The following is a 56,585-nucleotide window of genomic DNA, read 5'->3' on the forward strand; positions in this document are numbered from 1 at the left end:
CAACACCGACCCGTGGACCTATCTGGGCACCAGGGCGATCCACCTCAACCCCGGCTGCTCGTTCGAGACCGGCCTGGGGCTGTTCGCGCTGCGGACCATGCGGATGCCCACCGTGGTGCGGCACATCAGCCAGGCGTTCAGCGCGAACGGTGAGACCAGGGGCAAGAACCTGGTCCGCCGCGACGACGTCGCCAAGATCATCGTGAGCGCCGCGGAGCCGGTGCGGCTGCAGTGTGACGGAGACCTCATCGGAGCCCGCACCAGGGTCGAATTCGCCTCCGTCCCAGGGGCCCTCGCGGTCGCGATCTGATCTATCGGTCCAGACCAGCCGGGCGTGAGACCAAATCGTTGCTCTCCGGAGCGATAGGGCGCTGACGTCGATCTTTCGGGTGAGTTCACTCACCGGCCCGCGATGAACCCTTGACATCCGGCTGGTTCGTGAAACCATTCACAAGCACCCCGACGACCGGATGACGACTAGTGGCGCGCTATCTGCGCGCCCGATGCGAGGAGCAAGTAGAAATGGACTGGCGCCACCGCGCGGCCTGCCGTGACGAGGACCCCGAGCTGTTCTTCCCCGTGGGAACAAGCGGCCCGGCGATCCTGCAGGTCTCCGAGGCGAAGGCCGTTTGCCACCGCTGCCCCGTCGCCTCCAACTGCCTGTCCTGGGCACTCGAGAGCGGCCAGGATGCTGGCGTTTGGGGCGGAATGAGCGAGGACGAGCGTCGTGCGCTGAAGCGCCGCAACGCCCGGACCCGGGCACGTAGCAACGCCTGAGCTTCCCGCTACACCGAAAGGCCCCCAACCCCCATTGCGCAGGGTTGGGGGCCTTTCGTATGCAATAGCGCACATCCCAATGCCATTCATCGCAATAACCGCACCGCTCACCGCTTATGAATAGGTATGCGTTGCGACGAGTGGTCGGCGTGATCTATCGACCGATCATCCGAGTGGCTCGGCTGGACCGATCTCACGCTGTTCTTGATGTGCGAGATGAAGATCCCCGGACCTGGAGCTATCGGCGCTGGGAGAGCGGGACGCGCAGGACCGCTTCGGTGCCCTTGGGGTCGCGGCGGCGCAGCGACAACGTGCCGCGGAGTTCGGACTCGACCAGGGTGCGGACGATCTGCAGGCCCAGGCCGTTCTGCCGTTCCAGCGAGAACCCGCTCGGCAGTCCCCGGCCATCGTCGGCGACGACCACGTCGAGCCACCGCGAAGAGCGGTCGGCCGCGACGACGACCTCACCGGAGTGCCCGGCCGGGTAGGCGTGCTCGACGGCGTTCTGGACCAGTTCGGTCAGCACCATCACCAACGGGGTGGCGACCTCAGCGGCGACCACGCCGAACTGGCCCGTCTTGCGGACCTTCACATGGCTCTCGGCCACCGCGACGTCGCCGACGACCGGAATCACCTTGTCCACCAACGCATCCAGGTCGACGCGCTCGTCGACCGAAGTCGACAGGGTCTCGTGGACCATGGCGATCGCGGCGACCCGGCGGACCGACTCGGCGAGGGCTTCCTTCGCCTCCGGGCTGTTGGTCCGGCGGGATTGCAGGCGCAGCAACGCGGCCACCGTCTGAAGGTTGTTCTTCACCCGGTGGTGGATCTCGCGGATCGTCGCGTCCTTCGACAGGAGCGCGCGGTCGCGGCGGCGGACCTCGGTGACGTCGCGGCACAGGACCAGCGCCCCCGCCGAGGTGCCGCGCGGGCGCAGGGGAAGCGCGCGGAACAGCACCGCGGCGCCGCGGCGGGACTCCGCCTCGGCGCGCATGCTGGTCTGGCCGTCGAGGGCGAGCAGGATGCGCTGGGCTATCTCGGTGGCGTCGAACGGGTCGGCGATGAGCGACCTGGTCAGCGGCGCGAGGCGGACGCCGACGAGGTCGGCGGCGTGGCCCATGCGGTGGTACGCCGAGAGCGCGTTGGGGCTGGCGAAGACCACCGCGCCCGCCGGGTCGAGCCGGATGAGGCCGTCGCCGACGCGGGGGCTGGTGTGCACGTCCGGGGACGGCTCGGCGGTGGGGAACGAGCCGTCGGTGACCATCTGGCACAGGTCGCCCGCGATGCCCAGGTAGGCGATCTCCAGGGCGCTGGGGACGCGCGGCACAGCCAGGTTGGTCTCGCGGGACAGCACGGCCACGATCTCGCCGCCGAACGACACCGGGATGACCTCGCGGCGAACCGGGACACCGAGGTGCCAGCGTGGGTCCTCCTCGCGGCAGATCCGGCGCTCGGCGATCGCCCGGCGCAACTGCGGGTGTTCGAACGCGGTGGTGTGGCTGCCGACTACGTCGTCGGGGTGCGCGGTGGGAGCCGTGGTCGGCCGCGCCTGCGCGACACAGAGGAACCGCTCCTCCGCGTCGGGTGGCAGCGGCTTGCCGTCGTCGCCCTCGGTTTGGGCGACCCACAGCAGGAAGTCGGCGAACGACAGGTCTGAGAGCAGCTGCCACTCCGCGACGACGGTCTGCAGGTGGTCGATCGCGCCGACGGACAAGCCTGTGTGGTCGGCGAGAAGGTCAGCCAGAGTGGACACTTCTGCTCCGGACTACTCGCGAAAGCACTGGTCAGAGCCAGTGCCGGGGGACTATTCGACGACCGCGATCAGGTCGTGCTCCTGGACGACGTCGCCTTCCTTGACGGCGAGCTTGGTCAGCGTGCCGTCCTCCTCGGTCAGCACCGGGATTTCCATCTTCATGGATTCCAGGATCACCACCGTGTCACCCGCGACCAAGGTCTGTCCCTCGTGGGCGACCACCTTCAGCACGTTGGCGACGATCTCGGCCTCGATCTGCTGGCCCATCGACCGTTCCTCCTCAAGCGAGTTCTGCTCGCCACAATCCAACCACGTATCGGCCCTGGCGAACGCGACAACGAGCACGTGGCAAAATTGTCGGCGAAGGTGTGCCGTCCGAGTGCCATCGGTGTGCTAGACGGCCCATGCTCATGCTCAGCCCTACGTAGGAGGAACTCCGATGTCGAAGCGCGCCCGCAAGCGTCGTGACCGTAAGAAGGGTGGCGCGAACCACGGTAAGCGCCCCAACGCCTGAGCATCCGCTCACGTACGACAGAGGCCCCGGCAGTTGATGCCGGGGCCTCTGTCGTACACAGGACTATTCCTTGATGTTCACTCCACCGTGTTTGATCACGGTCTGCCGGATGGACGCGCGCAGGCGCTCCTTGAACTCATCCGGGGCGTGGTCTCCGCCGCACTTGCGGGCCAGCAGGATCTTCAAGTGCTCCTCGATGCCGTACTGCTCAAGGCATGGGCTGCACTCGTTGAGGTGGCGCTCCAGGACGGCGCGGCGGGTGACGTCGCACTCCTGGTCGAGGAACAGCCACACCTCGTTGAGGACGTCGGAGCAGTCGGTCTCGTGGTGGTTCCCGCAGCTCACTTCCCCGTCACCTCCCGCGACGCCGAGCGCATGAACCCACGTTCCTTCGCCACGTCGGCCAACAGGTCGCGCAGCAGCCGCCTGCCGCGGTGCAGCCGCGACATGACGGTGCCGATGGGGGTACCCATGATCTCGGCGATCTCCTTGTACGCGAAGCCTTCCACGTCCGCCAGGTATACCGCGAGGCGGAACTCCTCGGGAAGTTCCTGCAGGGCCTTCTTGACGTCGTCGTCGGGCAGCAGGTCCATCGCCTCGACCTCCGCGGAGCGCAGCCCGCTGGAGGTGTGGTTCTCGGCCTTGGCGAGCTGCCAGTCGGTGATCTCGTCGGTCGGCGACTGCAAAGGCTGCCGCTGACGCTTGCGGTAGCCGTTGATGTAGGTGTTGGTCAGGATCCGGTACAGCCAGGCCTTGAGGTTGGTGCCCGCGGAGAAGGACTCGAACGCGGAGAAGGCCTTGAGGTACGTCTCCTGAACCAGGTCCTCGGCGTCGGCCGGGTTGCGCGTCATGCGCAGGGCGGCCGAGTAGAGCTGGTCGATCATGGGCATGGCGTCGCGCTCGAACCGCTCGGCCCGCTGGGCGGAGGTCTCGACCGCAGTGGTCGCTTCGGTGCGGGGCACCGTGCTCCCTTCGATCGTCGGATGCGCATACGGCTTCACAGAGCTTACGCGGCCGACGCCGGGGCGGCTGTGGCCCGAGACACGCGCGGGGCGTGAGTTCGGACGCTTCGATTCATGGATCAGCTCGGTCAGCACCTCCCGCACAACACACGTGCGGGGTCGCGCATTCCCCGGATCTAGGGTGTTCTCGTGGCTGGACGAGGGACACCTGCGACTTCACTGTTGGTGAAGCGATCGATCACACATCGTTTGCACTCCTACGAGCACGATCCCCGGGAGTCCTACGGTCTGGAAGCCGCCTCGGCGCTGGGGGTGTCGCCTGATCGGGTGTTCAAGACCTTGCTGGCTGAGGTCGACGGGGTGTTGACCGTGGGGGTGGTGCCCGTGGTGCACCAACTCGACCTGAAGGCGCTGGCGGCGGCCGTGGGTGGGAAGCGGGCGAAGATGGCGGATGTGGCGCTTGCCGAGCGGACCACCGGGTATGTGGCGGGCGGGATCTCGCCGCTTGGGCAGCGGAAGCGGCTGGCGACGGTGGTGGATGCGAGTGCTTTGGGGTTCGAGACGATGTTTTGTTCGGGTGGGCGGCGGGGGTTGGAGATCGAGATCGCGCCTGCTGATCTGGTTGCCCTGCTGTCGGCGCGGGTGGCGCCGATCGCGGCCACCGGCTGATCAAGGCTGATCGGCTGCAGGTCGCGGTGGAAGCAGGACCGGTGTGAGTGCGGTCAACGCTCTCCTGAGAAGCCGTGCGCCCCGTCGCACCTGATCGTCCTCGTCATCCAGCAGCGCTTCACACTCCCCTACGGCGGCATCACGCTCATCGCCGTAAACGACGAACACATCGATGATCGCCGTGTAGATCCAATCGGCGTGGTTGTCGTCCGCGACGGTGAGCGCCCGCGCCACAACGGTGTATCCAGCCAGGTCCTGCCGACGAAGCAACGCCTCCGCGGTCACGCGGGTCACGAAGGTGTCAGCGGTGTCGAGCACGAGGGCGAGCAACGGTTCACGCGCCTGCCAGACATCGGCGAAGACCGCCAAGGCGCGGCCCGCGGCCGCTCGGTCGCGGTAGTCGGCGCTGCTCGCCAACGCGATCAGCTGGGCAACAGCCGCATGCCTCGTACTTTCCATGCGGCGCATTCTCGGCGTTGGTGGGCCAACGACCGCACCGATTGCCTGGGCTGTCGGGGCGGGTAGGGCTCAGTCCAGGGGGCGGAGGATGCGATCGAGCCATTCCTCGACCGTCCGGGAGATCCTCGGCAGTTCCTTCTTCAGGCTGTGGTCGCCCGGCATCAGCACGACATCCCGGTGGTGGGCTTCGGCTGGTCTGCCGAAGGGGTCGGATTCGCCTTGGACCACCAGGGTGGGGACGGGGACGGCGTCCAGTTCGGGTTGGCGGGTCTTTTCCGGCTTGCCCGGTGGGTGCACGGGGAAGGCCAGGCAGACGACGGCCACGGCTTGGCCCTCCTGGGCGGTTCGGCACGCCACCCTGGCCCCTGAGGAACGGCCGCCGAAGACCAGCGGTAGGTCGTCGAACCAGAGGGCTGAGAGGTGGTCGGCGACCGCCAGCCAAGCCGTGTCGAGTTGGCCCGCTGGGGCGGGGGCACGACGGCCTGCCACTCGGTAGGGCTGTTCGACCAGGGCGACGTGCACTCCCGCTGCGGTGGCGCCCCGGGTGGCAGCGACCAGGTCTGGGGCGCCGATTCCGCCGCCTGCGCCGTGGCCTAAGAGCAAACCGGCCCGGCCGCCTTCGGGGGCGCAGTGCAGTTCGGCCCTGGCCAGGCCGTGCGGCGTTTCGATCTCGGCGCGGGTCATCGGGGGTTCTCGGTGGTGCTGAAGAGGTCCAGTTCGTCGAGTTCCTGGGCTTCCTCATAGGGTGCCAGGAGCTCCGGGCCGTTGTTGCGGACGCTGTTGACCGCCGTCGACACCGGGCGCATCTCCATCGTCGCGATGAAGTCCTCCGACGGGGGTGCGAGCAGTGCGGAGACGTCCGCTGAGTCCGGGTCGAGCCACTGGTCCCAGGCCGCTCGCTCAAGCACCAGGGGCATGCGGTCGTGGACCTCGGCGGGCCTGCCGACCGCTTCCGTGGTCAGGACCGAGCAGGTGATGAGCAGCGGTGAGTCGGGCTTGGACTCGTCGCGCCACGTCGTCCACAGGCCTGCCATCGCCAGGCTCGAGCCGTCGGCGGGGGCGGTGTAGAAGGGCTGTTTGATCTTGCCCTCGCGGCGCCACTCGTACCAGCCGCCTGCGGGGACGATGCAGCGACGCTCGGCCAGCGACTTCTTGAACGCCGGCTTCGTGGCCACGCTCTCCGAGCGGGCGTTGATCATGCGCGCGGCCCCGGACGCGTCCTTGGACCACGGCGGGACCAAGCCCCACCGCATGACCCGCAGGGTGCGTTCGGTCCGGCTCTGGTCGGCCGTGCCCTTGTCGTCGCGCGGGTGGCGCTGGACCACCGTGATGACCGGGTCGGTCGGGGCGACGTTGTAGTCGACGGCGGGCGCGTCAGCCCCCAGGATGTCCAACGCGTCGAACTCGGCCGCCAGGGTCGCCGGGTCCTTCGTCGCCGCGTACCTGCCACACAAAGCGCCCACCTCCAGCATGGAATGTCCGAATCGTGGCACGCCCGGCCGACAGTGGCGAGCCGGTATCCACAGCCCGGCCCAGGTGCGGGAGGATTGCCGCATGCCGCAGCCCTGGTCAGCCCCGGTCGCGCCCGCCCCCGTCCGCTCCACCCTGGCGGTCCCCGGCTCCAAGTCGATCACCAACCGCGCCCTCGTCCTGGCCGCCCTCAGCGGCGGTTCGAGCACCCTCACCGGCGCCCTGCAGGGCCGGGACGCCGATCTGATGATCGACGCCCTGCGCGCCCTCGGCGTGCCGATCGAGGTCGAGGGCACGACGATCTCCGTGGGCGCCCATGGCGGCTTCCGCGGTCCCGCGACCATCGACTGCGGACTCGCGGGCACGGTCATGCGCTTCGTCCCGCCCGCCGCCGTGCTGGCCGACGGGGAGATCCGGTTCGACGGCGACCCCCGGGCCCGCGAGCGGCCGATGGGCACGGTCCTCGACGCCCTGCGGGCCGTAGGGGCCACCGTGGACGGCGACGCCCTCCCCTTCACCCTGGCCGGGACCGGCGCCATCGCGGGCGGCACGGTCACCATCGACGCGTCGGCGTCCTCGCAGTTCGTGTCCGGTCTGCTGCTGTCGGGCGCGCGATACGACAAGGGCCTCACCGTCCACCATGACGGCAAGCCAGTCCCGTCGATGCCGCACATCGAGATGACGGTCGGCATGCTGCGTGAGGCGGGGGTGACCGTGGACGACTCCGAGCCGAACACCTGGCGGGTGGAGCCCGGCCCGATCGCCGCGCGCGACTGGGTGATCGAGCCCGACCTGTCCAACGCGACCCCGTTCCTCGCGGCCGCCGCGGTCACCGGCGGTGAGGTCACCATCACCGGTTGGCCCGCGCGCACGACCCAGCCCGGCGACGAGATCCGGAGCATCCTCGAAGCCATGGGCGCCGAGGTCACCTTGGCCGACGGCGCGCTGACCGTGCGCGGTCCGGCCAGGCTCACGGGTGTGGACATAGACCTGCGTGACGTCGGCGAGCTGACGCCGACCGTCGCCGCGCTCGCCGCGCTGGCGCAGGGAACGTCGCGGCTGCGCGGCATCGCGCACCTGCGCGGCCACGAGACCGACCGGCTCGCCGCGCTGACCGCCGAGATCACCGGTTTGGGCGGCGACGCGGAGGAGACCGACGACGGCCTGGTCATCCGCCCTGTCCCGCTGCACGGCGGCCCCTGGCGGGCCTACGCCGACCACCGGATGGCGACGGCGGGCGCGATCATCGGCCTGGTCGTCGACGGCGTGTCGGTCGACGACATCAGCACCACCGCCAAGACGATGCCCGACTTCCCCGAGCTCTGGACCCGGATGCTCACGGGAGTCAACTGACGTGGGCGGCAGGCGCGGCGACTGGAGCAAGCTCGACGAGACCGACGTGCGCGTGCGCCCGGGCAAGAGCACCCGGCCACGCAGCAAGAAGCGTCCGGAGCACGCCGACGCCGTGACGGCGATGGTCGTCGGCAAGGACCGGGGCCGCTGGACCTGCGCGGTCGACCGCGATCCGAACCACCTCGTGATCGCGATGCGCGCGCGCGAACTGGGCCGCACGTCGGTAGTGGTCGGCGACGCGGTCGACCTGGTCGGCGACACCTCGGGCAAGCCGGACACGCTGGCCCGGATCGTCCGTGTGTCGGAGCGCGCCAGCGTGCTGCGCCGCACCGCCGACGACACCGACCCGTTCGAGCGGGTGGTCGTCGCCAACGCGGAGCAACTGCTGATCGTGTGCGCGCTCGCCGACCCGCCCCCGCGTACCGGGTTCATCGACCGCTGCCTGGTCGCGGCGTTCTCCGGCGGTCTCAAGCCGGTCCTGTGCCTGACCAAGGCCGACCTGGCCGACCCGGCGGAGCTGCTGGCCGCCTACGCCGAACTCGACCTGCCGGTCGTCATCAGCAGGCACGACCAAGACCCGCTCGACATCCACGACCGCCTGCACAACCGGGTCTCCGCGCTGGTCGGACACTCCGGCGTGGGCAAGTCCACGCTGGTCAACCGGCTGGTCCCGAACGCGTTCCGGGCGATCGGCGTGGTGAGCGCGGTCGGCAAGGGCAGGCACACGTCGACGACGGCCGTGGCTCTGCCGCTGCCCGACGGCGGCTGGGTGGTCGACACTCCGGGCATCCGCTCGTTCGGGCTGGCGCACGTCGAGCCAAACGACATCGTGGCGGCCTTCGAGGAGTTCGTCGCACCCGCCGAGGAGTGCCCGTCGGGCTGCGGGCACCTGGGCGGCGCGGAGGACCCGGACTGCGTGCTGGACTCGGTCGTGGAGGCGGGCGAGGCCAGTGTCGGCAGGCTCACCAGCCTGCGCAGGCTGCTCGCGTCGAAAGCGGGCGCGGACGAACACCCGGCCTGACAAAATCCCCGGTCATGCAGATCCAGCGGTACACCGCGTTCAGCGCCGACCCACAAGGCGGCAACCCGGCGGGCGTCGTGCTCGACGCGACAGGCGTCGACGACGCGGCGATGCTGGCCGCCGCGGCCGAGGTCGGCTACTCGGAGACCGCGTTCCTGATCCCGCGCGGACCTGGCGAGCTGGACGTGCGCTACTTCAGCCCCCTGGCCGAAGTGCCCTTCTGCGGGCACGCCACGATCGCCGCCGCGGTGGCCCACGCGGACGCCAACGGCCCCGGCACGTTCCGGCTCGCCACCTTGGCCGGGCCGGTGGAGGTGTCGACCGAGATCCGCGACGGGCGGGTGACCGCGACGCTGGTCAGCGTCGAGCCCCGGTCGGTCGAGATCGGCGACGACGACCTCACGGCGCTGCTCGCGGCGCTGCGCTGGGACGCCGCGGACCTCGACCCGGCGATGCCGGTCCGGGTCGCCTTCGGCGGCAACTGGCATCCGGTCGTCGCGGTGTCCACCCGTGCGCGGCTGGCCGACCTGGACTACGACTTCGATCTTCTGTCCGGGCTGATGACGGCCCGCGACTGGACGACGATCGAGCTGGTCTGGCGGGAGTCCGACACCGTCTTCCACGCGCGTGACCCGTTCCCGCCCGGGGGCGTCGTGGAGGACCCGGTCACCGGCGCCGCGGCGGCCGCGTTCGGCGGATACCTGCGTGAACTCGGTCTCATCGAACCGCCCGCGACCCTCACCGTGCACCAGGGCGAGGACATGGGCAGGCCCGGGGTGATCACCCTGGGTATCCCGCTAAACGGCGGTATCTCGGTGTCCGGCACAGCCGTGCCGGTACCCGACCCCGCCTGACCGGCGAGCCGGGGGCCGGCTACCGTTTAAACCACTGGGGTCGCAACCGACGGGACGAATCGAACGTCCTAGGTGACGACCGAGTCGATCTCTGAGGGGAACACCCACGTAATGCGCAAGACGACCCTTTTGGTGTGCGGCGCGGCCCTGGCCGCTCTCACCCTGACCGCGTGCAACTCCGCCACCCCGTCGACGGGCACGTCGGGTGCGGGCACCTCGACCGAGGCCAAGCCGACCAAGTCGGGCTTCGACAGCCTCAAGGCGCTCAGCGACGCCGTGACCGAGAAGAGCGACGGCGAGAAGAGCGCCCACTTCAAGTTCACCGGCGAGGCCGGGGGCCAGAAGCTCGAGGGCGAAGGTGACTTCAACTTCGCCGGCGAGAAGACCGCGATGCAGATGACCATGAGCACACCCGAGGGCGACATCACGATGCGCTTCCTCGACAACGTGATCTACATGAAGATGCCGCAGCCGCTGGAGCCCGGAAAGCCGTGGCTGAAGATCGACCTGGCCGACAAGGACAACCCGATGGTCAAGGCCATGGGCGGCTCGGTCGACTCGATGAAGAACGCCGACCCGCGCCAAACGCTCAAGCAGCTCGCCGACGCCGGTGAGATCAAGTCGTCGGAGGAAGTGGAGCTCGACGGCAAGTCGACCACCCACTACAAGATCCTCGTCGACACCAGCAAGCTCAAGGGCAGCGGGCTGGGCATGGACGAGCAGTCCATCGCGGCGATGGAGAAGGCGGGCATCAAGGAGATGCCGGTCGAGGTCTGGGTCGACGAGGAGAACCTGCCGGTTCGCTTCGTCGTCGACGTCCCGGGCAAGGGTGGCGCGAGCAGCAAGGTCCAGGCCGATTACAGCGACTGGGGCAAGGCCGTCAAGGTCGAGGCTCCCCCGGCCGCCGAGGTCGCGGAAATGCCCGGCAGCTGACCGGACAACGCATGACGAGCGCCCCCACGGAAATTCCGTGGGGGCGCTCGTTTGGTCTGACCCAGGTGTCGGCCGTGGGACAAAGATCAGCCCATGTCCCGTGTTACAGCGGTGGTCGGTCGGGGGACGGACTTAACCCATGTCCCGTGTTACAGCGGTGGTCGGTCGGGGGGACGGACTTAACCCATGTGCGGGTAACGGTGGTCAGTCGGCGGCACGNACGGACTTAACCCATGTCCCGTGTTACAGCGGTGGTCGGTCGGGGGACGGACTTAACCCATGTCCCGTGTTACAGCGGTGGTCGGTCGGGGGGACGGACTTAACCCATGTGCGGGTAACGGTGGTCAGTCGGCGGCACGAAGGTCTCCTTGATCGACCGCGGGCTCACCCAGCGCTGCAGGTTGTAGATCGAGCCCGCCTTGTCGTTGGTTCCGGACGCGCGGCTGCCGCCGAAGGGCTGCTGGCCGACGACGGCGCCGGTGGGCTTGTCGTTGACGTAGAAGTTGCCCGCCGCGAACCGCAGGGCCCGGTGGGCCTGCTCGACGGCGGAACGGTCGGTGGCGAAGATGGCGCCGGTGAGCGCGTACGGCGAGGAGCTGTCGACCAGTTCCAGGACCTTCTCGAACTCGGCGTCGTCGTAGACGTGCACGGCGAGGATCGGGCCGAAGTACTCGGTGGTGAACACGTCTTGCAGCGGGTCGCTGCCGACGAGCACGGTGGGCTGCACGAAGTAGCCGACCGAGTCGTCGCAGGTGCCGCCTGCGAGGACCTCGATGGACGAGTTCGCCGCCGCGCCCTCGAGCGCGTCCTTGTGCTTCGCGAACGCGCGCGCGTCGATCACGGCGCCGCCGAAGTGGCTGAAGTCGGTGACGTCGCCGTAGCTCAGGGACTTGACCTTGTCGGCGAGTTGCTCGCGCACACCGCCGTCCCAGAGGGAGCGGGCGATGTAGGCGCGCGAGGCGGCCGAGCACTTCTGGCCCTGGTACTCGAACGCGCCGCGGACCATGCCGTTGACCACGGCGGCCGGGTCGGCCGAGGGGTGCGCGACGATGAAGTCCTTGCCACCGGTCTCGCCGACGATGCGCGGGTAGGAGCGGTAGGTGTCGAGGTTGTCCCCGATGAGCCGCCACAGTGCCTTGAAGGTCTTGGTGGACCCGGTGAAATGCAGACCGGCGAACTCGGGGTCGGTCATGGCGACCTCGGAGACGGCGTGGCCGTCGCCGGTGACCAGGTTGATCACACCGGCAGGCAGGCCCGCGGCTTCGAGCAGCCGCATGGTGTGGTGCGCGGCGAGCTGCTGGGTCGGCGACGGCTTCCAGACGACCGTGTTGCCCATCAGAGCCGGAGCGGTCGGCAGGTTGCCCGCGATCGCGGTGAAGTTGAACGGCGTGATCGCGGTGACGAACCCGTCGAGCGGGCGGTGGTCGAAGCGGTTCCACATGCCCGGCGAGGACGCGGGCTGCTCCTGCAGGAGCCGCTTCGCGAAGGACACGTTGTAGCGCCAGAAGTCGATCAGCTCGCAGGCGCTGTCGATCTCCGCCTGCTGGGCGGACTTCGACTGGCCGAGGATCGTGGCGGCGTTGAGGGTGTCGCGCCAGGGGCCCGCGAGCAGGTCGGCGGCACGCAGCAGCACGGCGGCGCGCTCGTCGAAGGGAAGCTCGCGCCAGGCCGGGGCGGCCTTCTTCGCCGCGGCGACGGCGTCGGCGACGTCGGCGGCCGTGGCCTGGGCGGTGGTGCCGAGGACGTGGCGGTGGTCGTGCGGCTGCACCACGTCGACGCGGTCGCCGCCCGCCATGCGCTGCTCACCGTCGATCGTCATGGTGAGTTCGAGCCGCTCGCCTTCCAACTCCGCGATCCGCCGCCGCAGCGACTCACGCTGCGGCGTCCCGGGGGCGTAGGAGTTGATCGGCTCGTTCGACGGCTCGGGAACCGACGATATTGCGTCCATCGTGTGGCTCGCCTCCCTGTGACTGGCTCACGGCAGTTGGGTTCGGCGAGTCCCGCTTGTGGCCACTCGCCCTTGAGCGCCATCCTGTCATGGGATGTTTCAGCGTTCTACAGCAACTCCAGCAAAAACGGCAGCTCCTGCGGCGCGTACCAGGCCAACTCGTGGTCCTCGGCGTCGCCAAGAGTGAATTCGGCGTCCGGATCGCCCATGTCGGCGGCGTCGATGACCGCGGCGGCGGCCCGCACGGCGTCCTGCGCGTCCTCGGTGTCGAGGTGGATCGCGGCGATCACCTTCAGCGGGATCGGACCGGCCAGCTTGACCACCGCGTAGTCCAGGTCGGGCCGCAGCAGGGCGCCGTCGACGTCGGCGGAGACGACCGCGCGGCGCATGACGGTCTTCGGGTCTTTGTCCAACTCGGCGTTGAGCAGGCGCAGCGAGGCCCGGGCCGCGTCGAGCATGGCGGCGTACTCCAGCTCCTCGTCGCCGCCGGTCGCGTACGACTCACGCAGGGCGGGGGTCAGCGAGAACGCGGTGTTGCCCACCGCGACCAGCTCCCCGCCGGAGTTCAGCTCATCCAGCATGGCCACCGTCGCCGGCACGTACACCCTCACAGCACCCTCACAGTCACGCTCACGGTCACGCTCGGACAGTCGTCATGAGCTCTTCTACCGACTCTTCCATCATCCTCGCCAACGCGGCCACATCGGACATCGCCGACCGGTCGCCGGTGAGCCCGAAAAACACGCCGCCGTCGTAGGACGTGACCCCGATCGCGAGGGCCTGGTTCTTGTTCAGCGGCATCACCGGGAACATCTCGGTCATCCGCGCCTGCCCCGCGTAGAGCGGAACCTGCGGGCCGGGCACGTTGGTGATCACCAAGTTGAACACACGCTGGGAGAACGACGCCGCGGCGCGCGCGCCGAGCGAGTGCAGCGTCGGCGGGGCGAACCCGCCGACGCCGAGCAACGCCGAGGCCGCGACCAGGCCCGCGTCGCCGTGGGCGCGCATGGCGTGGCTGATGTGCTGCAGCCGCACGAACGGGTTCGGCTCGCCGACCGGCAGGTCCACGAGATGGGCGCTGACCTTGTTGCCCAGCATCCCTGGAACGGTGCCATCCGCGTCGCCGTCGCGCACGGCGAGCGGGACCAGCGCCCGCACCCTCGTCGACGACGTGACCTGCTCCCCGCGCGAAAGCAGCCACGAGCGCAGCGCGCCGGAGATGACGGCGAGGACGACATCGTGCACGGTGCCGCCGTGGCCTTGGCGCACGCTGCGCAGGTCGTCGAGGCGGGCGCGGGCCACCGCGAACACCCGCGCCTTGCTCACCGGGGCGTTGAGCGGGCCGCCGGTGGTCGGGTGGGTGGCGATGCCGATGGCTGAGACGATCGCCGCGGCGACCTTCTGGCTGGTGCTGACCACGTCGGAGACAGCCGAGCGCACGTTCTCGACGACCTCGCGCGGGCGGCGGACCGTGTCGGACACCGCGTCCATGACGAGCTTGGTCGGCCCCGGCATCCGGCGCGGCAGCCACGGCTCGTCCGGTTCGAGTTCGGGGGCGTGCGGCGAGGACTCCAGGATGATCTGGCCGAAGTCGATCGTGCGCACACCGTCGACCATGGCCTGGTGGGTCTTGGTGACCAGGGCGACGTGCCCCTGGGCGAGCCCCTCGATGAGGTACGCCTCCCAGAGCGGGCGGTTCTGGTCTAGCGGGCGGGCCATCAGCCGGGCCACCAGGTCGAAGAGCTGCTCGTCGCTGCCCGGTTTGGGCAGGGCGGATCGGCGCACGTGGTAGGCGACGTCGAAGTCCGGGTCGTCCACCCAGACCGGTCGGGCGAGGTAGCCGGGGACGGTGGCGACCTTCTGCCGGTAGCGCGGGACCAGCGGGAGCCGCTGCTCGATCAGCGAGACGAGTTGGGAGTAGGCGAAGCCCGACCGCGGTCTGCGGAACACCGCGACCCCCGCGACGTGCATCGGCGTCGCCTGGTCCTCGAGGTAGAGGAACGAGGCGTCGAGGGCGGAGAGGCGCTCGGGCATGAACCCGATCCTGACACATCGCGATGTCCCGAAGGTGACGTGCGATGCTGGGCGATGTGTCCCGCGATTTCTCTGGCCCTTCCCCCAAAGACCGGTTCGTCACCGTGTACGGCCGCAAGCCCGTGCTCGAGGCGCTCGCCGACGACCGGCTCTCGGTCGACAAGGTGGTGCTCGCCGACAACGCGCACGGCGCCGCCGCCCGGGAGATCCTCGACGCGGCCCGCCACCGCGGCGTGCCGGTCCAGCGGGCCACCGCGCAGCGGGTGAAAGTCTTGGCGGGCAACGGAAAGCAGGACCAGGGCGTCCTCGCCGACGTCGTCGCGCCGCGGATGCGCCTGCTCGCCGACGCCCTCGCGGGCCGCTCGGCGCCGCGCTCGGTGCTGCTTCTCGACGGCATCACGACCCCGGCGAACGTCGGGATGATCCTGCGCACCGCGACCGCCGCGGGCCTCGGCGGGATCGTCGTCCCCCGACGCGGGGTGGCCACGATCGACCCGATGGTCGTGAAGGCGTCCGCCGGTGTGGCGTTCACCGCACCCGTCCTGCGCTGCGCCACCGCGGCCGAGGCGGCGGCCGACCTGCGGGCGGCGGGCTACACCCTCTACGGCATGGACGCGGGCGCACGGCGCACGGTGTTCGACGCGGAACTGCCGCAGCGGGTGGCGTTCGTGCTGGGCAGCGAGACGTCCGGGGTGACCGACGATGTGCGGCCGCACATCAACCGGTGGGTGTCGATCCCGATGGCGGGCGGTGTCGAGTCCCTCAACGTGGCCAGCGCCGCGGCGGTGCTGTGCTTCGAGCTGGTGCGGCGCTCACAGGTCCAGCAGGACCGCTAGCTCGTCCATTGTGGACTCGATGGCCCGGTGGTGGATGCCGGTCATCCCCGCCTCCGCGGCCCCGCGCACGTACCTGGCGACGTCGTCGATGAACACGCAGCGGTCCGGCGTGGTGTCCAGGGACCTTGCCGTCAGTTCGAAGATGGCCGGGTTTGGTTTGGCCACACCGACTTCACCGGAGACGATCACCGCGTCGAACAGGTCGGGCAGCCCCCACGGCCTGCGGTCTGCGTTGGACAACAACGCGGTTCGAAGGCCTTTGGCCCGGGCGGACCGGACGACGTCCACGATCGCGGGGTCGGTGAAGACTCCCGCGTAGTCCACGACCAGGGCCTCGTACCTCACAGGTTCCGATACTGCCCTGCCTTGCCCGGGATTCACCACAAGTGGTGACGCGTGTCCTGTTTCACCTACCGAGACGCTCTGTATCGCATGCGGATCAGTGCGTTGGCGGAATACGAACCGCCGCTGTGCGGCGAAGCCGAGGAGAACCGGTGGATCACCCCGGCGCCCCGGCTGGTGTCAGTCGGTGCTGTGCGTGCCCCGGCCCCAGGCCTCGGCCAGGAATCGCTCAGCCGGATGTTCGGGCTGGTGCTCGAGGCCTTGGACGGCAGACGGCCGGTCGCTCAACTCCGGGGAGCGATGTCGGCTGGGGTGTACGAGGCGATGGTGACCCGGGTGCGGTCGGCTTCGGGGTGGACGCACCGCCTGGCATCGCTGCGGTCGTGTGCGGTGTCGGGAGCGGTCGTTGAGGCCTCGGCGACCGTGCGGGTGTGGCGGCGGGGATCGCCGTGGCGGGCGGTGGCTGTGGTGGCGCGGGTCGAGTTGTCGGCGCACGGGTGGGTGTTCACGTACTTGCGGGTGATCACTCCGGCTTCGTCGGCTGCCCGTCGGGTGGGGTGACTCCGCGTGAAGGACCGCCGAACAGCGAAGGAGCCCCCGCCTGATCAGGCGAGGGCTCCTTCGAGCGAGCAATCAGCGACGCGGCGGCTTCTTCTTCTTGGCCTCAAGCCGCGCTGCCTCACGCCGTTCGCGGCGGGTCGGGCCACCCGGGGCCTCGCCCGCGCCCTCGCTGTGGGACTCGACGCCGCCGTCTTCCGCGGGTCCGCTGTAGCTCAGACGCTGCTGCGGCGGCTCCAGGCCCTTGCCGCGAAGGGCGGCGGGGACCTGGTCGACCTTGGTCGCGGCGGCGGCGCGCTCGGCCTGGGCTCGTTGCTGAGCGGCGATGGCCCTGGCCTGGCGCTGCTCCAACTCCGCCTGGCGGGCGGCGGCGGCCGGGTCGACCGGCTGCTGGGCCACCGACGGCAGGGCCGAGGGCGCCACGTTGAGCTGGACCTGGGGGGCCGGTTCGACCTCCACCGGCAGGTTGAAGAGGAAGCCGACCGACTCCTCCTTCAACGCGTCGAGCATGACGGTGAACATCTCGAAGCCCTCGCGCTGGTACTCGATCAGCGGGTCGCGCTGGGCCATCGCGCGCAGGCCGATGCCCTCCTTGAGGTAGTCCATCTCGTAGAGGTGCTCACGCCACTTGCGGTCGAGGACCGAGAGCATGACGCGGCGCTCGAGGTCGCGCATGGCGCCCTCGCCCGCCCGGGTGTCGATGTCGGTCTCGCGGTCCTTGTACGCCTGGAGGGCGTCGGCGACGATCTCCTCCAAGAGGAAGTCGTGGTCCATGTCGCGGCCGGTGTTCTCGGCCTTGTCGACCAGCTCATCCCAGGTGACCGTGATCGGGTAGAGGGTCTTGAGGGCGGTCCACAGCTTCTCGTGGTCCCAGTCCTCGGCGTAGCCGTCGGCGGTGGCGCCGTCGATGTAGGCGGTCACCACGTCGGTGATCATGTGCTCGATCTGCTCGCGCAGGTCTTCGCCCTTGAGGACGCGCAGGCGCTCGGCGTAGATCACCTTGCGCTGCTTGTTCATGACCTCGTCGTACTTGAGGACGTTCTTGCGGATCTCGAAGTTCTGCTGCTCGACCTGGGTCTGCGCGCTGCGGATCGCCCGGGTGACCATCTTGGCCTCGATCGGCTGGTCCTCGGGCACCTTCAGGGTGTCCATGACCCGCTCGACCATGCCCGCGTTGAACCGGCGCATGAGCTCGTCGCCCAGCGACAGGTAGAAGCGGGACTCGCCCGGGTCGCCCTGACGGCCGGAGCGGCCGCGCAGCTGGTTGTCGATGCGGCGGGACTCGTGGCGCTCGGTGCCCAGGACGTACAGGCCGCCTGCCGCCTGGACCTCGATCTTCTCCGCCTTGACTTCCAGCTCAGCCTTCTCCAGCGCCTCGGGCAGGGCGGCGCGCCACTCGTCGGGGGTTTCCTCCGGGTCCAGGCCGCGGGCGCGCAGCGCCTCCTCGGCGATGTGCTCCGGGTTGCCGCCGAGCACGATGTCGGTACCGCGACCCGCCATGTTGGTGGCGACCGTGACGGCGCCACGGTGACCGGCCTGGGCGACGATCTGCGATTCCTTCTCGTGGTGCTTGGCGTTGAGGACGTTGTGCGGGATCCCCATCTTGACCAGCAGCTTCGACAGGTACTCCGAACGCTCGACGCTCGTCGTGCCCACCAGGACCGGCTGGCCCTTCTCGTGCCGCTCGGCGATGTCCTCCGCGACCGCGAGGAACTTCGCCTCCTCGGTCTTGTAGATCAGGTCCGCCTGGTCCTTGCGGATCATGTTCCGGTTGGTCGGGATGGGGACCACACCGAGCTTGTACGTGGTGTGGAACTCCGCGGCCTCGGTCTCGGCGGTGCCGGTCATGCCGCCGAGCTTCTCGTAGAGCCGGAAGTAGTTCTGCAGCGTGATCGTGGCCAGCGTCTGGTTCTCGGCCTTGATCTCGACGTTTTCCTTCGCCTCGATCGCCTGGTGCATGCCCTCGTTGTAGCGGCGCCCGGCGAGGATGCGGCCGGTGAACTCGTCGACGATGAGGACCTCGCCTGCGCGGACGATGTAGTCCTTGTCCTTCTTGTAGAGCTCCTTGGCCTTCAGGGCGTTGTTCAGGTAGCCCACGAGCGGGGTGTTCGCCGCCTCGTAGAGGTTCTCGATGCCGAGCTGGTCCTCGACCAGCGACACGCCCTTCTCGGTGATGCCGACGGTGCGCTTGCGCTCGTCCACCTCGTAGTGGACGTCCTTCTTCAGCATCGGCGAAAGCCGCGCGAACTCCTGGTACCAGCGCGAGGACTGGTCGGCCGGGCCGGAGATGATCAGCGGCGTGCGGGCCTCGTCGATCAGGATGGAGTCGACCTCGTCGACCACGGCGAAGTGGTGGCCGCGCTGGACCATGTCGTCGAGGGACCACGCCATGTTGTCGCGCAGGTAGTCGAAGCCGAACTCGTTGTTCGTGCCGTAGGTGATGTCGCAGTTGTAGGCCTCGCGGCGCTCGGCCGGGGTCATGTCCGACAGGATCGCGCCGACGGTCAGGCCGAGGAAGCGGTGCACCCGGCCCATCCACTCCGCGTCACGCTTGACCAGGTAGTCGTTGACGGTGATGACGTGGACGCCCTCGCCCGCCAGCGCGTTGAGGTAGGACGGCAGCACGCAGGTCAGGGTCTTGCCCTCACCGGTGCGCATCTCGGCGACCTGGCCGAGGTGCAGCGCGGCGCCACCCATGAGCTGGACATCGAAGTGCCGCTGGCCCAGGACCCGCTTCGCACCTTCCCGCGCCACGGCGAACGCCTCGGGCAGCAGGTCGTCGAGGGTCTCGCCCTCGGCGTAGCGCTTGCGGAACTCCTCGGTCTTGCCGCGCAGCTCGTCGTCGGTCAGGCCGACGACTTCGTCCTCCAGCGAGTTGATGTGCGCTGCGATATTGCGCAGTCGCTTGAGCATCTTGCCCTCGCCCGCGCGCAGAATTCGGGACAGCACCATCCGGTCGACCTCGCTAGCTGATAGTCGTGCGCCCGCTGCGGACGCTCCTGTACGTCATCGTAGGCAACCGACGCCGCAGCGTGCACCGACGCTTGTCGGCAGCGCGCAGGGTACCCGGGTCGGCTCCACCTCCGGACAAACGGCTCAACGCCCCCGATGGTTCCGCACCCGACCCTCCGACACGCCGGTGCCCCGGAGCCGACACGCTCCGGGGCACCGATCGGTCGGTGGCGGGCTGGATCAGACCAGCTTGATCACGCCGTAGTCGAATCCCCTGCGGCGGTACACGACGCTGGGCTGCCCGGAGTCCGCGTCGGAGAAGAGGTAGAAGTCGTGTCCGACCAGTTCCATCTCGTAGAGGGCCTGGTCGACGGTCATGGGCTTGGCCGGGTGCTCCTTTTCCCGGACTACACGCCCTGGCAGATTGTCGGCAGCCTGGTCGTCCCAGCGCTGCTGCTCGGGGAGGTCGGTCATCCCCTCGAATTCGGGCGCGTCCAGCACCGCGAGCTGCGACACCCGCTTGCCGTTGGTCTCGCGCGAGCCGTTGATGACGGCGGATGTCGCCTCGGCGACCGAGGCCGGGCTGCGTCGCCCGTGGTGAACACGCCTGCGGTCGTGCGATCGGCGAAGCCGGTTTTCGAGCTTGGCCACGGCTTGGTCCAGTGCGGCGTAGAAGTCGCCCGCACACGCCTCGGCGCGAACCGCCGGGCCCTTGCCCATACCGGTGATCTCGACCCGCTGGCAGTTCTTCGACTGCCTGCGGTTGGGCTCATGGAAAAGCTCCACGTCGAAGCGGATGACCTTGCGGTCGTACCGCTGCATTCGGGTCAGCTTGTCCTCGACGTGCACTCGGTAATGCTCCGGCACCTCGACGTTACGGCCCTTAACCACGATGTCCATACACGACCTCCCTCGCTGCTTGCGAGCCTTGGATCCGCCGAAACTACGGCGCCGGTATGCCTGGATTCGACGTCCAGAGCGGGGGCCTGACCTGCGGAGAGACACCTCCGGAAGGTTCAGCGCTCCACCGGCGCCAGGGTCATGGGCTGATCGCCTCCTCCCTGCGAACGGGAACGCTGATAGCGCTGAACGCTAGCTCGGGTTTCGGTTCTGCAACAGCCCCCGAGGCGGGGGACATCTCTGGGCAACCGAGAATCACGCCGTGCGACGACCCCGCAGGTAGCCAAGGCCCTTGATTCCGACACGCCGCCGGATGGGTGGTGGATCGTTCACCCACCTGGCGCAAAGTGGCCCACTGAGCGGCGTAGAAGGTTGCTGCGAACGCTTGAAGCACGCGTACCTCCGATGGAGTCTCGGCTCGGTTCGCGTAACGCCACATACCTGGCCAACGGCTGTCGGCGCGGCTTGGTTCCCCGAACCAGGTTCACCCGTGTGGGTGTAGTCCTCGGGTCAGACCGTGGCCGTGAAAGCGAGGATCGCGACTACCGGAATGTCTGCTTTGTCGAGTGCGCGCACGCAGGCGGCGGCTGTCGCGCCGGTGGTGACCACGTCGTCGACGAGGATCGCCGGGGTGCCGGGCGGAGGCGTGGTGCCGCGCTTGACCGAGACGGCGCCGCGAAGGTTCGCGGCTCGCTGACTTCTTGTCAGACCAACTGAATCCCTGGTCCCGGCGACTCGCAGGGCGGGGGCCACGTGCGCTGTCATGCCGTGCCTCGCCAGTTCTCCGGCGGTGTGGACGGCGGCTCGGAGCATGTGGTTGCCGCCCCTTCTCGCCGCCGCGACTGATCTTGAGGGGGCGGGGACCAGCCAGACGTCCTCGGCCCACGGTGGGGCGTCCTCCGCAAGTCGGATTAGCGCTTGCGCGAGGCATTTGCCGAGGATGGGGGCAAGTTCGCGCCTGTTGTCCTTGTAGTGGAGGACGAGTCTTCTGGCGGGGCCCGCGTATGGGGCCAGGGCGTAGGTGGGGGTGGTGAGCGTGCTTCGTTCTATGGATCTCAGGGAAGTGGTGCGGGCGCATGGGGGGCACCAGCGGGTGTTGGGGGCTTCGCAGCCTGCGCAGGTTCTGGGGAGGATCAGGTCCAGGAGGGGCATGAGTTGACGATCGCTTCTCGGACCGTCAGAAGTGGCGCATCCCCGCCGGGTTGTCCACAGGCTCCCGGGCCGCCTCGGTCAGCCGGGGAAGAAGGGTTGCGAGCCTGGGCCCTGGCTGTGCTGGTGGGCCTGCCAGACCTTCCCGGCCTCCTGCGTCGACCACATGCCGGAGCCGTCGGTGACCACGGCTGGTCTGCTCGGCGCGGCGGTGATCGCGGTGACGGGGAGGGTCAGGGTCGAACTGTTGTACGGGTTCACCGTCAGGCCGTCGATGGGCAGGCTCGCCACCGGCATCGTGTTCAGCTCCGTGGCGACGATCAGGGACACCTTGTTGAGCCAGTCGACGCTGATGACCTCTTTGACCTTGCCGCCCTGCAGGGTGCGTGGGAGGCGAATGGCCACGGCGTCGTTGGTGCGGACCACGGAGGCGACCTTGACCTCGCCGTTGACCACGGCGGCCACCCGGACGCCGTCTCGGGACAGGCGGAGTTGGGTGATGGTGCCGCCGTCGGCCGTGAGCTCCGAGGCGTCCACTGAGAGGTCTTCCCAGGTGCCCTGGGAGGTTCTCACCGCCCGCACCACCACGGTCCCGTCCAGGACCGTCCAGACCTCACCGCCACCGTTGGCGTCGCCCAGGAGCCAGGTGGGTCTGGTCAGGGTGGCTGCCGGTGGGAGGTCGATCTGCGGAAGGTCCGCGTTGATCTTGCCGATGCGCAGGCCCATGCCGTTGGGGGTCCGGTGCACCACCGCGAGCTGGCTGCCGTCGAGGGACTGTGCGGCGCTGACGATCTCGTAGGCGCCCGCGCCCGCCGGGCCCTCGATGGGTTTGCCGTCGCGCATCGAGCGGATGGTTCTGCCCGCGACCACGAGGCCCAGCAGGTCCGGTTTCGGGTTCGCCAGGACGTCGTATGAGCCCACGTCGGCCTGACGCCAATCGCCGTGTTGGGGGACGAGTTCGCGGCCCTCGGTGTTGAGGCGCAGGGGGCTGGTGGTGACCTCGGAGACCGATTTGACGATCTGCGCCGCCATTCGCTGGCGGTCCTCGATCGATTTGTCGACTTGGGTCAGGTTGATCAGGACAGCGCCGTCGTTCTCGCGGACGACGTTGGTGCGCAGGTCCACGCCCTCCAGCTGACTTCGGACCGCGCCCTTGAGGGAGTCCGACGGGCCCGCCAGCAGCAGGCGCATCACCCGGCCCTCGATGCCCTCGCTCGGCTCGATCTCCACGTAGCGGGGGTCGGAGACCATGACCCGCTGCTCCGGGTCGAAGAACTGCAGGTTGACCCGACGATAGGCCGCGTCGAACTTGGTCTGCTCGATGAGGAGCACGTCCGGCGGGGTCGAGATGCGCCACTGGCCGTCGGGCTGGCGGCGCACGACGATGCGGTATTCGACCGGCTGGACACCCGGGTAGAACGCGCGGTCGGCCTTGAGCCTGCCGATCTGGGTGGCCGTCAGCATGACGACCTTCTCCTCAGGGTCGGAACCCTGGGGCGGCCGGGTGTCCTGGACCGGTGCGGGCGGGGTCTTGAACCCGTCCTGCAGGATCGTCGGCTCCGGGATGCGCGGCCAGTGCTGCTTGGCCTCGTCGGTGAGATACGTCCGGGCCGCGTCCGGGGTGCCCGCGCGGAAGACGAACTCCTGCACCAGCGACAGCGGATCGAGGTCCGGCGTCGGCTTGCGGACCTGCCGCTCCTGCGGGCCGGGGGCGTCGAGGACCACCTTCGGCGGGGTGCGGTCGGGGATGTTGGCGCAGCCGGTGAGCAGGCCCGCGAACACCATCACGGCGACGAGCAAGCGCTTCACGGCGACACCTCCTCCGGCACGCTCTGCGGCTGCGTCGCGGCGGTCGACGGCTCGACCGGGGGCAGCGACAGCGGGCTGTCCGAATACTCCTCATCCTGGCGTCGGGGCAGTGTGAGCCGGAAGCAGGCCCCCTCCCCCGGCTCGCCCCAGGCGTCGAGGCCGCCGCCGTGCAGGCGCGCGTCCTCCAGGCTGATCGCCAGGCCCAGGCCGGTCCCGCCGGTGTGCCGGTTGCGTGAGGGGTCGGCCCGCCAGAAGCGGTTGAAGACCAGTTCGGCCTCGCCGGTGCGCAGGCCGACGCCGTGGTCGCGGACGGTGATGGCGACGGCGTTGTCATTGGCGGCCAGGCACAGCTCGACCGGCCTGCCCTCGCCGTGGTCGATGGCGTTGGCGAGCAGGTTGCGCACGATGCGCTCGACGCGGCGGGGCTCGACCTCGGCGACGACCTCCTCGTCGGGCAGGTCGAGGACCACCTCGGAGCCGGAGCGCCGCGCGATGACCCGGACGGACTCGACCGCGCGCCGGGCGATGGCCCGCATGTCGGCGTACTCGGACACCAGTTCCTCGACGCCGGCGTCGAGCCGGGAGATCTCCAGGAGGTCGGCGAGGAGCGTCTCGAACCGGTCCAGTTCGTCGACGAGCAGCTCGGTCGAGCGCGCCAGGCCCGCCGGGAACTGCTTGCGCGAGGCGTGCAGGACGTCGGCGGCCATCCGCACGGTGGTCAGCGGGGTGCGCAGCTCGTGGGAGACGTCGGAGGTGAACCGGCGCTGCAACTGGCCGAACTCCTCGAGCTGGCGGATCTGCCGCTCGATGCTCTCGGCCATCTCGTTGTACGACTGGGCCAGCCGGGCGACGTCGTCCTCCCCGGCCACGACCATGCGCTCGTCCAGCTCGCCGTCGGCGAACCGCTCAGCGGCGCGTGCGGCGCGGCGGACCGGGAGCACGACCTGGCGGGTGACCAGGTTGGTGATGCCCGCGAGCAGCAGCATCAGGACCATGCCACCGACCAGCAGGGTGCTCTGGACGACGCCGATCGTGCGCTGCTCAGCGGTCAGCGGGTAGAGCATGTAGAGCTGGACCGCCGGTGAGGCGCTGGTGACGGGGGCGCCCACCATGAGGAACGTGACCCGCTCGCCGCCGCGGTCGACGGTGTAGATCTGCGAGACGGTGTTGTTGTTGCTCGACAGCACGAACTCGCGCAGCGACTTCGGCACGTCCTCGTACGGCCCGGCGACGTCGATGTTGGCCGCGGTCGACCCGGCCGAGTCACTGACCAGCACCGGCTCGAACGCGCCCGCCGAACCCGACGCGGACTGCTGGTCGGGGGAGATCGTGGTGAGCTTGTTGAGCGCGCCCTTGAGCCGGTTGGTGACGTCGGACGTGGCGCTGATGCCGACGAGTTCGCGCTCGGCGATCTGCACGGCGGCCCGGGTCTGCTCGACCGCGGCCGTCTCCTTGGCGCCGACGAGCCGCTCGGTGATCTGGCTCTGCAGCACCATGCCCAGGACGAACACGACCGCCGAGCCCAACGCGAGCGTGCTGACCACGACACGCAGCTGCAGCGAGCGGCGCCACAGGTCGCCGAACGCGGCGGAGCGGCGCCTTCCCGTCGCGACGAGCCTGGTCGCCGCGACGACGAGCGCGCGCAGGTGTCGGGTCAGGAACGCGCTCAACTCAGCACTCTCACGGAGGGCCCGCCTTGTAGCCCACACCTCGGACCGTCAGCACGACCTCGGGGTGCTCCGGGTCGCGCTCGACCTTGGAGCGCAGGCGCTGGACGTGCACGTTGACCAGGCGCGTGTCGGCGGCGTGGCGGTAGCCCCACACCTGCTCAAGCAGCACCTCGCGGGTGAACACCTGGCGCGGCTTGCGGGCCAGGGCGACGAGAAGGTCGAACTCCAACGGGGTGAGCTGGATGGCCTTGCCGTCGCGCAGGACCTCGTGGCCGGGCACGTCGATGGTCAGGTCGCCGATGCCGAGGGTCTCGGCGGGCTCGGACTCGGTGCGGCGCAGCCGGGCGCGCACCCGGGCGACGAGTTCCTTGGGCTTGAACGGCTTTACGACGTAGTCGTCGGCGCCGGACTCCAGCCCGAGGACGATGTCGACGGTGTCGCTCTTGGCGGTCAGCATGACGATCGGCACGCCGGACTCGCCGCGGATCGCCTTGCACACGTCGATCCCGTTCATGCCCGGGAGCATCAGGTCGAGCAGCACCAGGTCGGGTTTGAGCTCACGCAGCGCGGGCAGCGCACGGGAACCATCGGCCACCACGGCGGTGTCGAAGCCCTCGCCGCGCAGCACGATGGTGAGCATCTCGGCCAGAGCCGGGTCGTCGTCCACTACCAGCACACGTGCCTTCATGTGCACATCGTCGCATTGCGCACGGTCAGCGCGTGGATCAGGGCTCAAGCAGGGTCGCGGCGAGGGCGGCGAAGTCGGTGTCCGCGGTCCCGTCGAGGACGTGCCACGGGGAGAGCCAGCCCTTCGCGGCGAGCCCGTCATAGACCGCCGCGCAGCGCGCCTGGAGCCCGCCGTCGGCCTCCCACTTGTCCCGCGCGCGGTCCTCGGTCTTCTCACGGTGCTCGGCGCGCGCGACGGCGAGCTCGGCCGGAACACGGAGCAGCAGCTGCGCGTGCGGGACGGGAAGGGCGAACCGGTCGACCTCCAGGGCACGGACCCACTCGACGAACTCGCCGTCGGCGTCCTCGTGCAGGCGGGCGGCGCCGTACGCGGCGTTGGAGGCGATGTAGCGGTCGAGGAGGAGGACGTCGGAGGTGTCGAGGGCGAACTGGAGGTCGGCCGCGGCGCCCTGGCGGTCCAGGGCGTAGAGGACGGCGGTGCCATAGACGGACTCGCCGAGCTTGCCGAGCCTGCCGTGGAGGCCGTCGTGGACGAGGTCCGCGGTCACGGACTTGCCGTAGCGGGGGAACGCCTTGGTGATGACCTTGGCCCCGCGCTCGGTGAGAGCGGCGGTCAGCTTCTCGGCCAACGTGCGCTTGCCCGCGCCGTCCAGCCCCTCGATGACGATCAGTCGGCCCACGCCGGAAACCCTACGTGGAGCGGCGGGGCGCAGACCTGGAGGGCCGCCGTCCGGCGGCGCTCCAGGCCCACTTCTCCGGCTCATCAGCCTTCGCGAACGGAACCTTACGTGATCACATGGTTACTCAATCGTGTCAGGTCCGGCGTTGCCATCATGAACCGCACCATGACCGTTCACGCCTTCGTCGACGAGTCCCGTCGCGGATTCCGGTACTTCGTCGCAGCAGCCATCGCACAGCCCACGCATCTGCACACACTCCGCCGCGATCTTCGCAAGCTACTCATCCCTAACCAACGAGAGATCCACTTCGCGAAGGAGAAAGACGTTCAACGGCGGAAGCTGGCCGATGCGATTGCTCAGCTACCGATTGAAGTCGCCATGTACAGCCGAATGTGCGGCCGCCAGGACGAATCCGCACGGCAGACATGTCTGAGGGCCATGACCCAGGACCTCCTGCGACGCAAAGCCCAACGTCTGGTCCTCGACAGCAGGTCACAGAGTGACGTGATCGACAGGGCGACGCTCAGCCATGCCTTGCGCGATGCTGAGGAATCCCGATTCGGATATGACCACCTCAGCACGGGCGAACCGTTGCTCTGGGTGGCGGACGTGGCCGCGTGGTGCTACGGGGCTGGGGCGGAGTGGCGCAAGCGGATCGCGCCGATCATCACGCAAGAGATCGACCTGGACTACCCCTGACAGCGCGAAGCCCGAAGGGTAACCGTCCGGATACCTCTTCGGGCTCACTTCATCGGCTCAACAGCCTCAGCAAGAACGACTTTAGCACGCTGAACCTGGACGCCGGTGGACGAGACGTTCCCCGTACCCCAATCGTGGAATGTCCCCTCCACCGGCGTCATCCGCCCGCGGGCGGCAGGTGCTCTGGCCCACCCCTCGCTCAGGCCAGAACTTTGCAAGATCGCTACGGCGGCCCACCGCGTTACACATCCGCCGGAACTTTCTTCCGGATAGACGCCGGCCCCGGCACGCGGGTTGCGTGTCGGGGCCGGAAAGCGCCGGGGACTCAGTAGCGGTAGTGCTCCGACTTGAACGGGCCTTCGACGTCGACGTCGATGTACTCGGCCTGGTCCTTGGTCAGCTTGGTGAGCGAGCCGCCGAGTGCTTCCAGGTGGATGCGGGCGACCTTCTCGTCCAGCTTCTTCGGGAGGCGGTAGACCTCGTTGTCGTATTCCTCGCGCTTCGTGTACAGCTCGACCTGCGCGATGACCTGGTTCGAGAAGCTGTTCGACATGACGAACGAGGGGTGGCCGGTGGCGTTGCCCAGGTTCATCAGGCGGCCCTCGGACAGCACGATGATCGAGCGGCCGGTCGGGAACACCCACTCGTCGACCTGCGGCTTGATGTTGATCCGCTTGACACCCGGGTAGCGGGCCAGGCCCGCCATGTCGAGCTCGTTGTCGAAGTGGCCGACGTTGCCCAGGATCGCCTGGTGCTTCATCCGCGCCATGTGGTCGACGAGCACGACGTCCTTGTTGCCGGTCGTGGTGATCACGATGTCGGCCTTCTCGATGACCTCGTCGAGGGTCCGCACCTCGTACCCGTCCATCGCCGCCTGCAGCGCGCAGATCGGGTCGATCTCGGTGACGATCACCCGGGCGCCCTGGGCGCGCAGCGACTCCGCGGAGCCCTTGCCGACGTCGCCGTAGCCGCAGACGACCGCGACCTTGCCGCCGATCAGCACGTCCGTGCCGCGGTTGATGCCGTCGACCAGCGAGTGGCGGATGCCGTAGCGGTTGTCGAACTTCGACTTCGTCACGGAGTCGTTGACGTTGATCGCCGGGAACAGCAGGGTCCCCTGGGCGGCCATCTGCGTGAGCCGCAGGACGCCGGTCGTGGTCTCCTCGGTGACACCCATGATCTGGGAGCCGATCTTCGTCCACTTGCCCGCGTCCGCCGCGAGCGAAGCCCGCAGCAGGTCGAGGAAGACGTTCCACTCTTCGGGGTTCGCCTCGTCCGTGCCGGGCACGACACCGGACTTCTCGAACTCGGTGCCCTTGTGCACGAGCATGGTGGCGTCGCCACCGTCGTCCAGGATCATGTTCGGGCCCTGGCCGTCGGGCCAGGTCATCATCTTCTCGGTCGCCCACCAGTACTCCGGCAGCGTCTCGCCCTTCCAGGCGTAGACCGGAACACCCTTGGGCTCCTCCTCGGTCCCGTGCGGGCCGACGACGACCGCGGCGGCCGCGTGGTCCTGGGTGGAGAAGATGTTGCAGGAACACCAGCGCACCTCGGCGCCCAGGTCCACCAGTGTCTCGATCAGTACAGCGGTCTGCACCGTCATGTGCAGCGAGCCGGAGATGCGCGCACCGCGGAGCGGGTACACCTCCGAGTACTCGCGGCGGAGCGCCATCAGGCCCGGCATCTCGTGCTCGGCCAGGCGGATCTCCTTGCGGCCGAATTCGGCCAACGAAAGATCGGCTACCGCGAAATCAATGCCGTTGCGGGTCTGCGCGTAGCTCGCCCCGGTAGTGGTCCGCGTGTCTTCTGCGGTCATCGAGTGAATCCTCCAGACTCTGGTCCCAGCAGAACACTACCGTTGAGGGTCGTGGTGGGAATCGCCCAACGGGCTGTTCGGCGCCTATAGGCAACCTGGGAGAGAAGTGCTGCTGACTGGCACGGAAACGCGCGTTGTCGAATTACGCGTGCACGGGAACATGGGTACGAGCGCCGAGTCGCTGGTGTCCGCCGTCGCGGCGGTGGATGTGGCGGGCGACGGGGTGGGGCGGATCGTGCGCCCCGCCGACCGCCTGCTGCGTCCCGCACCTGGGCCGGTGCTGCGGGCCGAGGGCAGATCCGTGCCGCGCATCGTCGAGGGATACGTCTGGGGGGCGATGACCTCAGGTGGCTGGGCGAAGGCGACGTGGGCGCTGCTCTTCCCGTTCTCCCTGGCCAACGTCGCGCACTGGATGCTGCCGCCGATCCCGAGCGGGAGCCGGGCGGGCAGGGTGCTGGGTGTGCTGAACCGGTCGCTGCTGCGGCTGGCGGCGGTGCTGCTGACGATGCTGCTGGTCGGCCAGGCCGCCGTGGTGAGCCTCGACCTGCTGGCCGCGCAGTGCCTGGCGCCGGGTGCGGACTGCCTGGCGTCGGTGCCCGACGCGGTGCGGGAGACCTACCCGATGCGGCAGGTCGCCGGGCTGCTGCCGGTGCTGCTGGCGGTCCTAGTGCTGCACCGCATCTCGGGTGTGGCCTGGGAGACCGCCGACACGCCGAACCCGCCCGCGGCGCGGCCGAACACCAAGGTGGTGCTTCCCGGGCGCAACCTGGTCGCCGACCCGGACACCCCCGCCCTGCGGACGCTGCACCTGGTGTCGGCGCTGGCCACGGTCGCGCTGCTGGCCATGGGCGGACCGTTCGCGATGCCCGCGCAGCAGTCCGACCGGGTGCTCTGGTTCGGCGTCCTGGGTGTCCTCGGCTTCTGCCTGCCCGCCACGCTGACACTTGACGATCCGCGCGGCGCCGTGCCGGAGCGCGCGGGCAAACTGCTGCGGGCCGCGCTGGGCCCGGTGAGCCGGGCCGTGCTGCTGTCGGTGGGCGTGATGCTGGTGCTCGGCGCGGGGGCGCTCGTCGAACTGCCCGCGTCCGGCCTGCCGGGTGCGGGCGCGACCGTCGAGGCGGTGGCGGGGGCGCTCATCGGCGTCGTCGTGCTGCTCGGGGTGCTGCTGGCCCCCGCCGCCCTGATCGCCCGGCGCACGTGGTCCGGCCTGCCGCGCGACCTGCGGCCGTGGGCGGGCGGGTGGATGTCGGCGCCGGTGCTGGCCGTCGCGGGCCTACTGGGCGGCGGCTTCGGCGCGGGGCTGGCGATCTCGGTGCGCAAGCTCGTCGGGACCGAGGGGATCGAGCTGCCACCCGGGTACGAGCAGGTCACGCTGCTGTGGGGCGCGGGTGCGGCGATCGGGCTCGTCGTGGCGCTGCCGGTGGTGGGCTGGGTGGTCATCAGGTACCTGCGCAGGCGCGGGCAGCACGAGGTCGACCTGCTGCACCAGGGAAGGCCGCGCGACCGGGTCCGCGCCGACCGCGCGTGGCACACCGCCACGTGGCAGCGCCGCAACCTGCACCGACTGCTGCTGACGGGAGCGACGGTCCTGGCCCTCGGCGCGGGCATCGCGGTCACGACCCGGGTTCTCGGCGTCAAGCCCCCGGTGTGGATGGAGCCGTTCTCCGCGGTCGGCATCGTCGCGCTCGGTTTGCTCGCGGTGTCGCTGCTGCGCGCGGTCTACACGGCGGCGACGGACCCGGCGCTGGGCAGGCGTCTGGGCGTGGTCGCCGACCTGGCCTGCTTCTGGCCGCGTGAGGCCCACCCGACGGTGCCGCCGTGCTACGCGCTCAAGGTCGCGCCGGAGCTGGCGGCGCGGGTGAGCTACCACCTTCAGGACCCGAACACCCGGGTCGTGCTGACCGGGCACAGCCAGGGCGGGCTGCTGGTGGCCGTCACCGCCGCGCGGCTGCTGGAGTCGCTCAACGAGCCGGAGCGGCAGCGGGTCGGGATCGTGACCGTGGGCTCGCAGCTGCAGTGGGCGTACTCGCGCGCGTTCCCCGCCGTGGTCCCCCACAGCTCGCTGAGCACCCTCGCGGGCGAGCTCGGCACCCGCTGGCGCGCCCTGTGCCGCGGCACCGACCCGGTCGGCGGCGCGGTGACGACCTGGGGCAGGCAGGTGTGCGGTGACCGGCTGCTCGGCACGGGCTTCCGCCCGGACGGCACGGTCGGACCGCTGCCCGCCGCCATCCGAAGCCCCACGGGCGCCTTGGTCCTCGGCGGCGACCACTGGCTGCCGGACCCGATGCGCGGCCCGTTCCCGACGCGGCGATGGGCGGCCGGGGTGCTCAAACACGGCAACTACACGGCGGACCCGGAGTGGGACCGCGCGGTCGCGATGGCGGCGGGGCTCGACCCTGAGGAGCCGGAATCGTCCGGCCTGCCCTGGCCGAGCGCGGGGGCGCGCTAAAACCGGGCCTTATCCCGGGACGAGACTCGACTCGAGCAGCCGGTCGGCCGCCGCGCCGCGCCCGACGTCGGCGAGCAGTCCGGCGGGGGCCAGGACGTAGTCGCGGTCGACCACCACCCGTGCGGTTCGCAGCACCGGCCGCAGGATCGGGTCGGCTCGCAGCAGCTCTTCGACACGGGCGAGGCCTTCGGGCGTGGCGTGGCGGAAGACGCCACCGGACAGCACAAGCAGGCCTGCCCCCCGCGGGCCCAGCTGACCGTCGACCAGTCGCAGGTGCCGTCGGACCGCCAGGATCGCCGCCAGCGCCGCCAACCGGATGTCCACTTCGGACTCTTCGGTGGTCGACGGGATGAAGTCGACGTCGGCCGCCCGGTGTTTCGCCGACGCGGCAAGGTCTTCGGAGTCGCTGATGAGCCGCTCGACGACCGCCTCGGCGACGATCCCGGGGGCCGACCACCGCATGCCGATGTCGCCCTCGACCGTGCGCCGGTCCGCGGGCAGTGCCACCGTGGCGACCCGCTCACCCTCCACAGTGGACACGGCGGAGTACACGTCCGTCGTCGCGCCGCCCACGTCGACGACGAGCACCGCGCCCTGTTCCTCCTCGCGGGCCAGCACGCCCGCGAGCCGCGAGACCCCGGTGAGGACCGCGTCCGGGGTGACCGTGCGGACCAGCGACCGGAACCGGGGCCCGCGGGAGAGGCCCTTGCCGCCGATCACGTGGCTCAGGAACGCCGCCCGGATCGCCTTCCGCGCGGGCCCGGGAGCCAGTTCGCCCACGTCGGGCAGGACGTTGTCGGTCGCCACGGCGCTGCGGCCCGCCAACAGCGCCAGCGCCTCCTCGCGCGCGTCGGCGTTGCCCGCCAGCACGATCGGGACCGTGATCCGGTTCGCCGCCAGCTTGCGCGCGTTGTGCAGCAGCACCCGCTGGTCGCCACCGTCGGTGCCGCCGACCAGCAACACGATGTCCGGGCGGTCCGCCCGCAGCGCCCGGATTCCGGCGCCGTCGAGGTCACCGCTGGACACGTGGACGACCTTCGCCCCGGCGGAGAGGGCCACCCGGTAGCCGGCTTCAGCGCTCACCAGCCGCTCCTGGCCGACGACCGCGAGCCGCAGGCCGCCACCCGCCGACGAACACGCCAGCACCTCCGCCTCGGCCGCACCGAGAGCCGACGTCACCGCGGCCACGCCGTCGAGGACCTCCGGGGGCGTCGTCTCATGCTGGGCGGTCCCCAGCAGGTCGCCGTCCGGCGACACCAGGGCGCCTTTGGTCCACGTCGAGCCGACGTCCAGGCAGAGCAGGGGCACGAGCGCGAATCCTACTTGGCGACGGGCTCCCGCTTCCCGAGCACGGAATTGCGCCTGCTGTAGACGAAGTACACGACCACGCCGATCGCCATCCAGATGCCGAACCGCAGCCAGGTCAGCACCGTCAGGTTGAGCATCAGCCACAGGCACGCGCCGATCGCGAGCAGCGGGACGAGCGGCACCCACGGCACGCGGAACGCGCGCGGCAAGTCGGGCCGGGTGCGGCGCAGGACGATCACCCCGGCGGAGACGAGGATGAAGGCGAACAGCGTCCCGACGTTCACCATCTCCTCCAGCTTGTCGGCCTCGAAGAAGGTCGCCGCGATCGCCACCAGCGCCGCGACCGCCGTGGTCGCCCGGGCGGGGGTGCCGCGGCTGCCGGTGTGCGCGAGTCCGCGCGGCATCAGGCCGTCGCGTGACATCGCGTAGATGACTCGGATCTGGCCGAGCATCAGCACCATGACCACCGTCGTCAGACCGGCGAGGGCGCCGACGGAGATGACCTGCGCCGCCCAGTCGACGTCGTTGAGGGCGAACGCGGTGGCGAGGGTCTTCTTGTCCTCGGTGCCGTCGGGCTTCACCGTGGTCGCCAGTTCCTGGTAGGACACCATCCCGACGAGCACCAAGGACACCGCCACGTAGAGCACGGTGACGATCGCGAGCGAGCCGAGGATGCCGCGAGGGACCGAGCGCTGCGGGTTGACCGTCTCCTCGGCGGTGGTGGCGACGATGTCGAACCCGATGAACGCGAAGAACACCAGCGACGCCGCCGCCAGCAGGCCGAAACCGCCGAAGGCGCTGCCCTCGCTGCCCGCGATCAGCGAGAACAGCGACTGCTCCACACCCCCGCCGGACCCATCGGACGGCGGACGCGCGGCAGGCACGAACGGCGTGTAGTTGGCCGCCTTGACGAAGAACAACCCCAACACGATCACGAACAGGACGATCGCGACCTTGATCCCGGTGATCACCATGCTGACCCGCGAGGACAGCTTGGTGCCGATGCCCAGCAGCATGGCCAGGGTCACCACAAGCAGCAGGGCGCCCCAGTCGACCGCGAAACCGGCGATCTTGACCACCGTCGCCGTGGTCGCCGCGGGGTCGAAGCCGACGACGTAGCCGAGGACAGTGTTGAGGTACACCGACCACCCCTTGGCGACCGCCGCCGAGCCGACCGCCAGTTCCAAGATCAGGTCCCAGCCGATGATCCACGCCATGAACTCGCCGAAGGTGGCATAGGAGAACGTGTACGCACTGCCCGCGACCGGAACAGTGGAGGCGAACTCGGCGTAGCAGAGCGCCGCGAGCGCACAGGCGATGGCGGCGAAGACGAACGCCAGTGAGGTCGACGGGCCTGCGAGGTCACCGGCGGTGCGGGCGGTCAGGGTGAAGATCCCGGCGCCGATGACGACCGCGACACCGAAGACCGTGAGGTCCCAGGTGGAGAGGGTGCGGCGGAGTCTGGTGTCCGGATCATCGGTGTCCGCGATCGACTGCTCCACCGACTTCGTGCGCCACAAACCGTTCCCAGGCATGCCCACGAGGCTAAGCCGGCGCGAATCAGGATGCACGATGATGATCCGGTTTGTGATTCCCAACCCATATAGTCGAGGTCGTGATCAATGCGATCTTCTTTGACATCGGCGGAACGATCCTCGACGAGTCCCGCGAGTTCGAAACCTGGGCGGACTGGTTCGGCGTTCCGCGACATACGTTCTCGGCGGTCTTCGGTGCGGTGATCGCCCGGGGCCTGGACTATCAGGAGACGTTCCGGGTCTTCCGGGCCGATTTCGATCTCGCGGCCGAGCGCGAGCGCCGAGTGGCCGCAGGCAAACCGGAGTCGTTCGGCGAAGAGGATCTCTACCCCGACGCGCGAGCGTGCCTGACCTCTTTGAAGGACCAGGGCCTGTTCGTGGGCTTGGCAGGCAACCAGCCCGCCCATGCCGAGACGACTCTCCGCGCTCTCGACCTGTCCGTGGACGTGATCGGCACGTCGCACGGCTGGGGTGTGGAGAAGCCGTCATCGGCATTCTTCGAGCGGGTCATCCGCGAAGGCGGTGGCGACGCGTCTTCGGTTCTGTACGTCGGCGATCGGCCCGACAACGATGTGCGTCCGGCCAAGGCGGCCGGCATGAAGACGTGCCTGATCCGACGCGGGCCGTGGGGTCACATCCTCGACATGCCTGCCGTGGCCGAGCAGTGCCTGTTCCGCATCGATTCGCTGGACGAACTCCCAAGCCTCGTTGCGCAGCACAACACGGCTAGGGCGGCACCGGATCAGACCGGGGCGCGGTAGAGGTCTGGCTCCAGGTAGATCAGGCGGGCTGAGGGGACGGCGGCGCGGATGCGGGCCTCGGCGTGGTCGATGGCCTGGGCGATCTCCGCCAGAGTCATGTCCGCCGCGAAACCGATCTTGGCGGCGATGAGCAGCTCGTCCGGCCCGACGTACTGGGTGCGGATGTGGATGACGCGCTCGATCTTGTCGCTCACCAGGCTGGCCTCGATCGTCTCGGACTCGCCAGGTGTGGCGCCCTCGCCGATCAGCAGCGACTTCATCTCGATGATCAGGATGATCGCGATGACACCCAGCAGCACACCGATGCAGATAGTGCCGACGGCGTCCCACATCGGGTCGCCGGTGAGGACCGTCAGGCCGACGCCGAAGAGGGCGAGGATCAGGCCGAACAGGGCGCCCGCGTCCTCCAGCAGCACCACCGGCAGCTCCGGGGTGCGCGACTGGCGGATGAAGCCCCACCAGGACGCGTCGCCCTTGATCTTCTTGGACTCGACGATGGCTGTGTAGAACGAGTAGCACTCCAGGCCGATCGCCACCACGAGGATGACCACCGCGACCATCGGCGAGGTCAGCGCCTCCGGGGCGCTGAGCTTGTGGATGCCCTCGTACAGCGCGAACGCCGAACCAAGCGTGAACAGCATCAGCGCCACGATGAACGAGTAGAAGTACCGGTCGCGGCCATAGCCGAACGGGTGCATCTTCGTCGCGGCGCGCTGGGAGGTCTTCTGCCCGAGCAGCAGCAGGCCCTGGTTGGACGTGTCGGCCACGGAGTGCACGGACTCCGCGAGCATCGATGACGACCCAGTCACCAGGAACCCGACGAACTTCGCCACGGCGATACCGGCGTTGGCGAACAGCGCGGCCAGGATCGCCTTGGTGCTACCCCCTGCGGACACGGGATCTCCTCAATCAGTCCGGTATGTCGGGATGAGACTAAAGCGTGTCGTGCGCCGGTGACTCGGCACCCACTGTCGCGATGAAAATCTGCGCGCGGCCAGACCCGTCGGGGCGCACCTTCAGCTCCGGGTCGGCGGCGGGCACCCAGATCGAGTGACCCCGGGCCAGGGCGACCTCGCCGCTGTCTCCCCGCACCGTGACCGACCCCTCGGTGCAGACGACGATCTGCGGACGCCCGCTCGGCATCGCGACCTCCGCGCGGTCGTCGTCCTGCCACTCGATGCGGGACAGCTCGAACTCGGCCGCGTCCGTCCGGTACGTGCGCAGCTCGCCGTCGTGGTCGCCGGTCGTGACCGGCATGTCGCCGCAGCGGAAGTCGAGGACCCGCAGCAGCTCCGGGACGTCGACGTGCTTGGGGGTGAGCCCGCCGCGCAGGATGTTGTCGGAGTTGGCGAGGATCTCCACCGCGGTGCCGTGCAGGTACGCGTGCAGGTTGCCCGCGGGCAGGTAGATCGCCTCGCCGGGGCCGAGGACCAGCCGGTTGAGCAGCAAAGCGGCCAGCACACCCGCGTCGCCGGGGTAGCGCTCACCGAGTTCGAGCACGGTCTGGCATTCCGCGGTGAACTCGCCGTGCTCCTTCATGTGCCGGACGCACGCGTCGAACAGGTCCGGCAGCAGGCTCTCCAGCGAGGTCTGCGGCAGCGTGATCCACGTGGTGAACAGCGCGCGAAGCCCGTCGGAGTCGGGCTGGTCGCCCAACAGATCGATGTAGGGCGACAGACTCGGGGTGCGCACCGCGTCGAGGAGGGCGACCGTGCGGTGCGGGTCTCGGAAACCGGCGAGCGCGTGGAACTCGGTCAGCGCGCACACCAGTTCCGGCTTCGCCGTCGGGTCCGGGTAGTTGCGCTCTCCCGCGTCGCGCGCGATGCCGAGGGCCTCTTCGCGCGCGTAACCGTCAGCGGCCTGCGCGGCCGAGGGGTGCGCCTGCAGGCTCAGCGGCTCCTCGACAGCGAGGATCTTGAGCAGGAACGGCAGCCGGTTGCCCCACCGGGCGGCGTTCTCCGCGCCTAGCTGGCGCTCCGGGTCGGCTTCGATGCAGTCGATCAGCGAGAGGCCCGTGCGCGCCAGGTGTGACGGGTCGCCCGGGTGCGCACCCATCCACAGTTCGGCCTCCGGGTGCGGGGCGGGCACCGGCTTGCCAAGCAGCTCGGCAATGGTCGTGCGCGACCCCCAGGCATACGGGCGCACAGCATTGCGCAAAAGCTCCACTACAACTCCATCCTCAGTCCACCAAGAACTCGCCCGATCCGAATCAGGCGTTAGTGGGCGCGTACGGCCCCGATCCCCCCGCGGTACCCGCCGCCAGGCCGAGATAGAGCGCGGCGAGTTCGAATCTGAGCGCGAGCACGGCGGCGAGCGTCGGCTCGTCACCGGTCACCTCTTCGGCGATGGAAAGCAGGTCGGCCCCCGGCAGCGTCGCCGCCGCGTGTGCGCGCGCCGGGTCACCGGGAACCGAGCGGACCGCGAGGAGCAGCACGCGCAGCACGGTGGCGGGGGCGTCGAAGTCGTCGGGGTCGGCGAAGACGTCGCGGCCGGAGGTGGCGGCGACCGCCGCGCGGTGCAGGGCGGTTCGGCTCATCGCCTGCGGGTAGCCCGCGACGTCGCACACCGCCTCGGTGTGGGTGGCCAGGACCTGCGCGGCGTGCCTGCCCACGGCGGAGGCGACCGGGTCGAGGCCCCAGAGCAGCGGCGTGTGGTCGGCCAGGCGCAGCGCGAGCGTCTTCGCGGGGTTCACGAACGACTCGTGCTGCATGTGGTCGCGCTCGGCCTCTTTGTCGAGTTCGTCGGCGAGGGCCTCGATGTCGACCTTGAGCAGGCCGAGGGAGCGCATCGCGAGCAGACCCGACGTGAGCGCCTTGGCGAAGCCGAACCCCGGTGGCACGGAGATGCGCGGGGTGATCAGCACGGCCTGTCCCGCCGCGGCGGCGGCGACCGGCCCCTGCTCGGGGGCGGTCAGCACAATGCTCGCGCCGAAGCGGCCCGCGCGGGCGATCGACTCGGCGAGCACGGTCTCGCCCGCGTCGTCGGTGTGCGCGATCACGACGTCGAGCGGGCCGATCCAGTTCGGCACCAGGTCGGTGACTACGAGCGGCACCGGGCACGACGGCAGCAGCAGCGCGGCGAGCAGATGCGACACGGCCGGGCCCAGACCGGGCCGGGTGACCAGCACGATCGCCCGGGGCTTGAACCCCTCCAGCCGCTCGATCCTGGCCTCGGCCGCGGCGTCGGCGGTGGCGCGCACCTGGGCGCCCGCGAGCGCGGCGGCGCGAAGCAGCCCGTGGGTGTCGACCTCGGCCAGCCGGACGGCGTCGTCCAGCAGGCTGTCGTCGGGCAGGGCGGTCACTGGTCCGCCGGCTGCTCGCCCGGCTCGATGGCCTCGTCGAGCAACAAGACGGGGACGCCGTCGTCCACGCGGAACTGGCGGCCGCACTCGGTGCAGGTCAACGCGTCCGCCTCGGGGTCGCCGGGCGTGCCCACGACCAGTTTGGCGTGGTCATCCGACGGGCACGCGAGGATGTCGAGCAACTGCGGGTCCAGGTCGACTGCCATGGTGGTCCTCCTCGTGGTCTGAGTGTCCCAGGGCGGGACGGCTCCCGCTCGGTCAAGATCAGCGACGTCAGGCCCGCACGATGGCCAGCACCTCGTCGCGCAGCGCGGCGACCGCGGCGTCGTCGGCGGCCTCGACATTCAAGCGCAGCAGCGGCTCGGTGTTGGACGCGCGCAGGTTGAACCACGCGCCGTCCGGCAGCTGCACGGTCAGGCCGTCGAGCTCGTCGAGCTCAACGCCGTCGCGGGCGCCGAAGTCGGCCTTGATCGCGGCGAGCCTGCCGGCCTGGTCGGCGACGGTCGAGTTGACCTCACCCGAGGCGGCGTAGCGGTTGTACTCGCTGGTGAGCGCCGAGAGCGGGCCGTCCTGCTCGCCGAGCGCGGCCAGCACGTGCAGCGCGGCCAGCATGCCTGTGTCGGCCTTCCAGAAGTCGCGGAAGTAGTAGTGCGCCGAGTGCTCGCCGCCGAAGATCGCGCCGGTGCGCGCCATCTCCTCCTTGATGAACGAGTGGCCGACGCGGGTGCGGACCGGCTTGCCGCCGTGCTCGGCGACGATCTCGGGGACGGCCTTGGAGGTGATCAGGTTGTGGATCACCGTGCCGCCCGGGTCCTTGGCCAGCTCGCGCACCGCGACCAGCGCGGTGACCGCGCTCGGTGACACCGGCTGCCCGAGCTCGTCGACGACGAAGCAGCGGTCGGCGTCGCCGTCGAAGGCGAGGCCCGCGTCCGCGCCGACCTCGACGACCTTGGCCTGCAGGTCGACGATGTTCTTCGGGTCGAGCGGGTTCGCCTCGTGGTTGGGGAAGTTGCCGTCGAGCTCGAAGTACATCGGGATGATCTCGATGGGCAGACCCTCGAACACGGTCGGGACGGTGTAGCCGCCCATGCCGTTGCCCGCGTCCACCACGATCTTGAGGGGGCGGCTGCCGGACAGGTCGACCAGCCTGCGGAGATAGACGGCGTAGTCGGCGAGCAGGTCCCGCGTCTCGACGGCGGCGGTCTTGCCCGACTTTGCGGCCCCCTCCGCTGTGGCGTTCTCCACGTAACGGCGGATGTCGGTGAGGCCGCTGTCCTGGCCGACCGGGGACGCGCCCGCGCGGCAGAGCTTGATCCCGTTGTACTGCGCGGGGTTGTGGCTCGCGGTGAACATCGCGCCGGGCAGGTTCAGGCTGCCGGAGGCGTAGTAGAGCATGTCGGTGCTGGCCAGGCCGATGTTGATCACCTCGACGCCCTCGCCCGCCGCGCCCTCGGCGAACGCCTCGGCCAGGCCGGGAGACGAGTCGCGCATGTCGTGACCGACGACGATGGTCGGACCGCCGACGAGTCGGGCGAACCCGGCTCCGGTGGCTCGGACGAGGTCGGCGTCGATCTGCTCGCCGACGACGCCGCGGATGTCGTAGGCCTTGAAGACGCCGGACAGGTCACGCACTGATGCTCCCAGGGGTCGAATCGGCGGCGCTGCGATGCCACCTGCGATGCCTCCGGCAGCCTACCGGCGAGGAACAACCGGGCAGTACCGACCGCGAAATCAATCGTTGACTGGGTCGGGGAGGACTCGGAGGTGGCCGCGGCGGAAGCCCATGCCTGGGTCCGGGGGCTCGATGGGCCGGTCCACGCGACCAGCCTCGCGGACGGCCTCCGCCAACGCCGTCAGGTCGTCCACCGTCGGCTCCGGCAGGGCGAACTCGCCGTCATGCCGGACGACCTCCCACCCGCGCGGCACGGTCAGCCGCAGGGCGTGTTCCTCGCACAGGTCGTAGCTGTGCGGTTCGGAGTAAGTGGCCAGTGGCCCGACGACGGCGGTGGACTCCGCATAGGCGTAGGTCAGCGTGGCGACGGCCGGGTTGAGACACCCGGTTCGCGAACACCGTCTCACGCTCCGCACGATCGGTGACCATAGCGCCTCCGAGGGTTCGCACGACGCAGACGCGCCCGCGACACGCCCTGCTACCCGCCGCCGTCGGGCAAGGCACGCCCAATCGGCGCAGTGGGGCGACCGCGTAACCTGCTCTTCGTGGTGACGGCTCGCAGTTCCCGGCGGCGCGGACGACGCAACCGCGATCGACACGGCCGCGGTCTGCGCGGTCCACTGTTCCCTTCGACCCTGCCCGCGGCCAGCACGCGCGCGGAGAAGTTCGACGCGCTCGTGCTCGACGCGCTGGAGCCGATCGAGGCCCGGTGGCGCACGGAGCTGACCAAGCTCGACGTGGCGGTCGACGACGTGCCCGAGGTCCCGGACGGCACCGCGCCCGACGGGGTGCTCGCCGACAGCGGCGTGCCGCTCGCGCGCCTGGTGGCCGCGGGTGTCGACCGCCGTGGACAGCCGACCCGCGCGCGCATCGTCCTGTACCGCAGGCCCCTGGAGGCCCGGGCGAAGGACGGCGCCGACCTGGCCGACCTGATCCACGACGTCCTGGTCGAACAGGTCGCCAACTACCTCAACCTCGACCCCGGCGTAATCGACGGCGAAGCCTAACCCCGCGAGTCCAACGTTCAGGACGATGAGTTCAACGTTCAGAACATCCAGTTCAACTTTGGTGATCGGCGAGCAACCAACTCGATGTTCTGAATGTTGAACTCATTGTCCTGAACGTTGGACTCGCGGCATTGAATTCAGTCTTCTTCTTCTCGGCGGCCGGGGATGGCGGTGAGGAGGATGAAGAGGACTACGGCGCCCTGGGTCAGGAGCAGGACGCTTCGTAGGGCCGTGGGCTGCTCTATCCGGACTTCCGCTTCGCGGGTCGGGATCACGATGGCGACAAGGTGGCCCCAGGCCCGCACGATCGTGGCCTGCTTGCCGTCGATCGTCGCCTGCCAGCCCGGCTCCTCCTCCGCGGCCACCACCAGCAGCCTGCCCTGCGGACCGTCCGAGACCCGCACCGCGACGCTGGGTGGCGCGGCGTCGACCGGGACCACGCCGCCCGCGTCGAGTCGGGTCGGGGGTTCGCCGCCGGTGACGGCCGCACGGGCCAGTTCCGGTGAGAGCAGCGCGGCCGATCCGGCGGCGGGCTGCAGCCGCAGGACCGGTCGGCCGTCGGAGGTCTCCGGGGCGTCGGCGACGAGTTCGCCCGCGAGCCTGCGCAGCTGCTCCCCCGCACCCTGGTCGGGCGGGACGACGAACAGCACGCCGCCCGCGGCCGCGCGGACCACGGCGGACCGCACGGTGGGCGAGTCGGCGGCGCGCAGGTCCGCGTCGAGGTCGGCGAGCCGCAGCGGGGCGGCGGGGGTCGGCGCGTAGTCGTCGTCGCCGAAGCGTGGCGGCCGGGCGGCGATCTGCCGGACCGGTCCGTCGGTGGCGCTGATCAGGACCGACCGGCGCGTCTCCGCGAGTTCGCGGACCAGGGTGCTCGGCAGCGCCATGCCGCCGCCCTCGCGCAGCGGGCCTTCCCGGCCGGGAATCATCGCGTTGGCGACGAGGGCCCCGAGGATCAGCACGCCCACCACCGCGGCGGGTCGCGTGAGCGGGCTACGGGTGGCGCCCGGATCCGTCCGGCACAGGCCGAGCATCGCCCAGAGCAGACCCCAGCCGACGATCAGCATCGGCGCGCCCGTCCAGCCGTGCGCGGGTTCGGTGGCGCCCAGCGGCGTGGCGGGGACGACCCGGACGAGCGCCACGGCGAGCACACCGAGCAGGGCGAAGCCGAGTCCGGGCAGCGCGCCGCGGTGCGGCCGGATCAGCAGGCCCGCCAGGACGGCGAGCACGATCGCGCCGCCGACGTACGGCCACGCCCCGGGTCCGCCCGCGTGCAGGGTCAGCAGATCGACGACCGACGCCGTCTGGTTCTCGATCAGCGTGCCGACGCCGTGCAGCACGACGGCGGGGTGCTGGATCACCACTGCGGGCCACGGGAGCAGCAGTGCCAGCGGCATCAGGACCAGCAGGAACAGCGCGGCGCCGCGGCGGGTTCCGTTGCCCGGCACCAGCACGAAGCCACCGAGGGCGACCACGACGATCACCAGGTGCACGAGCGGCGTGAACGCGCCGATCACCGCGATCCCCAGTGCCGTGCCCGCCGCGGTCGACAGCCAGGCCCGCCCGCCCGCGCTGGTGCGCCTGCGGACCAGCAGCGAGGCGATCCCCGACACCACCAGCGGCAGCAGGATATGGACCACGACGACGTCGAGCCTGCCCTGCGCGACGGCGGCCGTGGCGGGCGGGAGCAGCGCGTAGCCGAGCGCCAGGAGCGCGCGCACCCAGCGGCGCACGGGAGCCCGGCGGGTCGCGACGTAGGCGGCGAGGCCGGCGAGCGGGAGGTCGGCGAGGAAGAGGAACGCGACGGCGGCGGGTGGCCCGCCCAGCGGCGCGAAGAGCGCCCCAAGGGTGCCCACGACGGCCAGGGCGGCGGGCGCGGGCGCGGCGGTGCCACCGGCGACGCCGTGCCAGGTGGCCACGTAGTCCGACCACGTCTGGCCGAGGTCGCCGACCGGCAGCAGCCTGCCGCCCGCCAGATCGGTCCCCCAGCGCGCCGAGTTGACCGCGATGGCGAGGGCGATCAGGCCGAGCATGAGCAGCAACGGCGGGGAGAACGCGATCTGGCGCAGCACCGCGCCGCGGTTGACGTGGACGAGCATCAGGTCGCCCGCGGGCTCCGGGCCGCTGCCGTCGCGCGGGACCGGCGACGGCCGGGGTCGGGGGCTCGGCCGCAGGCCGGCGGGGACGTCGTCGGGGACGGCGACCGGCACCGCGATGGCGTCCGGGGGCCTGCGCAGACCGGCCCGCTTGGGCCTGCCCAGCGCGCCCGCCGGGAGCGCGTCCGGGCCGAGCGGCGCCCGGGGCGTCTGGCCCGCCTCCGGTGGGGTCCACACGACACCGGGGTCGGGCAGCCTGCCGAGCGCGGCGTCGGCGGCGACCCGCCTGCGGACCATCGTGGACAGCGCGCCGCGCACGGCGTTGCGGAATCTGGTGAGCCTGCTGGTGAACAGGCCACGGACACTGCCGCGGCCCGCGGTGGCCGACCGCGCCGCGCGGGCTTCACGCAGCCGCGCGCCGCCGCCGAGGAGGTAGCCCGCGGCACGGAGTTCGAGCCTGCTCTCGGTGAGTCTGCGCTGCATCGCGAAGCCGAGCGCGCGCAACAGGCACAGCATGACCAGACGCGGCACGCCGATCAGGAACGACAGGGTCGAGCAGTTCACCAGGAACGTGCGCAGACCGTGGGCGCGGTCGATCGCCCGGGTCGAGGGCCCCACGGCCGAGCGCGCGTCGATCCCGCGCAGGTCGCGGGCCACGGCGCGGACGTGTCGGATGCGGGCGGCGGGGACGCAGAGGACGATCTGGCCCGCCCGGTTGGCCCGCCAGCCGAAGTCGATGTCCTCGCGCATCATGGGGATGGCGCGGTCGAAACCACCGAGCCGCTCCCAGAGTTCGCGGCGGATCAGCATTCCGGCCGAGGACACGGCGAGCACCTCGGTGCTCTGCTCGAACCGCCGATCGTCGTCGGCCGTCCGGCCCAGCGCGTTCCAGTCCACTTCGGACGGACCGATGCCGGTCTGCCGGTGTCCGGACGCGTCGGTCGACAGGCCCGCCTCGATCACCAGCCGCGGGTCGTGCCACTCGACGGCGAGCGGGCCGAGCACTCCCGCGCCGGGCGACATCTCAGCGGCCAGCAGCAGGGTGGCGAGGCACTCCGGGTCGGCAGCGGAATCGTCGTGCAGCAACCAGATCCAGCCGCCCGGGTCGCCCCAGCGCCGCACGGCGTGGTCGACCGCGGCGTGCACGGCGTCGCTGTAGCCGGTGTCGCGGTCGAGGGTGAGGACGCCGTCGAGGATGCGGTCGGGGCCGTTGGCGGCCGCGGCGAGCACCGTCGCCGTCTCGTCGGTCGAGCCGGTGTCGACCGCGATGATGTGCCTGGGCCTCGGTGTGGAATGGCGCAGCGCGGAAAGCGCCAGCCGCAGCCATTGCGCGCCGTCGTGGCACACCAGCACGGCCAATACGGGTGCTGTGCGCAACACGGGGGCACCACGACTCGACACCTGCCGCGACCGAGGAGGCACGACTGCGAACACCTCCCGTGGCATCACGTGCGGACGAGCCGGTGGTCATGACGTTCGGCCACCGGTCACACACCGTACGATGCCACCGCGCGAAACCCGCGCAACCCAGCACAAATCGTTGCGCGCCCGGCGAGACTCCCCGCCGGTCCGGCGTTCGGGGCGAAGGAACCCGGGCGTCGAAACGCCCGGGTGCCTACATCGCCTTTTTCAGACGCCTGCGCTCCCGTTCGGACAGACCGCCCCAGATGCCGAAGCGCTCATCATGTGCGAGGGCGTATTCGAGGCACTCCGAACGAACCTCACAGCCCAGGCAAATGCGCTTCGCCTCACGAGTCGATCCACCCTTTTCGGGGAAGAACGCCTCCGGGTCGGTTTGCGCGCACAAGGCGCGCTCCTGCCACTCTTGTTCATCGGCCTCGTCGAAGAATCCGGCGAACACGTCCAGTTCCTCGGTCGGACGCTCGCCCCACTCCACGACGCGACCCCCGTCACTCAATCCCTGCATATCGCCCGCCTCCTCGCCTTCCGCACTCCCCGGCTGGCGGATGCCGTTACGCCGTCCCCCGGCGAATGACATCGATGTGATTACACCCGTGTCATGGCGGCGGGTCAAGCGGTGCCCCCAGGTGGGTGATGCGTTATGAGCAGCCTGTACCCGATCGGGTACCAGCTGAAACTGTGCGCGTTCGCGGGGTGGCGAACACGCAACCGACGAACATTGCCACACTGGGTGTGTGCAGAGATCAGCGGTTCGCCCCTCGCCCATCTTCCTCGGCCTGATCGGCATCACCATCGGTGGCGCGTTGCTCACCCTGGTGGAGAACCAGGCCGCCATCAACGCAGGTGTGGTGCTGCTGGTCCTCGGCGGCTGGGTGGTGTCCCTGTGCCTGCACGAGTTCGGCCACGCGCTTGTCGCATTCCGCGGCGGCGACCGCGAGGTCTATTTCAAGGGTTATCTCACACTTGATCCGCGCCGGTACACCGATCCGGTCCTGAGCCTGCTGATGCCGGTGCTGTTTCTGGCGATCGGCGGCATCCCGCTGCCGGGCGGCGCGGTCTGGATCAACCACCACGCGTTGCGGTCCAAGGCGGTGGAATCGACCGTCTCCCTGGCCGGGCCTGCCGCGAACCTGATCGCGGGGGTCCTGCTGGCGTTGTCCGTCCAGGTCTTCGAACCAGCGCCGATGATGGCCGCCGGGCTGTCGTTCCTGGCGCTGCTGCAGCTCGCGGCGTTCGTGCTGAACATGCTTCCGGTGCCCGGCCTCGACGGCTGGGGCGCGATCGAGCCGTACCTGTCCTATGAGGCGCGCAAGTTCGGCGCGAAGGCCCGGCCGTGGGCGCCGCTGTTCCTGTTCGCCGCCCTGATCGGCATCCCGGGTGTCGGCCAGGCGTTCTGGGACGTCGTCACCGCGCTGTTCGACGCCATCGGCGGCGACCGGTTCCTGGGCTACCTCGGACAGGACGCTTTCTTCTTCTGGCGCTGAACACTCCCGACCCCACCGGGGTCACCCGACCGTGCGAGGATCACTGACCGTGAAGGTTGCCGTAGTCGTCGGCGGAGTCGGCGGAGCCCGATTCCTGCTCGGCGTGAAGAAACTGCTCGGATTCGACCCGGTGGGGCCCGGCCCCGTGGGTTCTCCGCACGAGATCACCGCGGTGGTGAACACCGCCGACGACATCTGGCTGCACGGGCTTCGCGTCTGCCCGGACCTCGACACGTGCATGTACACCCTCGGCGGCGGCATCGACACCGAGCGCGGCTGGGGCCGCACGGACGAGACCTGGGCGGTCAAGGACGAACTCGCCGCCTACGGCGCGGACCCCGATTGGTTCGGCCTGGGTGACAAGGACATCGCCACCCACCTGGTGCGCACCCGGATGATGCGGGCGGGCTATGAGCTTTCCGACATCACCGCGGCGCTGTGCGACCGCTGGAAACCGGGGGTGCGGCTGCTGCCGATGACAGACGACCGGGTCGAGACCCACGTCGTCATCGACGAGCCGGGCACGGGCGAGCGCAAGGCGGTGCACTTCCAGGAATGGTGGGTGCGCTACCGCGCCGAGCCGCGGGCCCGGTCGATCGTGGCGGTCGGCGCCGACGAGGCCACGCCAGGCCCGGGGGTGGTCGAGGCGATCAGCGAGGCCGACATCGTGCTCCTCGCGCCGTCGAACCCGGTGGTGAGCATCGGGAGCGTGTTGTCCGTGCCGGGTCTGCGCACGGCGCTGCGCAAGACCGAGGCTCCTGTGGTGGGGATCTCCCCGATCATCAACGACGCCCCGGTGCGCGGGATGGCCGACGCGTGCCTGAGCGCGATCGGCCTCGATGTGTCCGCGGAGGCCGTGGGCAGGCACTACGGCTCGCGCGGGTGCTCCGACAACGGCATCCTCGACGGGTGGCTGGTGCACTCGGGCGACACCGCCGACGTGCCCGGCGTGCTGGTGCGCGCCGTGCCGCTGCTGATGTCCGATGTGGACGCCACGGCGGCCATGGCGCGCGCGGCGTTCGACCTCGGCGGAATCAGCACTGGGGAGTGAAAATGGACGACATCGAGCACGGCGCGCGCGGGTCGGTCGAGATCCTGCCGGTCCGCGGCCTGCCCGAGTTCCGGCCCGGCGACGACCTCACCGGGGCGATCGCGGCGGCGGCGCCGTGGCTGCGCTCCGGTGACATCGTGGTGGTCACCAGCAAGGTGGTGTCCAAAGTAGAGGGCCAACTGGTGTCGGTCCCGTCCGACCCGGAGGCCCGCGACGCTGCCCGGCGCAAACTGGTGCTCGACGAGGCCGTGACCGTGGTCGCGCGGAAGTTCCGCTCGCTGATCACGCAGAACCGCCTCGGCATCGTGCAGGCGGCGTCGGGGATCGACTCGTCCAATGTGGCGGGCGACGAACTCGCGCTGCTGCCGGTCGACCCGGACGCCTCGGCCCGCGCCCTGCGCGGCGGGCTGCGCGAGCGGCTGGGTGTCGAGGTGGCCGTGGTGATCACGGACACGATGGGCCGGGCCTGGCGGATCGGGCAGACCGACGCCGCGATCGGGTCGTCCGGCCTGCGGGTGCTGCACTCCTACGCGGGTCGGATCGACTCGCAGGGCAACGAGCTCTCGGTCACCCGGGTGGCGGTCGCCGACGAGGTCGCCGCGGCGGCCGACCTGGTGAAGGGCAAGCTCGGCGGGGTCCCGGTGGCGGTGGTGCGCGGCCTGGAGATCGGCGACGAGACGTCCACCGCCCGCGACCTGCTGCGTCCGGTCGAAGAGGACCTGTTCCGGTTGGGCACCGAGGAATCGATCGCCCAGGGCAGGCGGGAGGCGGTGCTGCTGCGCCGCTCGCTGCGCGAGTTCTCCGGCGAGCCGGTCGACCCGGAGTCGCTGCGTCGCGCGGTGGCGGCGGGTTTGACCGCGCCCGCGCCGCACCACACCAAGCCGGTGCGCTTCGTCCGGCTCGCCGAGCACCGCAAGGCACTGCTGGAGGCGATGCGCGAGGCGTGGAAGGTCGATCTGCGCGCCGACGGCAAGTCCGAGGAGTGGATCGAGCGCCGGGTCACCCGCGGCGAACTGCTCTTCGACGCGACGGAGGTCCTGCTGCCGTTCCTCGTGCGCGAGGGCGCCCACTCCTACCCCGACGCCCGGCGGGCCGAGGCCGAGCGGACCATGTTCACCATCGCCGGCGGCGCGGCCGTGCAAGGCGTCCTGGTGGCGCTGGCCGCCGAGGGCCTTGGCTCCTGCTGGGTGTCGTCCACGATCTTCTGCCCCGACGTCGTGCGCGAAGTGCTCGACCTGCCCGCGAACTGGGAGCCTCTGGGCGCGGTCGCGGTCGGCCATCCGCTCGAGGAGCTGACCCCGCGCGAGGTCCCGACCGCCGACTGCTGGATCGAGAAGTGACCCTGCACGCGGACGCGGTCCGGACCATGACGGCGTGGAAACCCCTCGACCGCGGCCAGGAATCCCTGCGCCAGGCGTACCTGGGGTTCCTGGCGGCCCGCCCGGACGCGTGTCAGCGCTCGTGCGAACCCGGTCACCTCACCGCGTCGGCGCTGCTCTTGGACCACACGGGCGCCAACGTCCTGCTGACGCTGCATCCCCGCGTGGGCCGGTGGCTGCAGCTGGGCGGCCACTGCGAACCGGGCGACGAGACCCTGGCGGGCGCGGCCTTGCGGGAGGCGACCGAGGAGTCCGGCATCGAGGGACTGGAGATCGACCCGGTGCCGCTGCATGTGGACGTCCATCCGATCACCTGCTCGCTGGGCCTGCCCACCCGCCACTTCGACGTCCGCTTCGTCGTGCGGGCCCCCGCCGGTGCCGAAGCGGTGTGCAGCTCGGAGTCGCTGGACCTGCGCTGGTGGCCGATCGACGCGCTGCCCGACGACCCGGACGGCAACGCGGGAATCGGCGAGATGCTCGCGGCGGTGCCGTCGTGATCACCATCGACCCGAATTCGGCGGTGCCGCCGTTCGAGCAGGTGCGGGGCGGGCTCGCGCAGCAGATCAACGACCACACGCTGGCGGTGGGGACGAAGCTGCCCACGGTGCGCCAGTTGGCCACAGACCTGGGCCTGGCGGCGAACACCGTGGCGCGGGCATACCGGGAGCTTGAGGAAGCGGGCTTGGTCGAGACCCGAGGCCGCGCGGGCACCTTCGTCGGCGCGGCGGGAGATCGAACCATGGAACGCGCCCGCAAAGCCGCGGACACCTATGCGGACGCCATGCACAAACTAGGCCTCGATACCGCCACCGCTCTGTCGATCGCCGAAGCCGCCCTGACCGCCCGCGGCTAGTCCCGATTCGCGGTAAACCGCCCCCGCGCGACAACAAAGCCCCCACCCACCACGGGGGGCTGCCCTTGGCCAGTCTATCGGTGAGGGGTGACGGAAACCCTGGTCGCGGGTGCTGCTGTGGATAACCGGTCCGGCTGTGGACAAACAGGGGACGACGCTCAGAAGCGGCGGTAGTCGCGTGGGGAAAAGCGTGGCGCGAAGCGGGGTTTGCCCAGGCCGGCGGCGAGTACGTACAGAGCGGCGCGATGGCGTTGGGGTTCGTAGGCCGCCAGCTCCTCCAGCATCTGGTCATCGGACATCCGGCGCCCGGCCAACGCGTGCCCGATCAGGTTCGACAGGTGGTAGTCCCCGATGCTGAGCGCGTCGGGATCGCCCCAGGCGCGTTGGGCCACCTCAGCGGCCGTCCAGACGCCGATTCCCGGCACCTTGCACAACAGCTCCCGGCCGGCGGCGCCGCCCAGTGAAGCGGCGCGTTCCAAGCGGCCTGCCACCTGGGCGGCGGCGAGGACCGTGCGGCGGCGGGCGCCATCCAGGCCTGCCTTGTGCCACTCCCAGTCCTCGATCCCCATGACCGCCCGCGGCGTGGGCGGTGCGAAAAGGCCGCCCACGGGCCCTGGTGCGGGCGACCCGAACCGTCGGGCCAGGTCGCGCCAGGTGCGATGCGCTTCGGTGCCGGTCACCTTCTGCTCGATGATCGCCGCGAGCAACACGTCCCACACCCGGCCGGTGGCGCCGAGCCGCATCCCCGGCCGCCGGCGTCGGACCTCGGCGACCAGCGGATGGTGCGCGACGAAGCCCGAGTCGTCGTCGCAGGCGCCCAACAGGGCGGGCAGACCGTCGAGCAGCACGTCCGCACCCGGCCCCCAGGCCGAGGCGTGCACCTCGCCCGCGATGCGCAGGCGCAGCGTGCCGACACCGGCGGGGGTGTTCGCGGCGAGCCAGAGGCCGTCGACGTCCTCGCGGAAAGCCGGGTCGTGCGGGCCCCGCCGCAGCGGCCGCAGAGCGCCCGCGACGTCATGCGGACCGTCGGGCACCCAGTGCCTGGTCCGCTCGGTTCCGGTCGGGATCGCGGTCATCACGACGACCGTACCGGCCGGTTGGCTAGAGTTGGCCCACCACTCACGCCGGGGACAAGGACACAGGTAAAAGTGACGCCACCCGAACTGCACATCGTCGTGCCCGCCGGTGGAAGCGGCACTCGCCTGTGGCCGCTCTCCCGCGCGGGCAACCCGAAGTTCCTGCACGCGCTGACCGGCACCGACCGGTCGCTGCTGCAAGCGACCTTCGACCGGCTGGCACCGCTGTCGTCGCCGGAGCACCTGCTGGTGGTCACCGGCACCGCGCACGCCGCCGGTGTGGCCCGGCAGCTGCCGGACCTGCCGGAACGCAACATCCTGGTCGAGCCGCTCGCCCGCGACTCGTGCGCGGCGATCGCGCTGGCCGCCGCGGTGATCGAGAAGCGGTCCCCCGGCGCGGTGATGGCGTCGTTCGCCGCCGATCACCTGATCACCGACGGAGACGAGTTCGCCCACACCGTGGGCCGGGCCGTCGACGGCGCCCGCGACGGGCTGCTGATGACCATCGGCATCACCCCGACCCGCCCGGAGACCGGCTATGGCTACCTGCGCTGCAGCGAGCCCGCGCAGCGCTCGGTCATCCAGAAGGTGTTGGAGTTCAAGGAAAAGCCGGCCAAGGACGTGGCCACCCGCTACGTGGAGTCGGGCAGCTACCTGTGGAACGCCAGCATGTTCGTCTGGCGCACCGACGTGTTCCTGGCCGAACTCGCCGCGCGGCGGCCGGATGTGGCCAAGCCCATCCTCGCCATCGCCGCCGCCTGGGACACCCCGGAGCAGGAGGCGGTCCTGGCGGAGCTGTGGCCGACCGTGCCGAAGGTCGCCGTCGAGTACGCGGTGATGGAACCGGCCGCCGCCGACGGCCTGGTCGCCACCGTGCCCGGCGACTTCGGCTGGAGCGACATCGGCGACTTCGAGACCCTCGGCGACCTCCTCGGCACCGATGTCGGCGACGGCGGCAGGCTGTTCGTCACCGCGGGCGGCAAAGCGAACGTCGTGGTGGTCGACGGTGCCGGCGTCATCGTGGTCCCCTCGGACCGACTGGTCGCCACGCTCGGCGTCAACGACCTCATCATCGTCGACACCGACGACGCCGTCCTGGTCTGCAGGCGCGACCGAGCCCAGGACATCAAGCGCCTGACCGAGATCCTGCGCGACCGGGGCGATCTCGACTACATCTGATGCCGTGGAACGATGACGCGGCGCGACTGGCGGGATACTCTGACCAGAGCACATCGAGCGACGCAGGAGAGGCCACCGTATGGACCCCCGTGAGCGCGCCGACGCCATCCTGGCCCGTGCCCGCGCACGCGGCTCGTACGTAGTCACCCCCGAGAGCGCCATCTCACCGATGGACGCCTCGGCGACCCTGCAGATCCCCCGTGCTGTGGTGAACGCGCTCGATGAGGACCCGGAAGTGACCATGGTCTTCCCGATCACCCGTGGCCGGGAGGAACTTCCCGCGATCGCCCAGGAAGCCGCCACGACTTCGGTGGCCTCGCCGGGTCGGCCGACCGAGCGGCTGCCGGTTCCGCAGCAGCAGCAGCAGCGACAACAGCAACAGCCGTCGTCGCGGCCACCGCAGGCACCGGAGCAAGTGGACGGTTTGGTGCCGACCATGAAGCCCCGGCCGCACCCGGACCGGCCTACGCTCGGTCAGCGGCTCGACGGCTAGCCACCGCTGTTCGACGTCCTAGCGGGTTTCCATCTTCAGGCGCAGAGCCAGTCCGGCCTTGATCGCGGCCCGCACCGGCGCCCACAGTGGGCCCTGGTGTCGATCGGCGATGAAGCGGTAGGCGCTCTCGTGGTGTGCCGCGAGCATCCTGGTCGACGCCTTGGCCGTCGACACGCCCTGGACGTGCATCACCTTCGCCGAGGGCACATACACGTTCTGCCAACCCGCCCGGCTCAGCCGTTCGCCGAGGTCGACGTCCTCGAAGTACATGAAGTACCGCGAGTCGAACCCGTCGACCGAGTCGAACGCCTCGCGCCGGATCAGGAAGCAGGAGCCTGAAAGCCAGCCCGCGACCCGTTCGCGCACGTCCGAAGCGGACTGCTTGTACGCACGGGTCCAGGGGTTGCCCGGCCACACCTTCCCCAGCACCCCGTGCCCGATCCCCTTGCCCAGCGAGGGAACCTCGCGCGCCGACGGGTAGACCGCGCCGGACGGTTCGGTGATCAGCGGCCCGAACGCCCCGCCCCGCGGCCACCGCTCGGCCGCGGCGATCAGCTCGTCGAGGGATCCCGGCTCCCATTCCACGTCCGGGTTGGAGATCACCACCCAGCCGTGGCAGGCGTCCAGCGCCGCCACACCGCGGTTCGCGCCGCCGCCGTAGCCCAGGTTGCCGCCGGTGCGCACCAGTTCGACGTTCGAGCGGGCCGCCGCGGCGGCCTCAGGGGCGCCGTCGGTCGAGCCGTTGTCGGCCAGGATCACGTGGACCGGGCGGGTGGTGGCCTTCTCGAGGGTGTCGAGGAACCGGTCCAGGGTCTCGCCGGGCGAGTAGGTCACGGTCACGACGGCGATCTCGGCACCGTAGGTTTCGGTCACGATCTGACATTCTGCACGCCAACCCGGCCGCGGCTCATCGACCCCTGCGGTGGAGCTGGTGGGCCCGGCCGTATACCTCGCGGTGTCGTTCGGCGCTCAGGCCCCAGGAGAACTCCTTGGCCCGGCGCTGCGCCGCCACGGAGAGCGCCGCGCGGCGGCCCGGGTCGTCGAGGAGGTCGCTGATGGTGGCGGCGATGTCGCCCGCGCCGACACCGCAGTAGGCGACCGCGTCGCCGCCGACCTCCGGCAACGAGAGCCGCCGGGTCGTCAGGACGCACGCGCCCGCGGCCATCGCCTCCAGCACGGGCAGGCCGAAACCCTCGCCCAGGCTCGGATACGCGACCAGCGCGGCGCCGCCGAGGAACCCGGACAGGTGCTCGAACGGCAGGTAGCCCGCGCGGATGACTCGCAGCCGGTGCGGCGCGGCGTCGAGGGCGCGTTCGATCTGGTGGTCCCAGCCGGGCTGCCCGGCCAGCACCAGGGCGGGTGGGTCGACCCGGCCGGCGCAGGCGGCGGCGAAGCCGCGGATGAGCGCGGGCACGTTCTTGCGCGGTTCCAGCGCCCCCAGGAACGCCACGTAGGGTTGCTCGCCCAGGCCGATGGCGGCCCGGGCGGCGGCGACCTCGGCAGGCGAGGGCGGGTGGAAGCGGTCGGTGTCCACGCCGTGCTGGATCACGTCGAGTGCGCGCGGGTCGGCGCGCACGACCCTGGTCAGCTCGGCCGCGGTGGCCTCGCTCGGCACGACGCAGCGCGACGCGCGCACGAGCGCGGTCTTGGTCCAGGCGCGGAAGAACCGGGCCTTGATCGAGTGGTGCAGGCCCGCGTCGGTGAAGAACGTCGCGTCGTGCAGCGTCACCACCGACGCCACCGGGTTGGCCAGCGGGATCGTGTAGTGCGGCGAGTGCAGGACGTCGACGCCGAGTCTTCGGACCAGCCGCGGCAGCGTGGTCTGCTCCCAGGCCAGCCGGGCCGTGCGGGTGGTGACCGACTCGGAGGTCGGCACGATCCGCGCGCTGGGCGCGAGCTCGCCGTAGAGCCTGCTGTCGCGGGGCTGGCAGACGACGCTGAGGTCGGCGCCGTCGGCGGCCAGCGCCGCGACCAGCGAGTCGACATAGCGGCCCACCCCACCGCGGTCCGCGGGCACCGCGGTCGCGTCGATAAGCACGGTGGGGTCGGACACGGCGATCAGCGTACGACGTGCGATTGCCGGAGATTTACCGAATGGATTAACTCGCGCCACCGCCCAGACCCACGTGCAGCCGCCACAGCGCCTCGGCCGCTCCGTCCCAGGTGAATCCCGCCGCCCGCGCGCGGCCACGCTCGACCATCGACGCGGCCAGGTCCGGGGAGTCCAGCACCGTCCGCAGGGCGTCGGCGAGCGCACCCGGGTCGTCACGTTTCACCTGCGTTCCCGCACCACCGGCGACTTCGACCAGGGCTGGCGCGTCCGAGTGCACAACAGGCACACCCGCCGCCATGGCCTCCAGCACGGGGAGCCCGAAGCCCTCGGCCCGGCTCGGCGCGGCCAGCACCGTCGCGCCGTGCAGGGCGGCGGCGAGTTCCTCGTCACTGAGCCTGCCGAGCACCCGCACCCGATCGGGGGGCAGTCCGTGTCGCGCGGCGAGGGCGCGCGGGTCCACCCCGCCCCAGCCCGCGGGACCGGCCACGACCAGCGGCACACCGGGGACGGCCGCCATGGCCTCGATGAGCACGTCGAGTCCCTTGCGCGGCTCGACGGTGCCCACAGCGAGCACGTACGCGCCGGGGAGATCGAGGTCCACCGCCGAAGGGGCGCTGAGCACCGAGGACACCCCGTGGCCGACGACGTGGACCGGCGCGGGTCCGGGGGCATGCCGGGCAAGGTCGTCCGCGACGGCCCGGGTCGGGACCACGATCGCGTCGGCCGTGCGGGTGGCGCGCCGGATCACCTTGCGGTGCCAGGCCGCGCCCCGGCTGGTCAGCGTCTCCGGGTGGGTGAACGGCACGGTGTCGTGCACGGTCACGACCAGCCGCCTGCCACGCCGGGCGGGTGGGGCGAGCGGGGTCGGCGCGTGCACGGTCTCGCCGCCGGGCCACAGCGGCAGCCCGTGCTCCCAGGCGAGAGTCAGCGCGCGCCGGGGCAGCGCGAGGGCGGTCGGCCCGGCCACACCGCCGACCACGGCCGGGGCGAGGTCGCCGTGGCGGGCGGTGACGCCGCGGACGGACCAGCCCGCGGGCGCCGTGCGGGCCAGCGCGGCGGCCAGTTCCCGGGTGTAGCGGCCGGTGCCGCCCGGGACCGGCGCCAGCAGTTGCTCGGTGAGGACGACCAGCTCAGGCACGCGGTCAGAATCGCACGCACCGCCGCGACCGGTAGCGTCGCGGCCGTGAACGTCCGCACGACGGTCGTCGTGGTCACCTGGCGTGGCCGCGCCCACCTCGCCGCCTGCCTCGACGCACTGGCCGCGCAGACCCGGCCGCACCGGACGCTGGTGGTCGACAACGCCTCCGACGACGGCACCGCCGAGGTGATCGCCCGCCATCCGAGCGACCCGGAGGTCCGCAGGCTGCCGGTCAACGTGGGCTACGCGGGCGCGCTGGCCGGGGTCGAACCCGAGACCGAGTTCGTGGCGTGGCTCAACGACGACGCCGTCCCCCGTCCCGACTGGCTGGCCCGCATGGAGAACGCCCTCGACGCCGACCCGGGCGCCGCCGCGGCGAGCGCGCGGCTGATCAGCCCCACCGGCGAAGTCCAGTCGGTCGGCGTCCGGCTGACCGCCGACGGGCACGGCGCGGACGCCGTCACCGGCCCGGTCTTCGGTTTCTGCGGCGGCGCCGCGCTGCTGCGCGCGGACGCGCTGGCCGCCGTGGGCGGGGTCCCCGCCGACTTCTTCTGCTACTACGAGGACACCGACACGTCGTGGCGGCTGCGGCTGGCGGGCTGGTCGATCGTGCCGGTCGAGGCCGACGTCACCCATCTGCACGGGGCGAGCACCGCACCCGGCTCGGACCGGTTCCACCTGTGGAACGAGCGCAACCGCCTGCTGACCCTGCTTCGCTGTGCCCCGCTGGGCGTCGCGCTCACCCAGTTGGCCCGGTTCGCCGCGCTCACCGCGGTGCTCCCGACCAGGCGAAACGTGGGTCCGGAGGCCAACTTCCGGGTGGGTCTGCGACTGCGGGTGCTGGGCCAGGTGGCCGCTCGGCTGCCGAGGACGGTGATCGCCCGCAACAAGATCGACACCGACCGCGCCACCCGATCGCGGGTCTGGCGACACCAGTTCGCCAGTCGGGCGACATGACGGCCCTCCGATAAGGCACCCTGTCCCCAGGAGCAACCCGGGAGGAGACAGCGTGGCTGAGGGGGCCTTGCCCATACTGTCGGTCGTACTCGTCAATTACCGAGGAGTCGACGACACCCTGACCTGCCTGCGGTCGCTGAAGTCGGACCTCGACTACCCGGCCGACCGCCTGCAGATCATCTGCGTGGACAACGCCTCGGGGGACGGCAGCGCGGAGAAGATCCGGGCGGTCGACGGCGTCGAGTTGGTCGAGTCCCCGGACAACCTCGGCTTCGCGGGCGGCTGCAACCTCGGCGTCGAACACGCCAAAGGCTCCGTGCTGGCCTTCCTGAACAACGACGCCCGGCCCGACCCGCAGTGGGCGCGCGCGGCCGTGCGGGTGCTCACCGAGCAGCCCGACGTCGCCGCCGTGGCCAGCAAGGTCCTCGACTGGGACGGCGCGAACATCGACTTCGTCGACGCGGGTCTCACCTGGTTCGGCATGGGCTACAAGCGCCACGCGGGCACCCCGGACGACGGCAGCCACGAC

56 protein-coding genes (2 of these 56 running past the window's edge) are annotated in these 56,585 nt (G+C 70.5%); 23 read left to right on the plus strand and 33 right to left on the minus strand.

The features are described 5' to 3' along the window. Together GPZ80_RS14360 and GPZ80_RS14365 are read left to right on the plus strand one after the other, a co-directional pair. Positions 1-310: the 3' end of a diacylglycerol/lipid kinase family protein gene (locus tag GPZ80_RS14360; protein ID WP_187220845.1), read on the plus strand. Its footprint begins 620 nt before the window's first position; only the last 310 of its 930 coding nucleotides appear in the window; its start codon lies off the left edge, out of view; its stop codon occupies positions 308-310. Positions 311-522: 212 nt separating this feature from the next. Continuing rightward, the gene (locus GPZ80_RS14365) at positions 523-777 is read left to right on the plus strand and encodes a WhiB family transcriptional regulator (RefSeq protein ID WP_054051690.1); all 255 of its coding nucleotides are present in this window, start codon (positions 523-525) and stop codon (positions 775-777) included. 238 nt (positions 778-1,015) lie between these two features. On the opposite strand, the gene GPZ80_RS14370 is transcribed toward GPZ80_RS14365, so the two are convergent. After that, positions 1,016-2,530 carry a sensor histidine kinase gene (locus GPZ80_RS14370; RefSeq protein WP_187220846.1) on the minus strand — a complete coding sequence of 505 codons (1,515 nt, stop codon included), beginning with the start codon at positions 2,528-2,530 and terminating at the stop codon, positions 1,016-1,018. A gap of 51 nt (positions 2,531-2,581) precedes the next feature. Continuing rightward, a complete protein-coding gene (locus tag GPZ80_RS14375; protein WP_187220847.1) occupies positions 2,582-2,797 on the minus strand; it encodes a biotin/lipoyl-binding carrier protein in 216 nt (71 codons plus the stop codon). 172 nt (positions 2,798-2,969) lie between these two features. On the opposite strand from GPZ80_RS14375, the gene GPZ80_RS34035 reads away from it, so the two are divergent. After that, on the plus strand, positions 2,970-3,044 hold the full coding sequence (locus GPZ80_RS34035; protein WP_096498094.1) for a 50S ribosomal protein bL37: 75 nt from the start codon (positions 2,970-2,972) through the stop codon (positions 3,042-3,044). 63 nt (positions 3,045-3,107) lie between these two features. On the opposite strand, the gene rsrA is transcribed toward GPZ80_RS34035, so the two are convergent. Further along, the gene (gene rsrA / locus GPZ80_RS14380) at positions 3,108-3,389 is read right to left on the minus strand and encodes a mycothiol system anti-sigma-R factor (protein WP_187220848.1); all 282 of its coding nucleotides are present in this window, start codon (positions 3,387-3,389) and stop codon (positions 3,108-3,110) included. After that, positions 3,386-4,006 (minus strand): sigma-70 family RNA polymerase sigma factor, encoded by a 621-nt coding sequence (locus tag GPZ80_RS14385; RefSeq protein ID WP_187220849.1) that lies wholly within the window; start codon positions 4,004-4,006, stop codon positions 3,386-3,388. The genes rsrA and GPZ80_RS14385 overlap by 4 nt, the downstream gene beginning before the upstream one ends. Before the next feature lie 189 nt (positions 4,007-4,195). On the opposite strand from GPZ80_RS14385, the gene ybaK reads away from it, so the two are divergent. Continuing rightward, entirely contained in the window at positions 4,196-4,675 is a 480-nt protein-coding gene (gene ybaK / locus GPZ80_RS14390; protein ID WP_187220850.1) for a Cys-tRNA(Pro) deacylase, read from the plus strand. Here ybaK and GPZ80_RS14395 read toward each other — a convergent pair whose 3' ends face one another. Genes GPZ80_RS14395 through GPZ80_RS14405 form a run of 3 tightly spaced genes read right to left on the minus strand, consistent with a single transcriptional unit; the run spans position 4,676 to position 6,588 of the window. After that, the gene (locus GPZ80_RS14395) at positions 4,676-5,143 is read right to left on the minus strand and encodes a hypothetical protein (RefSeq protein ID WP_222719283.1); all 468 of its coding nucleotides are present in this window, start codon (positions 5,141-5,143) and stop codon (positions 4,676-4,678) included. Positions 5,144-5,203: 60 nt separating this feature from the next. After that, on the minus strand, positions 5,204-5,818 hold the full coding sequence (locus GPZ80_RS14400; RefSeq protein WP_187220851.1) for an alpha/beta hydrolase family protein: 615 nt from the start codon (positions 5,816-5,818) through the stop codon (positions 5,204-5,206). Further along, positions 5,815-6,588: an SOS response-associated peptidase gene (locus GPZ80_RS14405; protein ID WP_187221004.1), complete on the minus strand. Its 774-nt coding sequence runs from the start codon at positions 6,586-6,588 to the stop codon at positions 5,815-5,817. Before GPZ80_RS14405 ends, GPZ80_RS14400 begins: the two co-directional genes overlap by 4 nt. A gap of 100 nt (positions 6,589-6,688) precedes the next feature. Between GPZ80_RS14405 and aroA the strand changes: the two genes are divergently transcribed. The 4 genes from aroA to GPZ80_RS14425 all read left to right on the plus strand — a co-directional run bounded on the left by aroA (position 6,689) and on the right by GPZ80_RS14425 (position 10,765). Continuing rightward, the gene (gene aroA / locus GPZ80_RS14410; protein ID WP_187220852.1) at positions 6,689-7,957 is read left to right on the plus strand and encodes a 3-phosphoshikimate 1-carboxyvinyltransferase; all 1,269 of its coding nucleotides are present in this window, start codon (positions 6,689-6,691) and stop codon (positions 7,955-7,957) included. Between the two features lies 1 nt (position 7,958). Continuing rightward, positions 7,959-8,978: a ribosome small subunit-dependent GTPase A gene (rsgA, locus tag GPZ80_RS14415; RefSeq protein ID WP_187220853.1), complete on the plus strand. Its 1,020-nt coding sequence runs from the start codon at positions 7,959-7,961 to the stop codon at positions 8,976-8,978. Positions 8,979-8,992: 14 nt separating this feature from the next. After that, on the plus strand, positions 8,993-9,832 hold the full coding sequence (locus GPZ80_RS14420; protein WP_187220854.1) for a PhzF family protein: 840 nt from the start codon (positions 8,993-8,995) through the stop codon (positions 9,830-9,832). Between the two features lie 111 nt (positions 9,833-9,943). Further along, entirely contained in the window at positions 9,944-10,765 is an 822-nt protein-coding gene (locus tag GPZ80_RS14425) for an SCO4651 family lipoprotein (protein WP_187220855.1), read from the plus strand. 319 nt (positions 10,766-11,084) lie between these two features. On the opposite strand, the gene pruA is transcribed toward GPZ80_RS14425, so the two are convergent. From pruA to GPZ80_RS14440, 3 genes are all read right to left on the minus strand, one after another. After that, a complete protein-coding gene (pruA, locus tag GPZ80_RS14430) occupies positions 11,085-12,713 on the minus strand; it encodes an L-glutamate gamma-semialdehyde dehydrogenase (RefSeq protein WP_187220856.1) in 1,629 nt (542 codons plus the stop codon). Positions 12,714-12,820: 107 nt separating this feature from the next. Beyond that, complete coding sequence (locus tag GPZ80_RS14435; protein ID WP_187220857.1) at positions 12,821-13,324, minus strand: DUF6912 family protein; 504 nt, start codon at positions 13,322-13,324, stop codon at positions 12,821-12,823. A gap of 25 nt (positions 13,325-13,349) precedes the next feature. Continuing rightward, a complete protein-coding gene (locus GPZ80_RS14440; protein ID WP_187220858.1) occupies positions 13,350-14,747 on the minus strand; it encodes a WS/DGAT/MGAT family O-acyltransferase in 1,398 nt (465 codons plus the stop codon). Positions 14,748-14,791: 44 nt separating this feature from the next. On the opposite strand from GPZ80_RS14440, the gene GPZ80_RS14445 reads away from it, so the two are divergent. Continuing rightward, on the plus strand, positions 14,792-15,583 hold the full coding sequence (locus GPZ80_RS14445; RefSeq protein WP_187220859.1) for a TrmH family RNA methyltransferase: 792 nt from the start codon (positions 14,792-14,794) through the stop codon (positions 15,581-15,583). Here the strand turns inward: GPZ80_RS14445 and GPZ80_RS14450 are convergent. Next, positions 15,560-15,928, minus strand: coding sequence for an HAD-IA family hydrolase (locus tag GPZ80_RS14450; RefSeq protein ID WP_187220860.1), 369 nt, complete (start codon positions 15,926-15,928; stop codon positions 15,560-15,562). The two genes, GPZ80_RS14445 and GPZ80_RS14450, sit on opposite strands and share 24 nt — an antisense overlap. Before the next feature lie 87 nt (positions 15,929-16,015). On the opposite strand from GPZ80_RS14450, the gene GPZ80_RS14455 reads away from it, so the two are divergent. Further along, on the plus strand, positions 16,016-16,486 hold the full coding sequence (locus GPZ80_RS14455; protein WP_187220861.1) for an Rv3235 family protein: 471 nt from the start codon (positions 16,016-16,018) through the stop codon (positions 16,484-16,486). Positions 16,487-16,558: 72 nt separating this feature from the next. Here GPZ80_RS14455 and secA read toward each other — a convergent pair whose 3' ends face one another. The 7 genes from secA to GPZ80_RS14490 form a co-directional block, all read right to left on the minus strand. Then, positions 16,559-19,435: a preprotein translocase subunit SecA gene (gene secA, locus GPZ80_RS14460; RefSeq protein ID WP_187220862.1), complete on the minus strand. Its 2,877-nt coding sequence runs from the start codon at positions 19,433-19,435 to the stop codon at positions 16,559-16,561. A gap of 240 nt (positions 19,436-19,675) precedes the next feature. Then, positions 19,676-20,335 (minus strand): ribosome hibernation-promoting factor, HPF/YfiA family, encoded by a 660-nt coding sequence (gene hpf, locus GPZ80_RS14465; protein WP_187220863.1) that lies wholly within the window; start codon positions 20,333-20,335, stop codon positions 19,676-19,678. 510 nt (positions 20,336-20,845) lie between these two features. Beyond that, entirely contained in the window at positions 20,846-21,148 is a 303-nt protein-coding gene (locus tag GPZ80_RS32725) for a ComF family protein (protein ID WP_246477098.1), read from the minus strand. 417 nt (positions 21,149-21,565) lie between these two features. After that, a complete protein-coding gene (locus GPZ80_RS14475; protein ID WP_187220865.1) occupies positions 21,566-23,293 on the minus strand; it encodes an LpqB family beta-propeller domain-containing protein in 1,728 nt (575 codons plus the stop codon). Then, on the minus strand, positions 23,290-24,963 hold the full coding sequence (gene mtrB / locus GPZ80_RS14480) for an MtrAB system histidine kinase MtrB (protein ID WP_187220866.1): 1,674 nt from the start codon (positions 24,961-24,963) through the stop codon (positions 23,290-23,292). Before mtrB ends, GPZ80_RS14475 begins: the two co-directional genes overlap by 4 nt. A gap of 10 nt (positions 24,964-24,973) precedes the next feature. After that, on the minus strand, positions 24,974-25,651 hold the full coding sequence (mtrA, locus tag GPZ80_RS14485; RefSeq protein WP_054056022.1) for an MtrAB system response regulator MtrA: 678 nt from the start codon (positions 25,649-25,651) through the stop codon (positions 24,974-24,976). 37 nt (positions 25,652-25,688) lie between these two features. Further along, entirely contained in the window at positions 25,689-26,330 is a 642-nt protein-coding gene (locus GPZ80_RS14490) for a dTMP kinase (protein WP_312880324.1), read from the minus strand. A gap of 108 nt (positions 26,331-26,438) precedes the next feature. On the opposite strand from GPZ80_RS14490, the gene GPZ80_RS14495 reads away from it, so the two are divergent. Beyond that, a complete protein-coding gene (locus GPZ80_RS14495) occupies positions 26,439-27,029 on the plus strand; it encodes a hypothetical protein (protein ID WP_187220868.1) in 591 nt (196 codons plus the stop codon). 325 nt (positions 27,030-27,354) lie between these two features. Here GPZ80_RS14495 and ahcY read toward each other — a convergent pair whose 3' ends face one another. Then, on the minus strand, positions 27,355-28,845 hold the full coding sequence (gene ahcY, locus GPZ80_RS14500; protein WP_187220869.1) for an adenosylhomocysteinase: 1,491 nt from the start codon (positions 28,843-28,845) through the stop codon (positions 27,355-27,357). A 160-nt stretch (positions 28,846-29,005) separates the two neighbouring features. Between ahcY and GPZ80_RS14505 the strand changes: the two genes are divergently transcribed. Then, positions 29,006-31,294, plus strand: a complete 2,289-nt coding sequence (locus GPZ80_RS14505; RefSeq protein ID WP_246477099.1) for a lipase family protein — start codon at positions 29,006-29,008, stop codon at positions 31,292-31,294. Between the two features lie 9 nt (positions 31,295-31,303). On the opposite strand, the gene GPZ80_RS14510 is transcribed toward GPZ80_RS14505, so the two are convergent. Both GPZ80_RS14510 and GPZ80_RS14515 read right to left on the minus strand, forming a co-directional pair. Beyond that, positions 31,304-32,602: a glutamate mutase L gene (locus GPZ80_RS14510; RefSeq protein ID WP_187220871.1), complete on the minus strand. Its 1,299-nt coding sequence runs from the start codon at positions 32,600-32,602 to the stop codon at positions 31,304-31,306. Between the two features lie 11 nt (positions 32,603-32,613). After that, complete coding sequence (locus GPZ80_RS14515) at positions 32,614-34,137, minus strand: amino acid permease (RefSeq protein WP_187220872.1); 1,524 nt, start codon at positions 34,135-34,137, stop codon at positions 32,614-32,616. Between the two features lie 80 nt (positions 34,138-34,217). Here GPZ80_RS14515 and GPZ80_RS14520 point away from each other — a divergent pair, with 80 nt between their 5' ends. Further along, on the plus strand, positions 34,218-34,898 hold the full coding sequence (locus GPZ80_RS14520) for an HAD family hydrolase (RefSeq protein ID WP_187220873.1): 681 nt from the start codon (positions 34,218-34,220) through the stop codon (positions 34,896-34,898). Here the strand turns inward: GPZ80_RS14520 and GPZ80_RS14525 are convergent. The 6 genes from GPZ80_RS14525 to GPZ80_RS14550 all read right to left on the minus strand — a co-directional run bounded on the left by GPZ80_RS14525 (position 34,880) and on the right by GPZ80_RS14550 (position 40,287). Further along, positions 34,880-35,794, minus strand: coding sequence for a cation diffusion facilitator family transporter (locus tag GPZ80_RS14525; protein WP_187220874.1), 915 nt, complete (start codon positions 35,792-35,794; stop codon positions 34,880-34,882). The genes GPZ80_RS14520 and GPZ80_RS14525 overlap by 19 nt on opposite strands. A gap of 37 nt (positions 35,795-35,831) precedes the next feature. Continuing rightward, complete coding sequence (manA, locus tag GPZ80_RS14530) at positions 35,832-37,064, minus strand: mannose-6-phosphate isomerase, class I (protein WP_187220875.1); 1,233 nt, start codon at positions 37,062-37,064, stop codon at positions 35,832-35,834. A gap of 43 nt (positions 37,065-37,107) precedes the next feature. Further along, positions 37,108-38,199: a phosphoheptose isomerase family protein gene (locus GPZ80_RS14535; protein WP_376771677.1), complete on the minus strand. Its 1,092-nt coding sequence runs from the start codon at positions 38,197-38,199 to the stop codon at positions 37,108-37,110. Next, complete coding sequence (locus tag GPZ80_RS14540) at positions 38,196-38,405, minus strand: Trm112 family protein (RefSeq protein WP_187220876.1); 210 nt, start codon at positions 38,403-38,405, stop codon at positions 38,196-38,198. The genes GPZ80_RS14535 and GPZ80_RS14540 overlap by 4 nt, the downstream gene beginning before the upstream one ends. 67 nt (positions 38,406-38,472) lie before the next feature. Then, positions 38,473-39,831 (minus strand): phosphomannomutase/phosphoglucomutase, encoded by a 1,359-nt coding sequence (locus tag GPZ80_RS14545; protein ID WP_187220877.1) that lies wholly within the window; start codon positions 39,829-39,831, stop codon positions 38,473-38,475. Positions 39,832-39,930: 99 nt separating this feature from the next. Further along, positions 39,931-40,287 (minus strand): DUF3499 domain-containing protein, encoded by a 357-nt coding sequence (locus tag GPZ80_RS14550; RefSeq protein WP_187220878.1) that lies wholly within the window; start codon positions 40,285-40,287, stop codon positions 39,931-39,933. A gap of 129 nt (positions 40,288-40,416) precedes the next feature. Between GPZ80_RS14550 and GPZ80_RS14555 the strand changes: the two genes are divergently transcribed. Further along, the gene (locus GPZ80_RS14555) at positions 40,417-40,878 is read left to right on the plus strand and encodes a metallopeptidase family protein (protein WP_187220879.1); all 462 of its coding nucleotides are present in this window, start codon (positions 40,417-40,419) and stop codon (positions 40,876-40,878) included. Between the two features lie 137 nt (positions 40,879-41,015). Here the strand turns inward: GPZ80_RS14555 and GPZ80_RS14560 are convergent, their stop codons facing one another. Beyond that, positions 41,016-44,351, minus strand: a complete 3,336-nt coding sequence (locus tag GPZ80_RS14560) for a glycosyltransferase (RefSeq protein ID WP_312880325.1) — start codon at positions 44,349-44,351, stop codon at positions 41,016-41,018. 235 nt (positions 44,352-44,586) lie between these two features. After that, complete coding sequence (locus GPZ80_RS14565; RefSeq protein ID WP_091381571.1) at positions 44,587-44,898, minus strand: WhiB family transcriptional regulator; 312 nt, start codon at positions 44,896-44,898, stop codon at positions 44,587-44,589. 229 nt (positions 44,899-45,127) lie between these two features. Here GPZ80_RS14565 and GPZ80_RS14570 point away from each other — a divergent pair, with 229 nt between their 5' ends. The 5 genes from GPZ80_RS14570 to GPZ80_RS14590 are packed head-to-tail and all read left to right on the plus strand — an operon-like array spanning position 45,128 to position 49,160. Further along, positions 45,128-45,877 (plus strand): site-2 protease family protein, encoded by a 750-nt coding sequence (locus tag GPZ80_RS14570; protein WP_187220881.1) that lies wholly within the window; start codon positions 45,128-45,130, stop codon positions 45,875-45,877. A 49-nt stretch (positions 45,878-45,926) separates the two neighbouring features. After that, positions 45,927-46,928 carry a 2-phospho-L-lactate transferase gene (cofD, locus tag GPZ80_RS14575; protein ID WP_187220882.1) on the plus strand — a complete coding sequence of 334 codons (1,002 nt, stop codon included), beginning with the start codon at positions 45,927-45,929 and terminating at the stop codon, positions 46,926-46,928. Between the two features lie 2 nt (positions 46,929-46,930). Then, a complete protein-coding gene (locus GPZ80_RS14580) occupies positions 46,931-48,268 on the plus strand; it encodes a coenzyme F420-0:L-glutamate ligase (protein ID WP_187220883.1) in 1,338 nt (445 codons plus the stop codon). Beyond that, positions 48,265-48,804, plus strand: coding sequence for an NUDIX hydrolase (locus tag GPZ80_RS14585; RefSeq protein WP_187220884.1), 540 nt, complete (start codon positions 48,265-48,267; stop codon positions 48,802-48,804). Before GPZ80_RS14580 ends, GPZ80_RS14585 begins: the two co-directional genes overlap by 4 nt. Then, the gene (locus tag GPZ80_RS14590) at positions 48,801-49,160 is read left to right on the plus strand and encodes a GntR family transcriptional regulator (protein ID WP_187220885.1); all 360 of its coding nucleotides are present in this window, start codon (positions 48,801-48,803) and stop codon (positions 49,158-49,160) included. The genes GPZ80_RS14585 and GPZ80_RS14590 overlap by 4 nt, the downstream gene beginning before the upstream one ends. Positions 49,161-49,318: 158 nt before the next feature. On the opposite strand, the gene GPZ80_RS14595 is transcribed toward GPZ80_RS14590, so the two are convergent. Then, positions 49,319-50,236 (minus strand): DNA-3-methyladenine glycosylase family protein, encoded by a 918-nt coding sequence (locus GPZ80_RS14595; protein WP_187220886.1) that lies wholly within the window; start codon positions 50,234-50,236, stop codon positions 49,319-49,321. Positions 50,237-50,308: 72 nt separating this feature from the next. Between GPZ80_RS14595 and GPZ80_RS14600 the strand changes: the two genes are divergently transcribed. Together GPZ80_RS14600 and GPZ80_RS14605 are read left to right on the plus strand one after the other, a co-directional pair. Continuing rightward, positions 50,309-51,415, plus strand: a complete 1,107-nt coding sequence (locus tag GPZ80_RS14600) for a mannose-1-phosphate guanylyltransferase (RefSeq protein WP_312880326.1) — start codon at positions 50,309-50,311, stop codon at positions 51,413-51,415. 79 nt (positions 51,416-51,494) lie between these two features. Continuing rightward, positions 51,495-51,908, plus strand: a complete 414-nt coding sequence (locus GPZ80_RS14605) for a hypothetical protein (RefSeq protein ID WP_187221019.1) — start codon at positions 51,495-51,497, stop codon at positions 51,906-51,908. Positions 51,909-51,926: 18 nt separating this feature from the next. On the opposite strand, the gene GPZ80_RS14610 is transcribed toward GPZ80_RS14605, so the two are convergent. From GPZ80_RS14610 to GPZ80_RS14620, 3 genes are all read right to left on the minus strand, one after another. Beyond that, positions 51,927-52,781 carry a glycosyltransferase family 2 protein gene (locus tag GPZ80_RS14610; protein ID WP_187220888.1) on the minus strand — a complete coding sequence of 285 codons (855 nt, stop codon included), beginning with the start codon at positions 52,779-52,781 and terminating at the stop codon, positions 51,927-51,929. Between the two features lie 34 nt (positions 52,782-52,815). Beyond that, complete coding sequence (locus tag GPZ80_RS14615; protein WP_187221006.1) at positions 52,816-53,946, minus strand: glycosyltransferase family 4 protein; 1,131 nt, start codon at positions 53,944-53,946, stop codon at positions 52,816-52,818. A gap of 61 nt (positions 53,947-54,007) precedes the next feature. Continuing rightward, the gene (locus GPZ80_RS14620; protein ID WP_187220889.1) at positions 54,008-55,099 is read right to left on the minus strand and encodes a glycosyltransferase family 4 protein; all 1,092 of its coding nucleotides are present in this window, start codon (positions 55,097-55,099) and stop codon (positions 54,008-54,010) included. Between the two features lie 45 nt (positions 55,100-55,144). On the opposite strand from GPZ80_RS14620, the gene GPZ80_RS14625 reads away from it, so the two are divergent. Together GPZ80_RS14625 and GPZ80_RS14630 are read left to right on the plus strand one after the other, a co-directional pair. Continuing rightward, on the plus strand, positions 55,145-56,056 hold the full coding sequence (locus GPZ80_RS14625) for a glycosyltransferase family 2 protein (protein ID WP_187220890.1): 912 nt from the start codon (positions 55,145-55,147) through the stop codon (positions 56,054-56,056). Positions 56,057-56,108: 52 nt separating this feature from the next. After that, on the plus strand, positions 56,109-56,585 hold the beginning of the coding sequence (locus GPZ80_RS14630) for a glycosyltransferase (RefSeq protein WP_187220891.1). 2,055 nt of this gene lie beyond the right edge of the window; only the first 477 of its 2,532 coding nucleotides appear in the window; it begins with the start codon at positions 56,109-56,111; its stop codon lies off the right edge, out of view.

Source organism: Actinokineospora xionganensis, from assembly GCF_014323725.1.
GTDB lineage: Bacteria > Actinomycetota > Actinomycetes > Mycobacteriales > Pseudonocardiaceae > Actinokineospora > Actinokineospora xionganensis.

What these genes read in the sequence shown, in the direction of transcription:
- GPZ80_RS14375 (WP_187220847.1), bottom strand. Translation starts at nt 2,797, where the DNA reads ATGGGCCAGCAGATCGAGGCCGAGATCGTCGCCAACGTGCTGAAGGTG.
- GPZ80_RS14425 (WP_187220855.1), top strand. Translation starts at nt 9,944, where the DNA reads ATGCGCAAGACGACCCTTTTGGTGTGCGGCGCGGCCCTGGCCGCTCTC.
- ahcY (WP_187220869.1), bottom strand. Translation starts at nt 28,845, where the DNA reads ATGACCGCAGAAGACACGCGGACCACTACCGGGGCGAGCTACGCGCAG.
- hpf (WP_187220863.1), bottom strand. Translation starts at nt 20,335, where the DNA reads ATGGACATCGTGGTTAAGGGCCGTAACGTCGAGGTGCCGGAGCATTAC.
- GPZ80_RS14605 (WP_187221019.1), top strand. Translation starts at nt 51,495, where the DNA reads ATGGACCCCCGTGAGCGCGCCGACGCCATCCTGGCCCGTGCCCGCGCA.
- GPZ80_RS14595 (WP_187220886.1), bottom strand. Translation starts at nt 50,236, where the DNA reads ATGACCGCGATCCCGACCGGAACCGAGCGGACCAGGCACTGGGTGCCC.
- GPZ80_RS14365 (WP_054051690.1), top strand. Translation starts at nt 523, where the DNA reads ATGGACTGGCGCCACCGCGCGGCCTGCCGTGACGAGGACCCCGAGCTG.
- GPZ80_RS14395 (WP_222719283.1), bottom strand. Translation starts at nt 5,143, where the DNA reads ATGCGCCGCATGGAAAGTACGAGGCATGCGGCTGTTGCCCAGCTGATC.
- GPZ80_RS14540 (WP_187220876.1), bottom strand. Translation starts at nt 38,405, where the DNA reads ATGGCAGTCGACCTGGACCCGCAGTTGCTCGACATCCTCGCGTGCCCG.
- GPZ80_RS14420 (WP_187220854.1), top strand. Translation starts at nt 8,993, where the DNA reads ATGCAGATCCAGCGGTACACCGCGTTCAGCGCCGACCCACAAGGCGGC.
- secA (WP_187220862.1), bottom strand. Translation starts at nt 19,435, where the DNA reads ATGGTGCTGTCCCGAATTCTGCGCGCGGGCGAGGGCAAGATGCTCAAG.
- GPZ80_RS14505 (WP_246477099.1), top strand. Translation starts at nt 29,006, where the DNA reads ATGGGTACGAGCGCCGAGTCGCTGGTGTCCGCCGTCGCGGCGGTGGAT.
- GPZ80_RS14580 (WP_187220883.1), top strand. Translation starts at nt 46,931, where the DNA reads ATGGACGACATCGAGCACGGCGCGCGCGGGTCGGTCGAGATCCTGCCG.
- mtrA (WP_054056022.1), bottom strand. Translation starts at nt 25,651, where the DNA reads ATGAAGGCACGTGTGCTGGTAGTGGACGACGACCCGGCTCTGGCCGAG.
- GPZ80_RS14400 (WP_187220851.1), bottom strand. Translation starts at nt 5,818, where the DNA reads ATGACCCGCGCCGAGATCGAAACGCCGCACGGCCTGGCCAGGGCCGAA.
- GPZ80_RS14565 (WP_091381571.1), bottom strand. Translation starts at nt 44,898, where the DNA reads ATGCAGGGATTGAGTGACGGGGGTCGCGTCGTGGAGTGGGGCGAGCGT.
- GPZ80_RS14515 (WP_187220872.1), bottom strand. Translation starts at nt 34,137, where the DNA reads ATGCCTGGGAACGGTTTGTGGCGCACGAAGTCGGTGGAGCAGTCGATC.
- GPZ80_RS14455 (WP_187220861.1), top strand. Translation starts at nt 16,016, where the DNA reads ATGCGGATCAGTGCGTTGGCGGAATACGAACCGCCGCTGTGCGGCGAA.
- GPZ80_RS14440 (WP_187220858.1), bottom strand. Translation starts at nt 14,747, where the DNA reads ATGCCCGAGCGCCTCTCCGCCCTCGACGCCTCGTTCCTCTACCTCGAG.
- GPZ80_RS14445 (WP_187220859.1), top strand. Translation starts at nt 14,792, where the DNA reads ATGCTGGGCGATGTGTCCCGCGATTTCTCTGGCCCTTCCCCCAAAGAC.
- pruA (WP_187220856.1), bottom strand. Translation starts at nt 12,713, where the DNA reads ATGGACGCAATATCGTCGGTTCCCGAGCCGTCGAACGAGCCGATCAAC.
- aroA (WP_187220852.1), top strand. Translation starts at nt 6,689, where the DNA reads ATGCCGCAGCCCTGGTCAGCCCCGGTCGCGCCCGCCCCCGTCCGCTCC.
- GPZ80_RS32725 (WP_246477098.1), bottom strand. Translation starts at nt 21,148, where the DNA reads ATGCTCCGAGCCGCCGTCCACACCGCCGGAGAACTGGCGAGGCACGGC.